Here is a 51122-nt window from a genome sequence, read left to right on the forward strand (position 1 = left end):
TATTTTTTTTTTTTTAAAACACCCCGCCGCCCCCCAGCCTAAAACCTCTCTATGTCCCGCTGGCGCGGGCGGGGGGGGGGCGCGGCGCGCCCCCGCCACATGTTGCGTGCGCTCCGGTGGGACGGGCATGCCCCACCTTTCGCATCAGACGGGTGAGCGTCCCGTCAGAAGTGGACCTCGGTGCGCATACCAAGAACCACGGCATTGTCGGTCTTCACGCCCACGGCGTTATAGCCGCGCCCGCCGGGATTGATGACATATTGGGCGTCGAACTTGAGGTTCAGCCAGCCGGTCGCCTGCCATCCGTACCAGACCTCGAGCGGCACTTCGTTGCCGCCGGCGTTGGGACTGAGGGCCGCCGTGTTCACGTGGGTCGTGCCCACCGCGAAGCCGACTTCGTCCTGGGGACGCCAGGAGAACGTTCCGGTATGCCGGAAGCCCAGGGCGATCTGGTAATCCTGGAACGACGTCCGGTGATCGGCGACGGTCGTGTTGAGGAATGTGTACCAGCCTACCGCACCGGGACCGTCAACAGTCAATCGTTGCAGGATCGACTCGTAGACGCCGAAGCGGCCGCGTTGATCGCTGATATTTTGATCCGGCACGCCACCGACGCCCGGGATGGTGCTGATGACACCCGGAAGGCCGCCATCAATAGACGAGGCGCTGTCGTACCAGCCGCCAAGTCTCCAGGTCCCGGTCAAGGGCCCCTTCGGCGTCCAAACCAATTCCACCGGCACCATCACGCCACTGGCGCGATTCGAGGCGGGAATGCCGGGCAAGAAGTAGACGCCTGGGTCCGACGTCGTCAGGTAACCCGGATTGGCGTCGTAGACACCGACCGACACTGTGAATTCCGGCGCGATCTTGTAGTGGACGACCCCGGCCCATTGGCTCACCGGCCAATTGTAGATGTAGCCGCCCTGGATGTTGCCGGGCTGGCCGCCGCAGAAGGTCAGGTTGATGAACTCGCACAGGCCGAAGAAGAAGTCCGAGCCGACCGGAAGACGGCCGCCTTTGAGTTCAAGGCGGTCATCGAAAAGCTTCTGCGAGTAGTAGAGCTGCGTCAGGCGCAGAATATTGCCGCGGCCGAACACTTCGTTCGTCAGCTGCAGGGCGGGAATGTCCGCTTCGGTATTCAGATTCTTGCCGAAGCGATCGACCAGCGTGAGACCGACGGTGCCGCCGGGGATGCCGGCGAGTTTCCCCATGTCCAGCTTCGCGCCAAACCACAACTGACCGGCGTTGGCTGCGGTGTTCCTGCTTCCACCGGAGAGATTGCCGACGGATTCGTTACCGAGCGTCAGGCCGATATCGATGCCCTGCTCCTTCAGCCTGGTCCTGCCGAGATCGCCGAACAGATACGGTCTCGTCCAGAAATCGTCAGCCGCATAAGGAACAGGTGCAGCTTTCGTCGAAAAATCGGCCGCATATACTCCACCGCAAAACAGCGATGAGAAAGCAATCCCCACACCGCACACCCCTGCGGTGTTTATAAACCTGCGCAACATTTGTCTCGTCCTCCCGCCGTCTCAGGCTTTGCTTGTTTCGCCTTCACGCCCCTGCCCAAAGCCCTCGAGCCTGGAACGCGCTCCCTCCCCCAGCGGCCGCCGACCAGGCGGCCTTGTGTCAACTGGAGCGTGGATCTGTCATGCCCGATCACCCGTTCTCGCCGGCAATGCATCCGCGGGGCGCGGTGACGCGCCTTGGACTTGCTCGGCCAATGTCGATTTCGGCGCCGCACGGGCGAGGCCGGCCAGCGCCAGCTTGCGGCGCCGTCGTGCCTGCAATTGCTGATCCGCCAACACGCCGATCAGAATGACCGTGCCCATCACCGCGAAGTTCAGCGAGTTGGGAATGCCCAGGATGTTCACGAGGTTCTGCAACACCTGCAGCAGCGCCGTGCCCAGCACGATACCGAGAATAGACCCCTCGCCGCCGCGCAGGCTGCACCCGCCCAGGACGGCGGCCGCAATCGCGTAGAGCTCGTAGAAATTGCCGAAGGAGCTCGGCGAGACCGAGTTCGTGTAGAACACGAACAAGACTGTTGAAACTCCGGCGAGCCCGCCGCTGATGATATAGGCGGTTGCGATCACGACGTTTGTGCTGATGCCCGAGAAGCGCGCCGCCTCCTCGTTCTTGCCGACGGCATAAAGCCAGCGCCCGTAGACCGAGCGGTGCAGCAGCACAGCGAGGATCAGCGCAAGGACGATCAGGAGGATGAAGGTGTTCGGGATTCCCGCCACATTGCCCGAGGCGATGTTGCTCAGTGTCGCCGCCTCGTCGCCATAACCGAAGCCGCGGGTCGAATCGCTCGTGTAGTAACGGGCGGCGCCGCGATAGATCAGCAACCCACACAGCGTCACGATGAAGGGCTGCATCTTCAGCCGGGTGATCAGGAACCCCTGGATGCCGCCAAGCACCAGCCCGCCCAGCAGCACGGCCGCCAGCGCCAGAGGCCACGGCACGTCGTAGGTCGTCAGAAGGTCGACGAACACGACGCCGAGCAGCGCAAACATCGAGCCGAGCGACAGGTCGATGCCGCCGGTGATGATCACGAGCCCCTCGCCGAGCGCGAACACACCGAACAGGCCGATCAGATTGGCCATATTCAAAAGGTTCACCAGCGACAGGAAGGCGGGATTGATCGCGCCCGTGATGGCGGCGATCACCACCAGCAGCAATCCCAGACCGAGCTCTTTCCTGATCATGGCGCGGCCGCTTCCGCGGTTTCCAGCGCCTGGCCCATGGCCAGTCGCAATACGTTGTATTCGCTGAACTGCTCCCGCTCGAGCACGCCGCTGACGCTGCCTTCATGCATCACCGCCACCCGGTCGGAGACGCCGATGACTTCCTCCATGTCCGACGAGATCATCACGATCGCGACGCCATGGTCGGCGAGGTCGCGCATCAGCGCGTAGATCTCGCTCTTGGCACCGACATCGATGCCGCGAGTGGGCTCGTCGAAGAACATCACGCGCGGCTTCATGGACAGCCATTTGCCGAGCACGACCTTCTGCTGGTTGCCGCCGGAGAGCGTCACCACCTCCATGTCGATGCTCGGCGCCTTGATGGAGAGGCGCCTGACCTGCTCTTTCGCGACCTTGCGTTCGGCCGCGCCGCTGACCAGCCACATCCGCGCATGATCCAACAGGCTCGCCAGCGTCATGTTCTCGCGAATCGGCAGCTCCAGCACGAGCCCGGATTTCTTGCGATCCTCCGGCACCAGATAGATGCCTTGGCTGATCGCGTCGCGCGGCGATGCGATTGCGATCGGCGCGCTGTCGATCCTGATCTCGCCGCCCAGCAGCGGGTCAACCCCGAAGGCCGCGCGGGCAAGAGAGGTGCGGCCGGCGCCTACCAGCCCCGCCAGGCCCAGGATCTCGCCATGCCGCACGGAAAGATCAACCTGCCGGTCGGGAAAAGCCGATGTCACGACGCCGACGATGTCGCAGCCGCCCGGCTGCGGCGGGTATTTCGGCGGAGTATGCAGCGCTTTCAGGTCGCGGCCGATCATCAGCCGGATCATCGCGGCATGGCTTAGCTCGTTCCGCGCCAGCTCTCCCACCGTGCGGCCGTCGCGCAGCACCACGACGCGGTCGGCGCAGGTCATGATCTCGCCGAGCCGGTGGGAGATATAGATCACCGAGATGCCGTGTGCCTTCAGGTCGGCAATCACCTCGAGCAGCCGTTCCGTCTCCGAAATCGTCAGGCTGGAGGTCGGCTCGTCCATGATGATCACGCGGGCGTCGATCGAGAGCGCCTTGGCGATCTCCACCATCTGACGCTCGGCGATGGACAGGTCTTCGACCAGCGTATCCGGCGCGAAATCCGCACCCAGCCGCTCCAGCAGCGGCGTCACGCGGGCGCGCATCTGCGCGCTGTCCACCAGCTTCAGCGGCCCGCCCATCAGCTTCTCGCGCCCGATGAAGACGTTCGCGGCGACGTCGAGATTCTCGAACAGGTTCAATTCCTGATGCACGAAGGCGATGCCGGCCTGCGTCGCCTCGTTCACCGTTATCCGCGCGTAGTCGTTACCGCCGATGCGGATCACACCCTCGCTCGGCGCGATCACGCCGCCGAGCACGCGCATCAGCGTCGACTTGCCGGCGCCGTTCTCGCCGATCAGGCCCAACACCTCGCCGCGGTACACCCGCAGGCTGACGTCATCGAGGGCCATGACCCCGGGATAGGATTTGCTGATCCCGGCGAGTTCGAACAGGATTTCCGCCATTCATTTCCTCCCGCACGACGCCCGGCGGACGTGCCGCCGGGCGCCTGATACTCACTTCTTGAGGAGGTTCTTCATGTCTGCGGTGAATGCCGCGACGTTGGCCTTGCTGATTACCTTGGTCGGCACGATCAGCTTGCCGCCCGCCGGGATCCAGGACTTGTCGCCGTTCAGCGTCTTGATGATGTTGGTGGCGGAGAGATAACCGAACTCGTAGGGCTGCTGCACCACCGTCGATTCGATCGTGCCGTCGGAAACGCCCCGCAGCGTGCGCTGGTCCTCGTCGAAGCCGACGATCTTCACCTTGCCGGCCTTGCCCGCCGCCTTGACGGCGTCGTAGATCAGCGGTGTCTCGTAGCTCCAAAGGCCGGACAACAGCGCGATGTCGGGATATTTGACGAGCACGTTCTCCATGTTCGCCTTGGCCTTGGCGAAGTCCACCTGGTCGGTGAACACGTCGACCAGCTCGACCTTGGTGCCGGCGATCGCGTCCTTGATACCCTGCACCCGCTCGCGGGCATTGTCCGCATCCATCGTGCCGACGAACAGCGCGATCTTGCCGCCGTTCGGCAGCGCCTTCTTGATCTCCTCGCCTGCTTGGCGTCCGGCCGCGACGTTGTCGGTGCCGATATAGGCAAGGCGATTGCTCTGCGGCGCGTCGCTGTCCGTCGTGATCAGCACGGTCTTGGCCGCAACCTTGTTGAGCTCTTCGGTTGCGTGCGGCGCATCATCCACCGAGATGGAAATGCCGGCGACGCCGCGCACCAGCAGGTCGTCCAACTCGCGCCGCTGGCCGGCCGCGGTGGCCTCGTTGGTGACGATCAACTGGATGTCGTATTCCGGGTGCTCCTTCTGAGCCTTCTCGAGCCCACGGCCCGCGATGGTCCAGAAATCGGCCGCGGCATTGGTGACCAGCGCAATGGTCTTTTTCTGCTGAGCCTGCGCCATCCCCGTGGCCATCGCGAGCGCGGCGGCGGTCGCGAGCAGCGGCACTATCAATTTCTTGATTGATCCGTTCATGTGTATCTCCCTTTGTTCACCCACTCCGGGGCTTCACAGCGCTTTTGCGCCCTTATTTTATTTACGCCGCGAAGAAATGACGCAGCGTAAAGTGTCAAGATCAGGATGTACGAGCGTCTTATTCAAGCGTAAATAGTACATAAGGTACGATATTAGTAAACATGGCGCCCAAAGACGTTTTCCGAATGTGCTTTTTACGCCACAGTACTGCACCGCGCGCATATTAAATTCACCAACAGAATTAAAGGGGCAACATGGTTGACCAGACTGAGCCGCCGAGACGCGTTTCAACCGTGGCCCGCGGCTCGAACCGTGGTCGCCTGGTCGAAGTCTTGCGACGCCAAGGGCCGTTGCCGCGTGTGGAGCTCGCCCGGAACACGGGATTGAGCTTCCCGGCCGTTTCAGGCCTGACGTCGCGGCTGATCGCGGAAGAGATGCTGTGCGAGACCGAGACAGCGGCAACCGCATGGTCCGACGATCCCGACGAAGAGGATGCGGACGGGCCGAATGGCCGTCGCCGCGGCCGGCCGGCCGTGCTGCTGACCTTGAACCCGGAGTTCGGGCGCATCGTCGCGATCTCCGTGCGTATGAACCTGATCGAGACGCTGATCGCGGATTTCCGGGGCTCCGGCGTGGCGCAGTCGCGACTTGCACTGTCGACGCGCGCGCTCGATGCAGGCGCGCTGCGCGATCTCGTGATCGCGCAGATCAATGCGCTGCTCGATGCGACGGCGACGCCGCGCCATCGGCTATTGGGAATCGGGATTGCGCTGCAAGGCATCGTGAACGTCGACACCGGCACGACGCTGTGGAGTCCCGCGCTGTCGATCACCGAAGTCGATCTGGCGACGCCGATACGTCAGGCGTTCGGGGTCGAGGTCGTGATGGCGAACGACGCTGTCGCGGTCGCGCTCGCCCTCACGTCCGCCGAACCGGCATTGGCGCAAGGCCTCTCGGCCACGATCATGGTCGGTCACGGCATCGGGATGGGCGTCGTTGCCGATGGTGAAGCACGCTGGGGCGCCGGCAGCGAGATCGGCCATGTCAAGCTGGCGCCGGACGGCCCGCAATGCCGCTGCGGCCAGCGCGGCTGCATCGAGGCTTATCTTGCCGATTATGCGCTCTACCGCGACGCCCGCACCTTTCTCGATCTGCCGCCGGCGGACTCGCAGCAGCCGTCCGAAGGACAGATGGCTCTGTTGCGCGAGCGTGCGCTGGGCGGCGATCCACGTCTCGAGCAGCTGTTCCTGCAGGCAGGTCGCGCCCTCGCCGAGGCGGTCGCCGCAACGATATCGGTGCTGCGCCCACACCATGTCATCCTGGCGGGTCCAGGCCTGATGGCATTCGACATGATGCGCCACGCCTATGAAGAGCGGCTCGAGCAGTCGGTGTTGCCATGGCTGCTCAGGTCCACGGCGATCCATCTGCGTCCAAGCGAATCGACGGTCATTGTCGAGGGCATGGTGCGGCGGACGCTGCGGGTCGTGGACCAAAACCACATGGAAGCGACCGAGTAAGCGCCGCGAGCTAAGCGCTGGCTGGGGCGGGAGGGATCGAACCTCCGAATGGCGGAATCAAAATCCGCTGCCTTACCACTTGGCTACGCCCCATCAGGCCCGTGGGAACGGCGGCGACACGAGCGCCCGCGGATTCCCTCGAGTGGTGCCGGTCTATAGGGAGAGGCGCGGCATTTCAACCGCCCGGAGGGGCAAAATACCACAGGCGCCGGCGGCGCCGCGCCATGCCTGATAGGGGCGCTACGCCACCCCGCTCTCGACGGCCGCTCCGCCACCCCTCCTGACAGTTGAGACCTCCCCCGTTTCATGGGAATACGGCGGCAAGAACTGTCTCCCCGGGAGTGAGCCATGACCTACCGCGCGCCGATCTCTGACATGCTGCTGTCGCTCAACCACGGCGCCGGCCTGAAGGCTGCCATGGAGGCCGGCCATTACGGCGATTTCGACGGCGATATCGTGAGCGCCGTGCTGGAGGAAGCCGGCAAGTTCGCAACCGACGTGCTGGCGCCGCTCAACAAGGTCGGCGACGAGCACGGGATCAAGCTCAGCGACGGCAAGGTCACGACCGCGCCGGGCTGGCCGGATGCCTACAAGCGCTGGACCGAGGGCGGCTGGAACGCGGTCTCCGGCCCCGAGGATTTTGGCGGTCAGGGCCTGCCGCTCGCGATCAACGCCGCCTGCACCGAGATCTGGAGCGCCGCCAACGTCGCCTTCGGCCTCTGCCCGCTGCTGACGGCGTCGGCGATGGAGGCTCTGGACGCGCATGGCAGCGATGAGCTGAAGAAGATCTATCTCGAGAAGCTCGTCTCCGGCGAATGGACCGGCACGATGCAGCTGACCGAGCCGCAGGCCGGCTCCGACGTCGGCGCGCTGCGCACCCGCGCCGAGAAGCAGGCCGACGGCACCTATCGCATCAAGGGGACGAAGATCTTCATCACCTATGGCGAGCACGACATGACCGACAACATCGTGCATTTCGTGCTGGCGCGCCTGCCGGACGCGCCGGCCGGCACCAAGGGGATATCGTTGTTCCTTGTGCCGAAATTCATGGTCAACGAAGATGGCTCGCTGGGTGCGCGCAACGACATTTTCGCAAGCGGCGTCGAGCACAAGCTCGGCATGCATGCCTCGCCCACTTGCACCATGACAATGGGCGATCATGGCGGCGCCATCGGCTTCCTGGTTGGCGAAGAGAACCAGGGCATGCGCTGCATGTTCACGATGATGAACCAGGCCCGCCTCGGCGTCGGCCTCGAGGGCGTCGGTGTTGCCGACCGCGCCTATCAGCAGGCATTGTCGTACGCACAAGAGCGCAAGCAGGGCCGCGCCCTCGGCAACAAGGGTGACGGCTCCGATGCGATCTTCGTGCATCCCGACGTCAAGCGCATGCTGATGCGGATGCGGGCGCAGACCGCGGCGGCGCGCACCATCTGCTATGCGACCGCCGTGGCGATCGACGTCTCGACACGCGCCAGCGATCCGAAGGTCCGCGCGGACGCTGCCGCGCGCGCGGCGCTGCTGACGCCGATGGCCAAGGGCTATTCCACCGATGTCGGCAACGAGGTCGCCTATCTCGGCGTGCAGGTGCATGGCGGCATGGGCTTCATCGAGGAGACCGGCGCGGCACAACACTATCGCGATGCCCGCATCACCGCGATCTACGAGGGCACCAACGGCATCCAAGCCATCGACCTCGTCACGCGAAAGCTCGCGGCCAACGGCGGCGCAGCGGTGTGGGCGCTGCTCGACGAACTCTCGGCCATCGTGAAGCAGGTCGAAGCTTCCAACGATCCCGCCTTCGGCACCACGGGCGTGAAGTTGCGCGAGGCACTGGAGGCGCTGACGCGCACAAGCAAATGGCTGCTGGAGCGGGTTGCGTCCGCGCCGAACGAGGCGCTGGCCGGCGCGACGCCGTATCTGCAACAGTTCGGCGCCACGCTTGGCGGCTGCATGCTGGCATCCGAAGCGCTCGCCGCGAAATCCCATGGCATCACGGACGCCGCGCGCTACGTCTCGCTGGCGCGCTTCTTCGCCGAGAACATCACCGTGCAGGCCGGCGCGCTCGAGCGAACCGTGACGGAGAGCGCGGAGTCGGTCGCGGCGGCGGATGTGGTATTGTTGGGGTAGCTGGGACAGCGTAGTCTGGATGAAGCGCAGCGTAATCCGGCGCTGTCATCGCTTGTGGCACGAATCCCGGATTGCGCTGCGCTCCATCCGGGCTACGAAGCCGCGAGCTTCGTACGTCGCCCCGGCCGCCACAGCACCACGCCCGCCGCCAAAAGGTCGAGCACCACGCACATCGCAAATGCCATCGTGTAATCGCCGGTTACGCTGCGCACGAGACCGACGATGCCGGGGCCGAAGGCACTGACGATGCCGCTGATCGACGTGCCCAGTCCCATCGCGGCGGCGAAGGCGCTCGCGCCGATCTCGCGCTGGATGATCAAGGGCGGGAACGTGATCATGTTGCCGATCGAGAAGCCGTAGACGGCGCAGCACACGAGCAGCACGGTCGGGTTCGTGCTTTGCAGAAGTACGAACAGAGCCGCCGCCTGGCTCGTCATCGATGCCGCGCAGGCGAGCCGCGGATCGAGCCGGTCGACGAACAGGCCGAGCGACAGGCGCCCGACCACCGCCATCGCCGCCATGATGGTGACCGCAAGGCCCGCACTGGCGCGGCCGATCAGCGGTTCGAGAAACGTCACCTGGTGGATGATGAATCCCATCTGCGCCAGCAGCGCGACCGCGATCGGCAGCACCATGGTCCAGAACGCCGCGTTGGCGAGCAGCGTCTTGCGCGAGTGAACCGCAGGCAAGGCAGTGCCGCCAGCGGATGAATCCCCACCCGACGTCGGCGGCATTTCGGTCCGCCAGCCGGTGAAGATGACCACCACCGGCAGCACCAGCACCACCATCGCGAGCGTGGCTGCCAGCATCGCGGAACGGAAGCCGATGCTGGCGCTCAGCGACAGCAGCAGCGGCACGAGGACGATGCCGCCGCAGGTCGCGCCGTTGTAGGCGAGGCTGAGCGCGAGCCCGCGGCGCCGTTCGAACCAGGAGTTCAGCACGGTCGCGATCACCACCGTGCCCATGCCGGTCCAGCCGACCGACATCAGCGCATAGGCGAGATAGAGCTGCCAAGGCGTCTGCAGCAGCGCCAGCAGCACCGTCGAAGCGCCGAGCGCCGACAGGCCGCACAGGATCAGCGACCGAAGCCCGATGCTGGCGAGCAGATCGTCGGTGAAGATGACGAGGACGGCAGTCAGGAGAAAGGAGAAGGTGCTGGCCGCGGAGACCAGCGTGCCCGGCCAGCCATGGGCGCGCTGGAGTTCGGCGAGATAGACGCCCTGGCCGTAGAGGCCGAAGCCGAACATGAAGAAAGCCATCAGGAAGCAGGCCAGCACGACGCGCCAGCCGCGATAGTGCAGCGAGGATTCGTCAACACGAGTGGCAGCAATCATCAATCAGGCAATCGGCCAAATGGAGCGGCGCGAGGCGATCGTGCACCACAACCAGGGGTTTTTCAATCGAAAATGGCAGCTGATTATTGCAACGCGTCACACGGCGGGAGCGTGATGCGCCCGTCTCGGGCGAATTCGACCTCCAAAAGGTTGAGCGAGCGCATTGGCACGCCTGCAAGATGATGTAGGCTGACGTTTCGCGAGTCTAGCCAATGTCAGTATCGCGGCGACCGCAGGGGCCCCCTCATGCCGAATGGCAATATCGTCGTCACCGAAGAGCGCGGAACACGCGTGATCACCCTGCGTCGCCCGAGCAAGAAGAACGCGATCACGCAGGACATGTATCGGGAGATGAGCCGCGCGATCGACACCGCGCAGAACAATCCCGACATCCGCTGCATGATCATCACCGGAGGCTCCGGCGTGTTCACCGCCGGCGATGATATCGACGATTTCATGCACGCCGACACGTCGCGCCCCGAGACGCTGTCCGACGGCGCCAAGTTTCTCTATTCGCTCGCCCTCAACGCCAAGCCGGTGATCGCGGCCGTGGACGGTGCATCGATCGGCATGGGCACCGTGATGCTGTTCCATTGCGACTATGTGCTGGCCTCGAACGCGGCGACCTTCTCCGCGCCCTACATCCATCTCGGGCTCGTGCCGGTCGGCGCGTCCAGCCTCTTGATGCCGAACACGATGGGCTACCAGCGCGCCTTCGCCATGCTGGTGATGGGGCGGACTTTTACGGCCGCGGAAGCGCATGCCGCCGGCTTCGTCAACACCGTGGTCTCGCCGGGACATACCGAGGTCGAGGCGCGCAAGGTGGCGCGCGATATCTGCCGGCTGCCCGCCGAAGCGGTCGCGACCTCGCGCAAACTGCTCCGCGTCGCATCCGAGGAGCTCACCCGCCGTATCGACCAGGAGGCCCATTTGTTCGGCGAGCGGCTGAAGTCGGAAGAAGCCACCGCCGCGTTCAACGCGTTCGCGAGCAGGAAGAAGAAAAAGTAGGCTGTCGTCCGGCGCAGCGCCGCGGAATGACGGCGAGAACTTTCGTGAAATCTTCGTGCGGACCGACTAGTCTGGTTTCATGCAACATGTTCTCCGCCTGACCGTCTTCGCGCTCGCGCTCGCCGCCCTGCCCGCGTCCGCCCAAACCGCCGCACCCGTCGAGCTGCGCATCCTCGCGATCAACGATTTCCACGGCAATCTGCGCCCGCCGCCGGGCGGCATCCGGATCAGTGATCCCGAGGACAAGTCCAGGAAGGTGATGGTGGCGGCCGGCGGTGCCGAATACATGGCGACGCTGGTGAAGCAGCTGCGCGAGGGACACAAGAACACGATCTTCGTCGCCGCCGGCGACCTGATCGGCGCAAGCCCGTTCCTGTCGGCGATGTTCCACGACGAGCCTTCGATCGAGTCGCTCTCGATGATGGGGCTCGCGATCACCTCGGTCGGCAATCACGAATTCGACGAGGGCAAGACCGAGCTGTTGCGGATGCAGAACGGGGGCTGTCATCCCGTCGACGGCTGCCAGGGGCCGCACCCCTTCACGGGCGCCAAATTCCGCTATCTCGCGGCGTCCACCATCGAGACCGCGACCGGCAGGAGCGTGCTGCCGCCTTACGAGATCAGGGAGTTCGAAGGCATCCCCATCGCCTTCATCGGGCTGACCTTGAAGGACACCGCGGGCATCGTCTCGCCATCAGGCATCGCGGGCCTCGAATTCCGCGACGAAGCCGAGACGGTGAACGCGCTGGTGCCGCAGCTGAAGGCGCGTGGGGTCGAGGCGATCGTGGTGCTGATCCATCAGGGCGGCGAGCCGGCCGGCGACTACAACGAATGCCCTGCCATTACGGGGCCGATCGTCGACATCGTGAAAAAATTCGATCGCGCCGTCGACGTCGTCGTCAGCGGCCACACTCATCGTGCTTATGTCTGCGATATTGACGGGCGGCTCGTCACCAGCGGGGACAAATACGGTACGCTGGTCACCGCGATCGACCTCAAGCTCGATCCTGTAACCCGCGACGTCGTCAGCGCCCGGGCCGAGAACGTCCTCGTCGCCAACGCCTCGCTGCCTAGAGATCCCGAGCAGACCGCACTGATCGATGCCTACGACAGGCTTTCGGCGCCGATCGCCAATCGCCCGGCTGGATCGGTGACGCAGACGCTGTCACGCGTGCCCAACGAGGCCGGAGAAAGCCCGCTCGGCGACGTCATTGCGGACGCGCAGCTCGCCGCGACCAGGGACGCCAAGGATGGCGGCGCCGTCATCGCGCTCACCAATCCCGGCGGTATCCGCACCGACATCGTCCCGAAGGAGAACGGCGCGATCACCTTCGGCGACGTTTTCGCCAGCCAGCCGTTCCGCAACCGGCTCGTCACCATGACGCTCACGGGCAGCCAGCTCAAGGACATGCTGGAGCAGCAATGGCTCGATCCGAAGCGGCCGCGGATTCTCCAGGTCTCGAACGGGTTCAGTTACGCCTGGGGTGCGGCGAAGCCATTCGGCGAGCGCGTGATCAACGAGAAGATGACGCTCAATGGCAGGCTGATCGAAGCCGGAAGCGGCTACCGCGTCACCCTCAACGATTACCTCGCTGTTGGTGGCGACGGCTTTACGGTCGCCAAACAAGGCACGGGGCCGCAATATGGCGGCTACGACGCCGACGCGCTGTTCGCGTTCTTCAGGGCGCACGGACCGATCGGGCCGCTGCCGCTGAGCCGCATCCTGCGCGTGAATTGATCCGGATCAAACGGGCCGGTTCGGGACACCCTTTGCCATTCCCGGGGGAACGCATAGATTGGGTTTTGCATTTGCGTTTTGGCGCCGGATGCGCCAAGCGACGTCGAGAGCCCGCATCCCATGAGGCCGACTGATGAGTACGCTTCTCCTCTCCCACAAGGCCTGCCTCGACCACGTCACGCCGCCGGGACACCCTGAAAGGCCGGACCGCCTGCGCGCGGTGGAGGAGGCGCTGTCGCATGAGCGCTTCCAGTTCCTGGTGCGCGACCAGGCGCCGGAGGGCGATCTTGATCTCGTCACGCTCTGCCACAACGAGCACTATGTCACGGAGCTGCGCCACATCGCGCCGACCAGCGGCCTCGTCTATATCGATGGCGACACCTCGATGTCGCCGGGCACGTGGGAAGCGGTGATGCGCGGCGTCGGTGGCGCGGTCGCGGCGACCGAAGCGGTGATGAATGGCGAGCATCGCAACGCCTTCGTCGCGGTGCGCCCGCCCGGCCACCACGCCGAGATCGGCAAGCCGATGGGCTTCTGCTTCTTCGACAACGTCGCCATCGCCGCGCGCCACGCGCAGCGCAAATACGGCATCAAGCGCGCGGCCATCGTCGATTTCGACGTGCATCACGGCAACGGCACGCAGGACATCTTCTGGTCGGACCCGACCGTGATGTACTGCTCGACGCACCAGATGCCGCTGTTTCCGGGCACCGGTGCCAAGAGCGAGCGCGGCGACCATGACACCATCGTCAACGCGCCGCTCGCCTCCGAGGACGGCGGGCCGGAATTCCGCATCGCGTTCGAAAGTTTGATCCTGCCGCAGCTCGAAAAATTCAGCCCGGAGCTGCTCGTCATCTCTGCCGGCTTCGACGCGCATTATCGCGATCCGCTGGCGTCGCTGAATTTGCGCGCGGAGGATTATGCCTGGGTGACGCGCAAGCTGATGGACCTCGCCGACAAGACCGCCGGGGGGCGCGTTGTTTCTGTGCTCGAGGGCGGCTACGACCTGCAAGGACTGAAAGAATCTGTTACGGCGCATGTCGGCGCCCTGATGGGCGCCTGACACACCCGCCACATTGCGCCCGCAAAACTTTGCTTTCTCCGACATGAAGCGAATCGGGCAATCGGAAACTTATATGGCCGAAAATACCCAAATCGACATCTCCAGGCTGACCTTCGAACGCGCCATCGAGGAGCTCGAAACCATCGTGAAGCGGCTCGAGGACGGCAAGGTGCCGCTCGAGGAATCCGTGACGATCTACGAGCGCGGCGAGGCCCTGAAGCGCCGCTGCGAGGAGTTGCTGCGCCAGGCCGAGGCGCGCGTCGACAAGATCACCACCGATGCCAGCGGCCAGGCCACCGGCACCGCGCCGCTCGACGTCCAGTAAGGGCCGCCTTCAAAGCCGCCTATCTCACGCAGCGGGCACCGGCAATTTTTCATGATCGCACGCCGCCGTCGGCGTTGTTGTTGCTGCTGCTGCTTGATTCAAGGGAACCGGCACTCTGGAGATCACGGAACCTCCCGCAGAGGGTCCCTCGCCCTCCTAAATCCGTCTAAAAATAGCTTCCCCACGCCAAAAACCTTGCCGAGGAACCGGGCAAGCTTGGAACCCTTCCGCTGGCGCTGGGATTAACCACTCTGGCCCGGGGGTTGCAGGTGCATGCCCGTAATCGGCCCAGCGGGTTGGCTTTGGCCCAAGCTTTGGTGTAAAGCTGCGCGGAGTGTGGCTTTTTGTAAGCCTTGCGTAGGCACTGATTACCGACGACAAGCGCTTCAAACTGCTGATGAATTGGCTGGGATGGACGAAGCCGATCTAAGTGACAGGGATCACAGAGACTGAACCGGAGAGCACTTAAGCTCACCTAAGCTTGAAGACGGGGCTTTGCCCCATGCAGGTGGCTCCGACGGTTTAAGGACTCGCGCTGCGCCGATATTGAGCAAACCCATCGCGCACCGGAACAATCTTCCGGCGCTGACAAATTGGAAATCGCCGTGAACGCATATAGTAAAACGCCGCTTCTCGACACCATCCGGACGCCGGACGACCTGCGCAAGCTCAAGGTCGAGCAGGTTCGCCAGGTCGCCGACGAGCTGCGTCAGGAGACCATCGATGCCGTCTCGGTGACCGGCGGTCACTTCGGCGCAGGCCTCGGCGTGGTCGAGCTCACCACTGCGATCCATTACGTCTTCGACACCCCGCGCGACCGGCTGATCTGGGACGTCGGCCACCAGGCCTATCCGCACAAGATCCTCACCGGCCGGCGCGATCGCATCCGTACCCTGCGCACCGGCGGCGGCCTGTCCGGCTTCACCAAGCGCAGCGAGAGCGATTACGATCCGTTCGGCGCCGCGCATTCCTCGACCTCGATCTCCGCCGGCCTCGGCATGGCCGTCGCGCGCGACCTCTCCGGCGGCAAGAACAACGTTATCGCCGTCATCGGTGACGGCGCGATGTCGGCGGGCATGGCCTACGAGGCCATGAACAATGCGGGGGCGATGAACTCGCGCCTGATCGTCATCCTCAACGACAACGACATGTCGATAGCACCGCCGGTCGGCGCGATGAGCGCCTATCTGTCGCGGCTCTACTCCGGCAAGACCTATCGCACGCTGCGCGATGTGGCCAAGCAGATCAACCAGCGCCTGCCCAAGATCCTCGCCAACCGCGCCAATCGCGTCGAGGAATATTCCCGCGGCTTCATGATGGACGGCGGCACGCTGTTCGAGGAGCTCGGCTTCTATTACGTCGGCCCGATCGACGGCCACAACCTCGACCATCTCCTGCCCGTGCTGAAGAACGTGCGCGACATGGAGACCGGCCCGATCCTGCTCCACGTCGTGACGCAGAAGGGCAAGGGCTACGGCCCGGCGGAAGCCTCCGCCGACAAGTACCACGCCGTGGTCAAGTTCGACGTCGCGACCGGCACCCAGGCCAAGTCCAAGCCGAACGCGCCGGCCTATCAGAACGTGTTCGGCCAGAGCCTCGTCAAGGAAGCGGAGAAGGACGACAAGATCGTCGCCATCACTGCGGCGATGCCCTCCGGCACCGGCGTCGACATCTTCAACAAGGCGTTCCCGGACCGCACCTTCGACGTCGGCATTGCCGAGCAACACGCGGTGACGTTCGCCGCCGGTCTCGCCACCGAAGGCTACAAGCCTTTCTGCGCGATCTACTCGACCTTCCTGCAGCGTGGCTACGACCAGATCGTGCATGACGTCGCGATCCAGAGCCTGCCCGTGCGCTTCGCCATCGACCGCGCCGGCCTCGTCGGCGCCGACGGCGCCACCCATGCCGGCTCGTTCGACAACGCCTATCTCGGCTGTCTGCCGAACATGGTGATCATGGCGGCGGCCGACGAAGCCGAGCTGGTGCACATGGTCGCAACCCAGGTCGCGATCAACGATCGTCCGAGTTCCCTGCGCTATCCGCGCGGCGAAGGCCGCGGCATCGAGATGCCCGAAATCGGCGTTCCGCTCGAGATCGGCAAGGGCCGCATCGTCCGCGAGGGCAGCAAGATCGCCCTGCTCTCCTTCGGCACGCGCCTTGCCGAATGCGAGAAGGCCGCCGACGAGCTCGCGGCCCACGGCCTTTCGACCACGATCGCGGATGCGCGCTTCATGAAGCCGCTGGACACCGAGCTGGTGCTCAAGCTCGCGCGCGACCACGAGATCCTGATCACGATCGAGGAAGGCTCGGTCGGCGGTTTCGGCTCGCATGTCGCGCAATACCTGACCGACCAGGGCGCGCTCGACAGCGGCCTGGTGCGGTTCCGCACCATGGTGCTGCCCGACGTGTTCCAGGACCACGACACCCCGGCGGCGATGTACGGTCGTGCCGGTCTCGACGCCAAGGGCATCGTCGCCAAGGTGTTCGAGGCGCTCGGCAAGGACGTCAAGGCCGAGACGGTCAAGCTCGCCTAACAGCGAGCTTCGAGCTTCCGCGAAGCAGCTCTGATGAAAATCTATCTGGCAGGCCCCGACGTGTTCCTGCCAGATGCGGTCGAGATCGGCCGGGAGAAGGTCGCGATCTGTGCCGCGCACGGCCTTACCGGCCTCTATCCCCTCGACAACGACATCGACCTCGCCGCTCCCGACGCCTCGCGGCGGATCTTTTGCGGCAACGAGGCGATGATGGACGCGGCCGATGCGATCATCGCCAACCTCACGCCGTTCCGCGGCGCCAGCGCCGATCCCGGCACCATCTACGAGCTCGGCTACATGGCCGGCCGCCGCAAGTTTTGCCTCGCTTATTCCAACGACGGCGCCGCCTATGCCGACCGCCTCAGCCGCTTCATGGACGTGACGTCCGAGGACGGGCGGCTGGTCGACGCGCAGGGGCTGACGGTCGAGGATTTTGGCCTCGTCGACAATCTCATGATGATCCACGCGCTGGAACTGCATGGCTGCCCGCTGGTGACGCCGGCGCAGATGCCGATCGACGTCTGGCACGATCTGGCCGCGTTCGAGGCTTGCGTCCGGATGGCGGCCGCGCGATTGATCGCTACATAAGCGCCTCTGGCGTCTTCGGAGAGATGATGTCCCCTGCCCGCAAGCGCGCGGATGTTCTGCTGGTCGAGCGCGGCCTGTTCGAGAGCCGGGCGCGGGCGCGCGCGGCGATCGAGGCCGGCCTCGTCACCGCCGACGACAAGCAGGTCGCAAAGCCGTCGGAGACCATCGCCGAGGACGCCGTGATCCAGGCCGAGCCCGCGTACCCCTACGTCTCCCGCGGCGGCGTCAAGCTCGCCGGCGCGCTGGAGCGCTACCCGATCGAGATCGAGGACCATGTCTGCCTCGACGTCGGCGCGTCCACCGGCGGATTTACCGAGGTGCTGCTGGCGAACGGCGCGAGTCTCGTCTTTGCCGTCGATGTCGGCACCAGCCAGTTGCATCCCTCGCTGCGCGGTCACTCCAAGATCGTGTCGATGGAAGAGACCGACATCCGCGCCTATGACGGCAAGCGTTTGCCGGCGCGGCCCGATGTCGTCGTGATCGACGTCAGCTTCATCTCGCTCAAGACGGTGCTGCCCGTGGCGCTGTCGCTGGCGGCCGCGCCGATGAGCCTGCTGGCACTGATCAAGCCGCAATTCGAGGCGGACCGGAAGCACAACAAGAAGGGCATCGTCCGCGACGCCGCCGTGCACCGCGAGATCTGCGACGACATCGCCGCCTTTGCGGCCTCGCTCGGCTGCACCGATATCGAGGTGTTCCCGTCGGCGATCACCGGCGGCGACGGCAACATCGAATTCTTCCTGGGCGCGCGCCGTGGTTGAGCGCGTGACGATCGATCACGTCGGCCATCGCGGCGACGGCGTCTCGCTCGACGCTGGTGATGCCGTCTATGTGCCCTACACGCTCGGCGGCGAGACCGTCGAGGTCGATCGTGTCGTCGGCAACCATCCTGATCGCCGCAAGCTGCTGGCGGTGGATGTCGCCAGCCCCGAGCGCGTCGCGCCGTTCTGTCCGCATTTCGGCGTCTGTGGCGGCTGCGCGATCCAGCACTGGGCGACTGAACCGTATCACGCCTGGAAGCGCGGCATCGTGGTCGAGACCCTGGCCCAGGCCGGCATCGACTGCGAGGTGGCGCCGCTGGTCGATGCCCACGGTGCGGGACGCAGGCGCATCACGCTGCACGGCCGGTTGGGCACCCATGACATCCTCAAGGTCGGCTTCTCGGCTGCGAGCTCGCACGATGTCATCCCGATCGATCGTTGCCCGATCCTCGATCCCGGGCTCGAGGGCGCGCTCGATGCCGGTTGGGCGCTCGCCGAACTGCTGACGTCCAAAATGCTGGTGACGAAGCCGCTGGACATCCAGGTGACCGCGACCGCCAACGGTCTCGACGTGGACGTGCGCGGCTCCGGCCCGCTGCCAACGCCGCTCGTGACGGCGCTGTCGCGCGTCGCCGAGCAGCATCGCCTGGCACGGCTGACACGGCACGGCGAACTGGTGCTGCAACGCCTGCCACCGACCCTGCAGATGGGCCGCGCCGAGGTGACGCTGCCGCCGGGCTCGTTCCTGCAGGCCACCGTCGCCGGCGAAGAGACGCTTGCGTCGCTGGTCGCGGAGCGCGTCGGCAAGGCCAAGAACGTTCTCGATCTCTTCTGCGGCGTCGGGCCGTTTGCGTTGCGGCTCGCCGAGAAGACCCGCATCAGCGCCCATGACAACGACGTCGGCGCCATTGCAGCGCTCGAAAAAGCAGCACGCACGCCGGGGCTCAAGCCGATCAAGGCCGAGCCGCGCGACCTGTTCCGCCGTCCCCTGGTGGCGCCGGAGCTGCGCGATTTTGACGCTGTCGTGTTCGACCCGCCACGCCAGGGCGCACAGGCGCAGGCCTTGAAGCTCGCCGCGAGCAAGGTGCCGGTGGTGGTCGCGGTCTCCTGCAATGTCGCGACCTTTGCTCGCGATGCGCGGCTGCTGATCGATGGCGGCTACAAGATTGACGTAGTCGTGCCGGTGGATCAGTTCCGCCACACGCCGCATGTCGAGCTCGTTGCGAAGTTCACGCGCTAGTTAGCGCCGAAGGCCACTCAACGCCGGCGACTCGCCGGGCAGCATGTTCGATCTGAGATCGCTATCCATGCGGCCCGAGTCCTGCTGGGTGAAGCCGGCGCCGAACGACAGGCTGAGGTTGGAGGTCGGCTTGAACTCGACACCCGCAAATGCGCCGTAGCCGGGCGAGGCGCTGGAGGTGAGCGGCGCAAGCGAGCTGCCGATGCCGTTGCCGTATTTCAGGGTGTCGAAACCGGCAAAGAACGTGACGGGCATGCCGCCCGCGGTCTTGGTGTTGTAGCCGAATTGCGTGCTGTCGTAGGAGAGCGCGCTGAAATTGCCGCTCAGTCCGGCCGGGCTGAGGCCGCTCCAATTGAGATTGCCATGCTGGCTGCCGACAAAGAAGCCGTTCGCAAAATTGCTGCGGCCGCTTGCGTCGGCGCCATTGAAGCTCGGGAAATTGCCGTAGCTGTCGGCGCTCTGGCCGGCAACGCCGCCGAAGCCGAAAGGTCCGCCGGGGATCCAATATTGCAGGGGTGCGCCTTGCGCATGAGCCGGCGCTTCGCCGAGGCAGAGCAGGGCAAGAAAAACCGCGAGACCGCAAGAGCGTGTAAGCCTGGACATCCAAATAACCGTCGAAAAGCTTGCGAATTATACCCACCAGACAGCATGAATGCCAGCATAGCGACACCAGTCTTCCCTTGAGTTCCGGGATCACGTTTTCCTGCCAGTTTGAACTTCCCGCATGCCGGATTGACCCACCTAAGGGGGCGCGTCAGCACGGAGGCTGTCATGGAGGTCAATTCCGACAGGTTGAATGCCTTTATGGGCAAGATGGTCACCGAATTCGGGGCAGCGATGAATGCGTCGCTGGTCCTGCTCGGGGACAAGCTCGGTCTCTACCGTACCCTTGCCGCCAAGGGACCGATGAACTCGTCCGAGCTCGCAAGCGCCACCGGGACGGCGGAGCGCTACGTCCGCGAATGGCTCGCGAGCCAGGCGGCATCCGGCTACATCGAGTACGATTCCGCTTCGGCAAAATTCTCGATGCTGCCGGAGCAGGCGATGGCGCTTGCCGATGAGGACAGTCCGGTGTTCCTCGGCGCGTTCGGCAATGTCATTGCCTCGGCGTTTCTCGACGAGCCGAAGGTCTCGGACGCATTCAAATCCGGCAAGGGCGTCGGTTGGAACCGGCGCAGCGAGTGCCTGTTCTGCGGCACCGCCCGCTTCTTCCGGACCGGGTACATGCATCATCTGGCGCAGGAATGGCTGCCCGCGCTCGACGGCGTCGTGGACAAGCTGAAGCGCGGCGCCAAGGTCGCCGATGTCGGCTGCGGGCACGGCGTCTCGACACGGCTGATGGCGGAAGCCTTCCCGAACTCCCGCTTCTACGGCTTCGACTATCACGAGGGTTCGATCGAGGCCGCGCGAAAGGCGGCCACCGAAGCCAGATTGGGCGACCGGGTCAGCTTCGATGTTCATTCCGCCAAGACCTATCCGGCCGAGGGCTATGATCTCGTCTGCTTCTTCGATTGCCTGCATGACATGGGCGATCCCGTCGGCGCCATCGGCCACGTGCGCGAGACCATGGCAAAGGACGGCACCTGCATGCTGGTCGAGCCGTTCGCAGGCGACCGCCTCGAGGACAATCTCAACCCGGTCGGGCGGGTCTATTATGCGGCGTCGACCATGATCTGCACGCCGGCCTCGCTCGACCAGGAGGTGGGCCTCGGACTGGGCGCGCAAGCCGGCGAGGCAAGGCTGCGCAAGGTCGCGCGAGAGGGCGGACTGACGCGCTTCCGCCGCGCAGCTGAAACGCCCTTCAATCTGATTCTGGAGGCGCGGATCTGATCTTCCCCATTCCGGCGCGTGGCTGCGGCATATGGCCATGCCGATGCTGCAGCCACGCCTGGCGCCGACATCGTTGCCTCGCTCGCGCGGCAACGTAAGCTCGCCGCCGCAAATGATCGGTAATGGCGCTTTGGCGCCCGCGTGCGACGTCTTGCGTCAGATCGACCGGCACTTGAAGGCGCTGACGCGGTCCAGCGAGCAGCAGCCGTGATCTGCTATGCCGTCCTGTCCACCGTGGACGACGTATCCGCCGGCGGATATTTCGTCACGGGCACCATGAATGACTTGTTGCCGACCTGGTAGATGATCTTGCCGTTCTGCCCGTCGTCGGTCGCAATCTGCGCCTGCCCGAACATGATGACGTTCTTGTAGACGGTGCCGGTGCCCTGACGGGTGACGCCATCGGTGGTGACGCTGACCTGCGCTTCGTTGCCGTTGACGCCGAGCACCCTGAAGCTCGCGCTCTTGCCATTGTCACTTGAATAGCCACCCCAGCTTCCCATCAGACGGCTGTCCGAGGCCGGCGGCGCCTGCTTGTCCAGCGTCGCGGTCTGCTTGCCAGCGCCCGCGGAGGATAACAGCACCAAACTCTTGCCGTCTTTGGTGCCGACCGTGATGTTACCGAAGGTGAGAAGCGAACCGGCGACCTCGCCAAAGCCGCGCTCGGTGTGCCCGTTATGGGTGTACTCGACCTGCGCCCGGGCACCGCGGATGTTCACGACCTTGAAGCCGACGGGCTGGTTGTTGCCCGCCCAATTGCCCTTCCAGTCACCGAGGAGGGCGCTCTGGTGATACACCCGCTCGTTGGCGGGCGAAATCTGGCTGGTGCTCGATGAGACGATGGCCATTGGATTGCTCGACGGATTTGTCTGACAGGCCCGCTTGATTCGCGCCCCGACAGGAACGTCAGAACAGTATCCGGAAACAATTGGAAGCAGCCGATTAGGGCCACGCAACAGTTAACGCATGGTTAAAATTCCATCGCGGGCAAATAGGGCAAAAGGTCTCGTCCGGGGGCCGCGCTCAGCGACCCCAGCGGTCTGACCAGATCTTCTCGCCGATCATGCAGTTCACACGCGGCTCCCTGTCCTTCTCCGCAACGCGCATCACCGGGCGCTCCGGCATACGGCCTGCAACCTCCATCAAGAGCTTGGTGCGGATGGCTTCCTTGAACTTCTCGCGATCCTTGATCGTGATGACAAAGGAACCGGGGCCGCCGATGACACAATCTTCATAGTAGAAGTCGAGATTGTCGATATCCATGGTCGAATAGGACGGCTCCTTGACCATGATCGGGAGGCCGTTGATCACGATGCCCTTCTCGATCGCCGCGTCGCGCGCAATCGTGACCGGAGTGCCATTGTTGTTGGGACCGTCGCCGGAAATATCGATCACACGGCGCAAGCCCCGATAGGGATCCTCGTCGAACAGCGGCATCGCGAAACTGATCGCGCCGGAGATCGAAGTGCGCGAGGCGCGCCGGATCGGCGTCTTCAGGATTTCGGCGGCGACGGCATCGGCGGTCTCCGGTCCGTCGATCAGGCGCCAGGGAATGATGATCTTCTGGTCGGTCGAGGCGGCCCACTCGAAATAGGTCACCGCGATCCGGCCGTTCGGGCCCAGCTTCAGCGCCTGCAGGAATTCCTTCGACTGGATCGCCTGCGCATAGCCTTCGCGCTGGATCGCGAGCTCGTCCATGTCCATGGAGTAGGAGACGTCGACAGCGAGGATCAGCTCGACATCGACCGTCTGCGCGTCCCTGTCGGCTGCTTGCCGCTGCGGCTGAATTTTAGGCGACTCAAATTTGGGTCCTGGTGCCGCGATGCCCGCGACGTCCCCTCCGGCGAACATGCCGGTCACCAGCACAGCCCCGATCGAGAACAGCAAGCGCATCGCAGCCTCCCGTCGTATGACGCGATGGTGACATGCAATCGCCTTGCCGCAAAGTCCGAAGATCGCTTGCGCTTCACATTCCAGTTAGGGATTTGCGCGTTGGGATCTGCGGGTCGGGAATTGCGAAGCATTACGCAAAGCTGCCGCCATGTTGCCGCGCTCGCGCCGCTGACTGCGCGATCGCTGGCACGGGTATGCCGTCATGCGCCATGCGCCCCGGAAGAACGGGCCACTAGACAGAGCACCCTCGCCCATTTGTCCGGCGCCATTTCCATGCTAGGCTGGCGACACAGATGGGGATGGAGTCCCCCGACAACCGCCCGGCGGCCTGTGACCGTAATGGGCTGATGACTCCTGCTTGAGGAGGGGCAATTTCTAAGCCTTTGCCTTCGGTGGGAGCATGGACAAACCCGCCGCTGGCGGGTTTTTTGTTGCCTGGACGCGAAGGCCAAGGAGAGGTCAAGCAGAGGTCAAGCAGAGGCCGAGGAGAAGTCCTGGACGTGACGACGACAACACCGAATGCTGCACGTGCGGGGCTGCCCAGGGGAATCTGGGTGCTCGGTTTCGTCTCGATGCTGATGGACGTCTCTTCCGAGATGATCCACGCGCTGCTGCCGGTCTATCTCGTCACCGTGCTCGGCGCCTCCACGCTCACCGTCGGCTTCATCGAGGGCATTGCCGAGGCGACCGCCTCGATCACGAAGATCTTCTCCGGCGCGTTGTCCGACTGGCTAGGCCGGCGCAAATTGCTCGCCGCGCTGGGCTACGGACTCGCCGCGCTGACAAAACCGCTATTCCCGCTTGCCCCCAGCGTCGGATGGCTGGTTGCCGGGCGCTTCATCGACCGCGTCGGCAAGGGCATTCGCGGCGCGCCGCGCGATGCGCTGATCGCCGATATCGCACCTATCGGCCTGCGTGGCGCGAGCTTCGGCCTGCGGCAGTCGCTCGACACTATCGGTGCCTTCGTCGGGCCGCTCATGGCGATCGGCCTGATGTGGTGGACGGCGGACAATTTTACGATGGTGTTCTGGGTGGCCGTGCTGCCGGGCTTCCTGTCGTTCGGACTGATCGCGTTCGCGGTGAGCGAGCCGGAGCCGGACCCTGGCCGGGAGCCCTCAAGGAATCCACTGAATACCGCCGCGGTGCGCCAGCTCGGGTCCGTATACTGGCGCGTGGTCGCGGTTGGCGTCGTGTTCACGCTGGCGCGCTTCAGCGAGGCCTTCCTGATCCTGCGCGCGCAGAACATCGGGCTCAATGCGATGTGGGTGCCGGCCGTGCTGGTGCTGATGAACATCGTCTATGCGTTGTCGGCCTATCCGGCCGGCGTGCTCTCGGACCGGATCAACCGCACCGGCCTGCTCGCGCTCGGCCTCGTCTTCCTCGCCGGCGCCGATCTTGCGCTCGCGCTGCTGCCAAACCTTGGGGGCCTCGCCCTCGGCGTCGTGCTGTGGGGACTGCATATGGGGTTGACGCAAGGCCTGCTCTCGGCCCTCGTCGCCGACGCGGCGCCACCGAGCCTGCGCGGCACCGCGTTCGGCTATTTCAACCTGTTCACCGGCCTTGCCTTGCTGGCCGCAAGCGTGATCGCCGGCGCCTTGTGGGATGCCTATGGTCCGGCCGGCACGTTCCTGGCGGGGCTCGGCTTCGCGCTGGTCGCGCTCGTGGGACTATTCGCCGTCGGCGGCGGGATGGCAACGGAGGAGAAACGATGACGGGGGGCTGTTCGCCGTGCTGAGCGGAGTGCTTGCGATCATGATCGGCAGCATGCTCGGCGGCTGCGCGCGCTATTTCATCTCCGGCGCGATCGCCCGGCGGCTGGGCGAGACGTTTCCGTGGGGCACCGTGACCATCAACGTCACTGGCGCCTTTCTGATCGGCATTTTTGGCGCATTGGCGACCCATCCCGGCTCGGCCTTCGCCGCGCCCGATCCATGGCTGTTCGCGGTCACCGGCTTTCTTGGCTGCTACACCACGGTGTCCTCGTTCAGTCTGCAAACGCTGACGCTGGCGCGCAACGGCGAGGCGATGCACGCGCTCGGGAATGTCGCGGTCTCGGTCGTGCTCTGCCTCGCGGCCGTCAGTTGCGGCTTCCTCCTCACGGACACTCTGGCAGGCTAGAGGCAGATGAAGTCCCCCTCCTTTGCCGATCGCTGGCGCACCGCGACGCTCTATGCCTGGATTGCCGCCGGCAGCATGGTCGGCGGGCTGACGCGCTATCTGGTCGGGCTTGCGCTCGACACCGGGCCCGGCTTCCCGGTCGCGACGCTGTTCATCAACGCCACGGGCTCACTGATGATCGGCTTCTACGCGACGCTGACCGGACCCGACGGCCGCCTGCTGGCCCGGCCCGAGCACCGGCAGTTCGTCATGACCGGGTTCTGCGGCGGCTACACGACCTTTTCGACCTTCAGCCTGGAGACTTTCCGCCTGCTCCACGGCGGCATGAAATATACGGCGCTCGCCTATATCGCGGCATCCGTCATTTGCTGGCTGGTGTCGGTATGGGCAGGCCATATGATAGCCAGCGGCACCAACCGCTTGCGAAGGAGCTAATCATGCAAATCCCCAATCAGGCAGTTTCGCTCCGGATCTTCATTGGCGAGAACGACCATTTCGACGGCAAGCCGCTCTATGAAGCGATCGTGATGACGGCGCGCGAGCGGCATCTGGCCGGCGCCACCGTGCTGCGCGGCCCCATGGGCTTCGGCAAGTCGAGCCGCCTCCACACGTCCAAAATCCTGCGGCTCTCGGAAGACCTGCCGCTGCTGATCGAGATCGTCGACAGCGAGGACAACATCAATGCATTCCTGCCCATCCTGGATGGCATGATGTCGAGCGGCCTGATCACCTTGGAGAAGGTGCAGGTCCTGCAATATGGTGAGAAGGCCGCGCGCTGAGCGCGCCGGCAGGAACCCGAGCCCGCCATATCCGGGAGGCGGAATGAACGATACCGTTGCCAAACCGAAAACCAGGACGAAGACCAAGGTCGAGCGGCCGAAGCTTCATAAGGTCATCCTGATCAACGACGACTTCACGCCGCGCGAATTCGTCACGATGATCCTCAAGGCCGAGTTCCGGATGACCGAGGATCAGGCCTACAAGGTGATGATCACCGCCCACAAGCTCGGCGCCTGCGTGGTCGCAGTTTTCACCAAGGACGTCGCCGAGACCAAGGCTACCCGCGCAACGGATGCCGGCCGCACCAAGGGCTATCCGCTGCTGTTCACGACGGAGCCGGAGGAGTAGCGCTCAGCGACCAGCGCCGGTGCTTCATCCGTCAGCCCATACACGCGCTGCGCCTTTGAAAAGCCCGCGATCGGGAATTCGCCGAGCTCGTGCCAGTCGCGGCGGCAGACACTGGCGAACATTTCCGAGGCCACGACGGTCCGCCCCAGGCGACCGGTGATCTTCTCGAGCCTGGCGGCAAGGTTCACGGCGGGACCGATGCAGGTGAAGTCGAGGCGATTGCCGCCACCGATATTGCCGTAGAGGATGTTGCCGACGTGGAGCGCAACGCCGAAGCGGAAGCGCTCGACGACATCGCCGACAGGGTACGCGAGCGCCTCGACGCTGGCGCGGGATTCGCGCGCCGCCTCCAGCACCCGCGTGCAGACATGCGCGGCATCGCCGACATATTCGTCGATGGGGAATACCGCGAGCAGGCCGTCGCCCATGAATTTCAGCACCTCGCCGCCATGGCCGCGGATCGCGGCGACCTGGCAGTCGAAATAATGGTTGAGGATCTCGACCACGGTCTCGGCCGGCAGCCGGTCCGACAGTGCGGTGAAGCCGCGCAGATCGGAGAGCCAGATCGCAGCCTGCATGGTGTCGTTGTGGCCGCGGCGGATCTGACCGCCAAGGATGCGCGCGCCGGCACGATTGCCGACATAGGTGTCGAGCAGCATCTCGGCGGTGCGGCGCAGGCTGATGATCTCAGTGATGCGCGCGAGCGGTTTGATGATGCTGTGAATCGCCGCGATGTGTTCATCGGTGAATCCGCCTGGATGGCGCGTGGTCCAGCTCGTCGCGTGGACCGAGCCGTCGAGAAACTGCATTGGCGTCGCGACGTAGTCGGTTACGCCTTCGGCACGCATATCGTCGAAAAAAGGGAAATGCTTGCTGCCGGGATCGTCCATGCGTCCGCGCACCTCAAGTCCCTGCTCGAACACGACCCGCAGCGGACTTCTGGCGAATTCCGGCGTCTCCAGGATCTCGAAATCGACCGTGCCGATCTCGACCTCCTCGCCCTCCCGCCAGATGAAGTTGCGACCGAAAATTTCGGGATGCAGCGTGCGGATGAAGATGCCGAACCGCCATAGCGGCAGACCGGCTGCGACCATCCGTTCGCAGGCTTCCGCCGTCATCTCGGCCGGGGTCTTCGACGACCAGGCGCCGTCGATCAGCCAGCTGGTGATGCGTTGGAGCTCGGAGCTTTCCATGCGCGCATTTGCGGACGAAGTTGTGGGATCGTCAAGCTGCGCGGTGGGCCAGTGGCGCGATACAAGCGCCTCGCAGAACGCTAGCGCCCGACCTGGCCGCGGTCGCGCAGGAAATGATCCGCCAAAACACAGGCCATCATGGCTTCGCCGACGGGTACGGCGCGGATGCCGACGCAGGGATCGTGGCGGCCCTTGGTCATGATCTCGGTGTCGGCGCCGTTGCGATCGACGGTGAGACGCGGCTGCAGGATCGACGAGGTCGGTTTGACCGCGAAACGCACCACCACCGGCTGCCCTGTGGAGATGCCGCCCAGCACGCCGCCGGCGTGGTTGGAGAGAAAACGCGTGCCGTCATTGCCCGTGCGCATCTCGTCGGCGTTCTCTTCGCCGGTCAATTCCGCCGCGCCAAAGCCGGCGCCGATCTCGACGCCCTTCACCGCGTTGATGGTCATCATCGCGCCCGCCAGATCGGAATCGAGCTTGGCGTAGATCGGCGCGCCAAGGCCAGCCGGCACACCTTCGGCGACGACCTCGATCACCGCGCCGATCGAGGAGCCGCTCTTGCGGATGCCGTCGAGATAGGTCTCGAAGAATGCGGCCTTGTCCTTGTCCGGACAGAAGAACGGATTCTTCGCGATCTCGTCCCAGTCCCACTTCGCGCGGTCGATCTTGTGCGGCCCCATCTGCACCAACGCGCCGCGCACCTTCACATCGGGCAACACCTTTCGCGCGATCGCGCCGGCGGCAACGCGCGTCGCGGTCTCGCGCGCCGAGGAGCGGCCGCCGCCGCGATAATCGCGCAGGCCGTACTTTGCTTCATAGGTGAAGTCGGCATGACCGGGGCGAAACTTGTCTTTGATCTCGGAATAGTCCTTGGAGCGCTGGTCGGTGTTCTCGATCAGGAGCCCGATCGGCGTGCCCGTCGTCACCTGCACGCCGGTCTCCGGATGCGCCATCACGCCGGAGAGGATCTTGACCTGGTCCGCCTCCTGACGCTGGGTCGTGAAGCGCGACTGGCCGGGCCGGCGGCGATCAAGATCGCCCTGGATGTCGGTCTCGACGAGCGGGATCATGGGCGGGCAGCCGTCGACCACGCAGCCGATCGCCACCCCATGGCTCTCGCCGAAGGTCGTGACGCGGAACATGTGGCCGAAGGTGTTGAAGGACATCGCTGCTCGCTGGCTCGGTTCCCGCGTGTGGTAACGCGCGGGGCGCCGGTGGTCAAACCCGCAGCCGCCACGGGGACGGCGAACCGGCTTAACTAAACTTCTCCAGCCGCCCGTCCCGGAACACGTAGACGGCGCCCTGCTCGATGTAGAGTTCGGCGGCGCTCGCCGGCGTCTCCAGGCCGAGTGAAACCATCAGGGCCCGGCAGGTCCCACCATGGGCGACCGCGACGGTGTCGGTCCGGAGCTGCTCGTACCAGGCGCGCACGCGGACCTGCACATCGGCGTAGGTCTCCCCGCCCGCGGGGCCCACCGTCCATTTGTCGGCGAGGCGCCGGGCATATATTTCGGGATCGGAGGCCTCGCTCTCGGCCAGCGTCAGTCCCTCCCAGGTGCCGTAGCCGATCTCGCGCAAGCGATCGTCGAGCGTATAGTCCGCAATCGGCAGTTCGAGCTTGCTCCGCGCCAGTTCCATGGTCTGTCGCGCGCGGCCAAGCGGACTCGACACGTAGGGTAATGCAGCCTTGTCGCGGCCCTCGCGCTTGAACAGATCGGCGAGAATGCCGCCGGCCCGCACGGCCTGATCGCGACCGCGCGCGTTCAGCGGAATGTCCTTGATGCCCTGAAGCCTCCCGAGCGCATTCCACTCGGTCTCGCCGTGGCGCAGATAATAGATCGTGGGCACGGGCATTGCTGGGTAAAAAGTTAGTCCTTCCCGCCGAACGAAATGTCCGGCGCGTCCGGGCGCTTCATGCCGAGCACGTGATAGCCGGAATCGACGTGATGCACCTCGCCGGTGACGCCGCGCGAGAGGTCGGAGAGGAAATACAGCGCGCTGCCACCGACGTCTTCCGTGGAGACGTTGCGCCGCAGCGGCGCGTTGGCCTCGTTCCACTTCAGGATATATCTGAAATCGCCGATGCCGGACGCCGCGAGCGTCTTGATCGGCCCCGCGGAGATCGCGTTGACGCGGATGTTCTTCTCGCCGAGATCGGCGGCGAGATAACGCACGCTTGCTTCGAGCGCCGCTTTCGCGACGCCCATGACGTTGTAATGCGGCATCCACTTCTCGGCGCCGTAATAGCTGAGTGTGATCAGCGAGCCGCCGTCGGTCATCAGCTTCTCGGCGCGCTGCGCCACGGCTGTGAACGAGTAGCAGGAGATCAGCATGGACTTCGAAAAATTCTCCTGCGTGGTGTCGACGTAGCGGCCGTCGAGCTGCTCGCCATAGGCGATCGCATGCACCAGGAAGTCGATCTTGCCCCACTTCTCCTTCAGCACCGCGAACGCCGCATCGATGGTCGCGGCATCGGTGACGTCGCAATGGCCGAGTACGAGCCCGCCGATCTCGGCGGCAAGCGGCTCGACGCGCTTCTTCAGCGCATCGCCCTGATAGGTGAAGGCGAGCTCGGCGCCGGCCGCGTGACATGCCTTGGCAATGCCCCAGGCGATCGAGCGGTTGTTGGCAACGCCGAGGACCACGCCCCGCTTGCCCTGCATCAGACCTGAATTCTGCGCCATTTTGCTAACGTCCCGTCGAGCTCCCGGTAAGGTTTGGAGGTACACCAGCCCTCCGTGGCGGTACAGTCCTAATACGCGGCGTTAACGCTGTTTCACGCGCCGGAATAGCCGTTCCGCTCGGGTGTTATGATCGTTGTGGCGCTCGCGCCGGACATCAGGACGTCAAGATCGCAATGAGTGCGTTTCGCCAGAGCGTTGAAGCCATGATCCCGGCGTTGCGCCGCTACGCCCGCGCGCTCACGCGCGAGGCGGATGCGGCCGACGATCTGGTGCAGGATACGCTGGTGCGGGCGCTGCGTTCGGAGCGCCTGTTCCTCGGGGGCGACGTCAGGAGCTGGCTCTATACGATCCTGACCAACCTCAACAAGAACCGGCGGCGCTCGCTGGCACGGCGCCCGCAATTCATGCAGCTGACGGAGAACAACCCGGACGCCAGCGGGACCGAAGCCGAAGGGCGCGATATCGAGAGGGCGCTGGCGACGCTCGTCGAGGAGCAACGCTCGGTGCTGCTCCTGGTGATGCTGGAGGGCATGAGCTACCGCGAGGTCGCCGACATCCAGGGCGTGCCGATCGGCACCGTGATGTCGCGCCTGGCACGCGCCCGCGCCCACGTTAAAGCCTCGCTGGAGGGTGAGCGCCCGGCGCTCAGGCGGGTGAAATGATGGCAGGATTGATGCATCGCGCCGGTCGTTTCTCCTGCATGGCATGGGAAGCGGCGCAGTTGAACCACGAAGAACATTTTGGGCCGCAGAGCCAGAGACGATCGATATGAACGACCGCAAGATCCCAGTGACCGAGGACGAACTGCACGCCTATGTCGACGGCGAGTTGCCGGCCGAGCGCCGCGCCGACGTCGAAGCCTGGCTTGCCGCGCAGCCTGAGGATGGCGAGCGCGTGCAGTCCTGGCGCGCCATGGCCGAGATGCTGCACGCCCGCTACGATTCCGTCGCCCAGGAGCCGGTGCCGGCGCGGCTCGAGCTCGAACGGCTGGAGCGCCGCCCGCGGCACTGGCTCTATGGCGCCGCCGCGGCCGTGCTGGTGGCCTTCGTCGCCGGCGGCACCGCCGGCTGGCTGGCGCATGGCGCCGCCAACGCGCCCTCGACCTTCCAGAGTTTTACGACTGACGCACTCGACGCCCACCGCCTCTATGTCGTCGAGGTTCGCCATCCCGTCGAGGTCGGCGGCAACGAGCGCGACCACCTCCAGGCCTGGCTGACCCGGCGCTGCGGCTGGACCGTGTTTGCACCGAACCTGGAGGCGAGTGGACTAAAGCTCGTCGGTGGCCGGCTTTTGCCGGGGCCGAACGGGCCGGCGTCGTTCCTGATGTATGAGGGTGCCTCGGGCGAGCGGTACACGATTTACACCGCCAAGACCGAGAATGGTGCAACGCAGATGCGCTACGCCCGAACGGACAAGGACGGGGCGCTGTTCTGGTCGGAGCGCGGCGTCGGCTACGTCGTCAGCGGTGGCGGCGACCGGGATCGGCTGACCAAAGTGGCGCAGGCGGTCTACGACCAAGCAGAGAAAAGCGGCACCTAGACAACCACGCAAGCGCGGTGCCTCGATTCCGACATTGAAAATTTGGAATGAAGACATCGGCGCGTCTCATTATCGCACCGGATGATCACGCGAAAATGAGCAGCGTTCGATCCGCCGATCGACGCGGGCGGCCTCGATTGGGGTTTTTGGTACCGCGCTGGTCCCCCTCTCGAGGCCGCACCTTTTTATCGGCTGCCCCGCCGGACAGCCGACACGTCGAGCACGTGAGCCAAGAAGGGCTAACACGCCTCGGGCATATGATGAGCATCATCTCGACGGACGACGCTCTCAGTCTTTAGGAGAACCCCTTCACACTTTCTGGATCACGCTTAGCCAAGCCCGCTACGTGGATTGTAGGGGCGTTGGTCCCGCCACTTCTCCATCAATGCTTCAAGCTCGGCGTCGTTCCCGTCCGGTAGCATAATCCTGACAGTAACGAAGAGATCCCCGGTTCCGCCAGCTTTTGGCAATCCTTTGCCCTTCAGGCGGAAGGTCCGGCCGCTGGAGGTGTTTTGCGGGACCGAAAGCTCCACGGCATTGCCGAGGGTGGGCACGCGGACCTTGCCGCCAAGCACCGCCTCATAAAGCGTGACCGGCAGGTCGATCCGGAGATCGGCGCCCTCGATCTTGAAGAACGGATGCGGCGCGATGCTGATCGTGATCAGGAGATCGCCCGGCGGGTGGCCCTGAGCGCTCTCGCCCTGTCCCCGCAACCGGATCTGCTGGCCCTCGGTCACGCCGGACGGAACCTTGACATTGAGTTCCTTGCCATTCGGCAGCCGGACTCGCTTCTCGCCGCCCTTGACCGCCTCCTCCAGCGAGACGGTCATGGCGACATTGACGTCGAGATCGAGCCCGATCCCGCCGGTGTCGAATTCGAACTGGGCACCGCCGCCGGCCCCGGGGCGCGGACGCGGCCCACCGCCGAACATGCTGTTGAGGATGTCCTCGAACGCGCCGCCGCCCGCACCAGGGCCCGCGCCGCCACCGCGGAACGTATAGCTTTCGAACCCGCCGGGACCCGCGCGACCGCGCGGCCCGCCGCCGCCCGGAAAGCCATGGAAGCGCGGCTTGCCGTCGGCGTCGATCTCGCCGCGGTCGAATTGCTTGCGTTTGTCCTCGTCGCCGAGGATCTCGTTGGCCGAATTGAGCTCAGCGAAGCGCTCGGCCGCCTTCGGGTCGTTCTTGTTGCTGTCAGGATGGTGCTTCTTAGCAAGCTTGCGATAGGCGCTCTTGATCGCGGCAGCGTTGGCGCTCCGCGGCACCCCCAAGACCTCATAGGGGTCGCGCATCCGTCACGTCTCCTTCAAGAAATCGAATTGTTCAAAGGGCTCCCCGCCCCCAACTGAGCCTCATGTGGGGGGCGAGTGGTATTTTTGCAACTAGCCTGGTGAAGCGATTCCTAGCTCCGCCACGGCTTTAGCGTATGAATCTCCCAACTGCCACGGCTGCTTTGGCAGCCCGCGCCCTGGAGCCAGCTTTCGGTGCTGCCGTTGACGTAGCTCGCCAGGAAGTCGCGGCACTTGCGGCCGTCCTCGGCGGCATAGGATTGCGCGATCGGCGTGACCGAACCGCGCGCTCCGGTTTCCGGATTCTCCCAATGCTGGCTGGAATCCTTGTCGTTCTTGCTGAGGACGTCGGAGGCGGCGTTGCGGGCGAAGGCGAGATCGGTCTCGGTCGGTGCCGCCGCCCTGGCCGGCATTGCGATCGAGCCGGTGAGGTCGCTGTCCTCGGCCTTGGCGTAGGCGCTCTTGTCGTTGCGGGAGAAGCTGCAACCGCCGGTGCCGAGCCCGATCAGAATGATCGTCATGACGAAGCCGGACGGCCGGATCGCCGATAGGCCAACGCGTCCCCATACCCTATATAGGGCGGTAGCAGACAACAGCGCGTTTTGGACCGCAGGACGCAACTCGGACCCCAGACATGACCGACACGACCTCGATGAAACACCAGACACCCTTAACATCCGGTGATTTCACCGCCGCCGACGAGCCGTTTGCGCTGTTCGAGGCCTGGATGAACGAAGCCATCAAGAGCGAGCCGAACGATCCGAACGCCATGGCGCTCGCAACCGTCGATCCCGATGGCCTGCCGGATGTGCGCATGGTGCTGATGAAGGGCTTCGATACCGATGGTTTCGTCTTCTACAGCCACATCGCCAGCCAGAAGGGCCGCGAACTCGCCGCAAATCCTAAGGCGGCGTTACTTTTTCACTGGAAGTCGCTGCGCCGGCAGGTCCGCATCCGCGGCAACGTGACGCCGGTGACCGAGGCCGAAGCCGACGCCTATTTCGCCACCCGCCCGAAACAGGCGCAGATCGGTGCCTGGGCGAGCAAGCAGTCGCAGGAGCTGGAGAGCCGCTTCGCCTTCGAGCAGGCGATCGCCAAGGTCGCCGCCAAGCACATGATCGGCGAGGTGCCGCGGCCGCCGGGCTGGAGCGGCTGGCGCATCACGCCGTCGCGTATCGAATTCTGGCATGACCGCCCATTCCGCCTGCACGACCGCATCGAATTTCGCCGTGACGCGGCCGGCCAGAAATGGTCCAAGACGCGGATGTATCCTTAGTATTTTGTTCGAGCATGATCCCTTCGGAAAACCGCTGCACGCTTTGCGCTAACGCGGCCCTCCGGGTCCGGATCATGCTCCAACCTGAAAGACCTTCATGCCGCAGCCTTCCAACGCGCCGCGCCGCACGCTGCTCCTGACCGGGGCGAGCCGCGGCATCGGCCATGCCACCGTGATCCGTTTCTCCTCGGCCGGCTGGCGCGTGATCACCTGCTCGCGACATCCGTTCCCGGAGGATTGTCCGTGGGATGCAGGCCCTGAGGACCATATCCAGGTCGACCTCGCCACGCCCGCCGATACCACCCGCGCAATCTCCGACATCCGCGACCGTCTCGAAGGCGGGATGCTGCATGCGCTGGTCAACAATGCCGCGATCTCACCGAAGGGCGCCGGCGGCTCCAGGCTCGGCTCGATCGACACCGACCTCGACACCTGGACGCATGTGTTCAACGTCAACTTCTTCGCGCCGATCATGATGGCGCGCGGGCTGCTCGAGGAACTGAAGACGGCCAAGGGCTCTGTCGTGAACGTCACTTCGATCGCGGGCTCGCGCGTGCATCCCTTCGCAGGCGCCGCCTACGCCACCTCGAAGGCCGCGCTGGCATCCCTGACGCGCGAGATGGCCTCCGACTTCGGCCGCGTCGGCGTGCGCGTCAATGCGATCGCGCCGGGCGAGATCGACACCTCGATCCTGTCGCCGGGCACCGAGAAGATCGTCGACCAGCAGATCCCGATGCACCGGCTCGGCACGCCCGACGAGGTCGCCAAGATCATCTACGTGCTGTGTACGGACACCAGTTCTTACGTCAACGGCGCCGAGATCCACATCAACGGCGGCCAGCACGTGTAGGCGAAGCATGGGTCGGTTCGCTAGCACTGCGGCACTTTACGAGCATTTGCGACCGCCGTACCCGAGCGAATTCTTTCGCAGCGTCGCGGAAAAGCTCGGCCTCTCCACGCAAAGCAGCTTGATCGACCTCGGCACCGGACCTGGGATGCTGGCGCTCGGCTTTGCGCCCTATGTCGGCCGCATCGTCGGCGTCGACCCAGAACCTGCCATGCTCGATGCGGCGCGACGTACGGCTGCGAGCGCAGGCCACGCACTCACGCTGATCGAAGGCAAGGTCGAGACGCTCAGCCCCGACATCAGCTTCGACGTCGTGACGATCGGCCGCGCGCTGCATTGGATGGATCGTGAGCCGACGCTTGCACGGCTCGTTCGGCTGGTTGCGCGCGGTGGCGCAATTCTGATCTGCGCCTCGTTCTCGGTCACCGACGGCAGAAACCCGTGGCTCGATGGCTACAACGACGTACGCCGCCGCTGGTCGCCGGCCAAGCTCTGGGAGGAGGCAGGCAGGGGCACGCGCACCCATCGCGACTTGCCGGCGTTCTTTCGCGGCAGCGCCTTTCAGCCCACCGAACTCGTCACGGTCGAGACCAGCCACGTAGTTGGCGTGGAGGACCTGACGCGGCGCACGCTGACCTATTCGTCGTCATCACCAGATGCGCTGGGCGACAATGTCGAGGAGATGCTACGCGACGTCCGGGAGCACCTGGCTTCTTTCAGCGGCAACGGGGTCGTGGCCGAGACCATCGTCTCGACGGCGCAGATCGTGAAGCGCTAGCTGATTTGCCGAAGGGCGGGAGCAAGGCGATCCAGACAACGCCGCCGCAAGACCTGGATCGCCCTTGGCTTCCGTTCCTCAATCGAGTCGAATCCGACGTGACCTCTCGCGTGGCTGCGGAGCGGCCGTGCTGATTGCAGTCGAACAATCGTCGTCGTTCTCACCGTCGAGCAGCGGAGCACCACAGTGTCGGCACATGCTTGCCGACATCGACGACGCCTTGCCGCTCGTCACGACATGGCGATAGCTCGCCAGATCGATGACGTTGGGGGGCGTCGTTATGTGTTTTTCAACCATGGCTGTTCCTCGCGGCTTACCTGCTCCTTATCGCAGACAAGTTTCGCGTAAACGTTCAGCCCACCGCTCAAATTTTACCGGAGGAATTGGGGCGGCGAGCACACATCGCCGTGCGGCCGCAATCCCGCTCTATTCTGCGACACCAGACACTGTGTCTCTGCGTCCCGCGTAAGGTCTCGGTAGCTATTACAGCCACTTCTTCCACTTGAAGATCCAGTACGGAACGATCGCCGCAATCAGCATCAGCACCAGCGCGAACGGATAGCCGTGCGCCCATTCGAGTTCCGGCATCGACTTGAAGTTCATGCCGTAGATCGAGGCGATCAGCGTCGGCGGCATCAGGACAACCGCCATGACCGAAAACAGCTTGATGATGTTGTTCTGCTCGAGATTGACGACGCCGAGCATGGCGTCGAGCACGAAGGTGATCTTGCTAGAAAGATAGGAGGCATGATCGGTCAGCGAGACGACGTCGCGCTGCATGGTCTTGAGCTGCTCGCGCATGTCCTTCGACCATTTCACGCCCTCCACCACCGCCGAGAGGAAGGCGACGACACGGCCGATCGAGACCAGGCTCTCGCGAACCTTGGAGGTCAGGTCGCCCTTGCGGCCGATCGAGATCAGGATTTGCGAATATTGCTTGGCATGACCGTGGCGCTCGCTCTCCGGCTCGAAGATGTCATGCGAGACCTGGTCGATCTCGGCGCCGCAGCGCTCCAGGATGTCGGCGCAGCGGTCGATCACGGCATCGAGCAGTTCCATCAGCACCATCTCGCCGGTGATGGCCGGCGTGCAGGAACGGGCCAGCTTGGCCTCGACCAGCGCAAAGGGCTTGGGCTGGTCATAGCGCACCGTCACCAGGCGGTGGTCGCCGAGAATGAAGGTCACCGCCGTGGTTCGGGGCATGTCGGTATCGGAGTGGCACATCAGCGTCGCGGTCATGTAGCGCGCGCCGTTCTCCATATAGAGGCGGCTCGAGATCTCGATCTCCTGCATGTCCTCCCGGGTCGGGATTGCGATCCCCGAGAGCTTCTCGACGGCTTTGTCCTCGGCCGCTGTCGGGTTGACCAGGTCGATCCAGACCGCATGCTCCGGTACTGCCGCGAGATCCTCGACGATGGCCTTCTTGAGGGAGGACTCGGAGGGAACAAACACAGAAAACATGCACAACTCCAGGAGGGGCCTGCGACAGACTGACAGCCCTTAGCGCGATTCTGACAAGTTGATGATGACAAGCACATTAACGGAGCGTTTGCATTTGTGGCGGCGCCGTGGCCCAACTGTGGCACGGAATCGACACATGTGCCCGTTTTGCCCAGAAACCGACTCGGGCCCGCAAAACTTGCGGCAGAAAAGCCACAGGTAAGGTCTTGCAGCGCGGGAGAAGCTTCGTAAGGCTGGAATTGTGGCAGATTTCAACGATAATGGGGCCAACGGAATCGTGGAATTGGGCCTGCTCAAGCCCCACGAAAGCTTGTTGTTGTCGATTGGAACCAAATCATGTCGTTGCTGAAAGTTACGCTGGGTATTTTGGCCGCTGGCCTGATGCTGTCGGGCTGCATGCAGGCCACGCATTTTGAAGCGACCGACACCAAGGCATTCAAGCCGAAGGACAAGGAACTCCTTGCCAAGGTTCGGTACGAGAACACCCCGGTCGCAGAGCCGTTCCGCCGCGCCATCGTCGAGTACCACCGCAAGGAATCGCCCGGCTCGATCGTGGTCGATTCCGACAACCATTACCTCTACTACGTCCTGGATGGCGGCAAGGCGATCCGCTACGGCATCACCGTCGGTGAAGAAGCCATGGCCTGGTCCGGCATTGCCAAGGTCGGCAGCATGACCGAATGGCCGGCCTGGCACCCGACTCCCGGCGAGATTTCGCGCCTGGGCGTGCCCACGTTCGTCGCCCCCGGTCCGGACAATCCGATGGGTTCGCGGGCGATGTATCTGTATTCGGGCGGCAAGGACACATTGTTCCGCATTCACGGCACAAATCAGCCGGAATATATCGGCGCCTCAATCTCGTCGGGCTGCATCCGCCTGACCAACGAGGACGCGATCGACCTCTATGGCCGCGTCAAGGTCGGCACCATCGTCGTGGTGCTCGAACCGAAGCATGGCGACTCGCCGTACAATTCGCGCCTTGCGCTCGGCGGCGGCGGAACTGGCCAGGCGGGCAGCTACTGATTGCCTCCTGATCTCTGACATTCAAAAGCGCCGGTTTCACCGGCGCTTTTTTGTTGCCGGCTTGTGCGGCTGGGCTTTGTGGCCCTCGGCCCCCGACTTGTCCGCAGGCGCGGGAGATGCCTCCGCCGCCTCGTCATCAACGCTTTGCTTCGTCTCGGGCTTGGCCTCGGGCTTCGCTTCAGGTTTGGCCGCGACCTCACGCGGCGGCGCCTCCTCGGGCCGTTCCGCGGGCAGCAGCGGGGCGACCTGCGGCAGGGGATCCCAGACGTTCCACTGGCAGATCCGGTAGTCGTTGCGCCGCTGCGCGAGGTCGAGATGGATATGGTCCTCATGGTACCAATCCGAGCCGGGGCCGAGCACGGTCGAAAAGCGCGAGCAGACCGAATGCAGCACGCGCTCGCGCACCTCGCGCGACATCGTGCGGTCGGTCAGGCCGAGCGATTGCCCGTTAGCGAGCTTGATGGCGCGCACATCGATCGCGTTGGCCTTGCCATGCTCGGACAGCATGGCGCCGACAACGCGGTTGCGGCCGCGGCACTCGAAGCTGTCGAAATTGTCGAGATCGCTGATGGTCGAGCCGAGGCTCGCCGCCAGCGGCACCACGTCCTTGCGCACCCAATCGGCGATTGCGGACGCCATGGTGCAGCGGAGGATCGCCGCGGGCTTGACCGCCACCTTGCGCTTGTCCGGCAGCACGATGGCTTCGAGCCGCACCAGATCCTCACCGCCGCAGGCGCCCGGGCCGCGGATATCCGGGATCGAGGGCGCGATCGCGATCTCCTCGGTCAGCCCGAGGCGGCACGCCGAGGCCTGCTTCTCGGGCGGGGGGGCCTCCTCGGCGGACTTGGTGCTGCCAGGTTTGTCCGGGGAAGGCTTGCCGCCGGTCTCCGGAGGAGCCTCGTCCGACGCCTTGGCCGATGCCTTGGGGGCCTCCTCGGGGCGAGGCCGCGGGAGCGGGATCTTGCCGGAGATATTGGCAGAATGAGCCGCCGCGCGCGGCCGTGGTGCAGCAATACCAAAGATGTCCAGCGGGGACCCATATTTGCGCGCCTCAGCCCGATCCGCGAGCCCGAGCGCGACGGTAACCATGGCCGCGCCGACGGACATATAGCCGCGACAAGACCATTTGCGGCGAAAGGCGGGCAGGCTAAAACTCATGACAATTCTTTGGCCCAACGCTGAGAGCGACAATCCGCCCAGCGGCTTCTCGGAGGAACGACCGAATGCTTGGTTTGATGCAAGACTGGCCCCTGCTCTGCCACCGGATCATCGAACACGCCGCCAAGATTCATGGCAAGCAGGAGGTTGTGACGCGCTCGGTCGAGGGACCGATCCATCGCACCACCTATGCCGATATCCACAAGCGGGCGCTCAAGGTCTCGCAGATGCTGGAGCGCGACGGCATCAAGCTCGGCGACCGTGTCGCAACGATCGCCTGGAACACCTGGCGCCATCTCGAGGTCTGGTACGGCATCATGGGGATCGGCGCCATCTGCCATACCGTCAATCCCCGCCTTTTCCCCGAGCAGATCGCCTGGATCATCAACCATGCGCAGGACCGCATCGTGATGACCGACATCACGTTCATTCCGGTCCTGGAGAAGATCGCCGACAAGCTGACAAGCGTGGAACGCTACGTCGTGCTCACCGACAAGGCGCACATGCCGCAGACGACGCTGAAGAACGTGGTCGCCTACGAGGACTGGATTGCGGAGGCCGACGGCAAGTTTAAATGGAAGGACTTTGACGAGAACACGGCGGCCGCGATGTGCTACACATCGGGCACCACCGGCGACCCCAAGGGCGTGCTGTATTCGCATCGCTCCAACGTGCTGCACGCGCTGATGGCCAACAATGTCGATGCGCTCGGCACCAGCGCCTCCGAGACCATGCTTCCCGTGGTGCCGCTCTTCCACGCCAACAGCTGGGGCATCGCCTTCTCCGCGCCTTCGCAGGGCACCAAGCTCGTGATGCCCGGCGCCAAGCTCGACGGCGCCTCGGTGTATGAGCTGCTCTCGACCGAGAGGGTGACGCATACCGCCGGCGTGCCCACGGTGTGGCTGATGCTGCTCCAGCACATGACCGCGAACAATCTGAAACTGCCGGACCTGAAGATGGTGATCTGCGGCGGCTCGGCGATGCCGCGCTCGATGATCAAGGCCTTCCTCGACATGGGCTCGAACGTCCGCCACGCCTGGGGCATGACCGAGATGAGCCCGATCGGCAGCGTCGCGGCGCTGAAGCCGCCGTTCCAGAATGCGACGGGCGAGGCACGGCTCGACGTGCTGCAGATGCAGGGCTACGCGCCGTTCGCCGTCGAGATGAAGATCACCGACGATGCCGGCAAGGAACTGCCGTGGGACGGCACGACCTTCGGCCGCCTCAAGGTCGCCGGCCCGGCCGTCGCCAAGGCCTATTACCGGGTCGACACTGACATCCTCGACGAGGACGGCTTCTTCGACACCGGCGACGTCGCGACCATCGACGAGGCCGGCTATATGCGGATCACCGACCGTTCCAAGGACGTGATCAAGTCCGGCGGCGAATGGATCTCCTCGATCGAGCTGGAAAACCTCGCAGTCGGTCATCCCGCAGTGGCGGAAGCCGCCGTGATCGGCGTGTTCCACCCCAAATGGGACGAGCGTCCGCTGCTGATCGTGCAGCTGAAGCAGGGCCAGCAGGCCAGCCGCGAGGACATCCTGAAGTTCATGGACGGCAAGATCGCCAAATGGTGGATGCCCGACGACGTTGCCTTCGTCGAAGGCATCCCGCATACGGCGACGGGCAAGATCCTGAAGACCGCGCTGCGCGACCAGTTTAGGGAGTACCGCTTCCCGAACGCGGCGGCGTAGGCGGCCACCACCGTCATGGCCGGGTCAAGCTCGGCCATGACGATGCAGCCTTCTGCGGAACGCTTGAATTTGCCCGCGGGCCGTGGTCTCAACGGCCCATCGTCGTGCCAGATCGGCCGGCACCGTCCCTAAGACCCCGGCAGAGCTCACCCGATGGCCCGCAGGTTTTCCGCTCCCTATCAGTCGGAGCCCGTGTCCAGCCTCGCGAGCTGGGCGCGCAATCTGGCCGTGTTCGCAGTGGTGGCGGTGGTGGTCTCGATCATCATCGTCCGGTTCGGCTTCCTGGAGATGAAGCCGGCACTCGCGACCTTCTTCGGCGGGCTCGGGATTGCGGCGCTCTCGATCCTGTTCGGGCTCGCCGGCTTCGCTGCGATCTGGCAGAACGGCTCGCGCGGCATGGCGCGCATCCTGCTTGCCTTCCTGATCGACGGCGCGATCCTCGCCTATCCAGCTTATCTCGGCCTGCAATACCGCAAGCTGCCGGCGATCCACGACATCACCACCGACCCGATCGACCCGCCGCGCTTCGACGCACTGGCCCGCCTGCGCACCGGCGATGGTGCCAATACCGCGGTGTATGCCGGCCTCTATTCGGCCGAGCAGCAGCGTCAATTCTATCCCGATATCGAGCCGATCGAGCTCGAGATTTCAGTCGACCGCGCCTATGCGATCGCGCTTCAGCTCGTCAACAAGCGCAAATGGCTGGTCATCGACGAGCGCGCGCCGCAGCCGCCGCGCCGCATCGGCCGCATCGAGGCGGTGGCGCGCTCGCCGATCATGGGGTTCCGCGAGGACATCGCAATCCGCGTCGTGCCCGACGGCGAGGATTCCCGCGTCGATATCCGCTCCGCCTCGCGCTATTTCGAGAGTGACCTCGGCAGCAACGCCGCGCGCGTGAAGAAATTCATCGACGATCTCAACACCGCCGCCGATGCCGACGCACTCAAGCCGGTGAAGAAGACGCCGGTGGCGCCGCCCAAAGCGCCGGCGAAGACGGTGAAGAAATAGGATTCTGTGATTCCGGGTTCGCGCTAACGCGCGCTCCGGAATGACGAGAGACTAGTTCGCCATCCGATACGTCCCGCCGATCACGGGATCGCCGTCCGTCGCCACCACGCCGCGGGCGACCAGGTCTTCCAGATGCGCCAGCACGGAGTAGCCCGCTGCAGTGGTGAGCCTCGGATCGATGCCGATATAGATCGCCCGGACCATGGTCGGGATGTCGGTCTCGCCCTTGGCAAGGCGGTGCAGGATAGAGGCCTCGCGCGCCTTGCGGTGACGGATCAGGAAACGCACGAAGCGCGGACCGTCGGGAATTTCGGGACCGTGACCGGAGAAATACACATCCTCCTCGCGCGCGGCGAGGCGATCCAGCGATTCCATGTAGTCGATCATCGAGCCGTCGGGCGGCGCCACGATCGAGGTCGACCATCCCATCACGTGATCGCCGACGAAGTTGAATTTCCGCTCGGGCCAGGCAAACGCAAGGTGATTGGCGGTATGGCCGGGTGTCGCCACAGCCTCGAGCCGCCAGCCGTCTCCTTCGACGACGTCGCCATGGGCGATCCTGATATCGGGTGCGAAGTCGCGGTCGGCGCCGGATTCCGGGTTGTGCTTCTCGCTCTCGAAACGCGGGCGCGAGGCGCGGTGCGGGCCTTCGGCGTAAACAGGCGCGCCGGTCGCCCGCTTGATCCGCGCGGTGTTGGGGGAATGGTCGCGGTGGGTGTGGGTCACGAAGATATGGCTCACCGTCTCGCCGCTGACGGCATCGAGCAGCGCCGCCGCATGCGCCTCGTCGTCCGGACCGGGATCGATGATCGCAACGTTGCCCCGGCCCACGATGTAGCTGACCGTGCCGGTGAAAGTGAACGGGCTCGGATTGTTACAGAGCACCCGCCGCACGCCGGGGCGGACTTCCTCGACGATGCCGGGCTTCAGCGGAAAGTCGCGGTTGAACGGGACGTCGTCATTGTCGGACATGGGACTTCCTGTAGCCAAACTCTCTGCCGTCATACCGCGAAAGCGGGGTATCCAGTACGCCGCGGCGGTCGAGACGAAGACGAGGTCTCTGGGATACTGGATCGTCCGCCCCAGTGCGCAATGCGCACAAGGCGGACGATGACAGCGGAGCAAGGCAACTGCCATGGAACACATGGCGCTCAGAAAAACGCCTGAATACCCGTGATCGCGCGGCCCAGGATCAGGGCGTGGACGTCGTGGGTGCCCTCGTAGGTGTTGACGGTCTCGAGGTTATGGACGTGGCGCATCACGTGATACTCGATCGAGATGCCGTTGCCGCCGTGCATGTCGCGCGCGACGCGGGCGATGTCGAGGGCCTTGCCGCAATTGTTGCGCTTCATGATCGAGATCATCTCGGGCGCGAACTTGCCCTCGTCCATCAGGCGGCCGACGCGAAGCGAGCCCTGAAGGCCCAGCGCGATCTCGGTCTGCATGTCCGCGAGCTTCTTCTGCACGAGCTGGGTCGCAGCCAGCGGCTTGCCGAACTGCTTGCGGTCGAGCGTGTACTGGCGGGCGCGGTGCATGCAGTCCTCGGCCGCGCCGAGCACACCCCAGGAAATGCCGTAGCGGGCGCGGTTGAGGCAGCCGAACGGGCCCTTCAGGCCGGAGACGTTGGGCAGCAGCGCGTCTTCCGGAACCACAACGCCGTCCATCACGACCTCGCCGGTGATGGAGGCGCGAAGCGAGAGCTTGCCACCGATCTTCGGGGCCGACAGGCCCTTCATGCCCTTCTCCAGCACGAAGCCGCGGATCTGGTTGTCGTGCGCGGCCGACTTGGCCCAGACCACGAACACGTCGGCGATCGGCGCGTTCGAGATCCACATCTTGCTGCCGGTCAGGCGATAGCCGTCCGAAACTTTCTCGGCGCGGGTTTTCATGCCGGCCGGATCGGAGCCGGCATCAGGCTCGGTCAGCCCGAAGCAGCCGACCCACTCGCCGCTGGCGAGCTTCGGCAGGTACTTCTTGCGCTGGTTCTCGTCGCCATAGGCGTAGATCGGATACATCACCAGCGAGGACTGTACCGAGTTCATCGAGCGGTAGCCGGAATCGACCCGCTCGATCTCGCGCGCGACCAGACCATAGGCGACATAGCCTGCATTGGCGCAGCCATATTCCTCCGGCAACGTGATGCCGATCAGGCCGAGCTCGCCCATCTCGTTGAAGATCTCGCGATCTGTCTTCTCTTCGAGATAGGCCTTGGCAACGCGCGGCAGCAGCTTGTCCTGGGCGTAGGCGCGCGCGGTGTCGCGCACCATGCGCTCGTCTTCGGTGAGCTGCTCGTCGAGCAGGAACGGATCGTCCCATTGGAAAGAAGCCGAAGCCGGCTTGTCCTTGGCCTGAGGGCGCGCGGTCATGAAACGTCCTTTCGTCTGGTTCCGTCAAAATTTGCCCGACAACGTAAAGCGCCGCGGCAACAAGTGCAATTGCGTTGCAGATGATCGGGTCTGCGTGAATCCCGGGGACGAGTGAGGCTCACCTCGGGGGATGCGCTTCGCGCACCCTGAGATGACAGCGCTAGCTTTCGAGCTGCTCGTTGGCGACGATCTCGATGCCGAAGCCCGAAAGGCCCTTGTAGTCGTGCACCGAGGAGGTGAGATGCCGGATCGAGGTGACGCCGAGATCGCGCAGGATCTGCGCACCGACGCCGACTTCACGCCACTGGCGGTTGCGGTCGGCCTCGGTCGCGCTCTCATCGGGCAGCGGCGCCACGGGGACACCGGCCGCACCGTCGCGCAGATAGACCAGAACGCCACGGCCGGATTTCTTGAAGTGCTCGAGCACCGCCGCCATGCGCTTGTGGCCGGTGAAGATGTCCTTGACGATGTTCGGCTTGTGGAAGCGTGTCAGGACGTTCTTGCCGTCGCCGACGCCGTTGTAGACGAAGGCGACGTGGGCGATGGAATCGAACGGCGAGCGGTAGGCATAGCCCTGCAGCGGCCCGATCGGGCTCTCGGTGACGAAGGTCGAGACCCGCTCGATCAGCTTCTCGCGAACCTGGCGGTAGGCGATCATGTCGGCGATGGTGACGTGCTTGAGCTTGTGCTGGGCGGCGAAGCGGGCGACCTGCTCGCCCTTCATCACGCTGCCGTCGTCGTTCATCAACTCGCTGATGACGCCGACCGGCGGCAGGCCGGAGAGCTTGCACAGATCGACCGCGGCCTCGGTATGGCCGGAGCGCAGCAGCACGCCGCCATCCTTGGCGATCAGCGGGAAGATATGGCCGGGACGGGCGAAATCGTTGGCGCCGGCGTTGGGATTGGACAGCGCGCGGCAGCACGAGGCGCGCTCCTCGGCCGAGATGCCGGTGCCGCCGTCGGGCTTGTAGTCGATCGAAACCGTGAATGCGGTGGTGTGCGCGGAATCGTTGTGGGCCACCATCGGATCGAGCCGCAGGCGGCGCGCATCTTCGGTGGTGATCGGCGCGCAAACGATGCCGGAGGTGTGGCGGATGATGAACGCCATCTTCTCCGCGGTGCAGAACGAGGCGGCGACGATCAGATCGCCCTCACCCTCGCGGTCATCGTCGTCGGTGACGACCACGAGCTCACCCCGGGCAAAGGCCTGCAAGACTTCCTGGACGTTATCCGGCATTTCCCAATCTCTATCGGTTATGGCCCGGAGGCTTAGCCGGACTTGGCCCGGGGCGCTAGTGTCCCCGGCGCAACCACATATGCCGGACCGCAGCCCTGCCCGGCGGGCGGCTTGCACCGGGCCCAAGCCCGGTGAGAAGCCGGCCGGGCGCGGTCAGGGCAGCACCTCGCGCCGCTCGCCGAGCCGCTGATCGAGCTCGGCACGCTTGTCGGCCAACAGGCCGGCTTGGGCCGCCTCGATCACCGTGAACAACTCGTGGGCGTCGCTGAGCCGGGTCACGGTGACATAGCTGGCGCCGGCCGCGTAGAGTTCGCCTACATCCGACAACAGATCGGCCGTGGCAACGATCATGGCGGTCGGGTTGAGGGTGCGAACGTGGCGGACCAGCTTCTCGTTGCTGGCACCCTTCAGAAGCGCATCCGGTACGCTGAGGATGATCATCTCGGACTTGCCGACGCCGGCATGGAGCAGCGTGTCGGCGCTGCTGATATCGCCATAGATCACGTGCAGGCCGCGCGAAAGCAGCGTCTGGTACACATTGGGGTTGAAGTCGATCACGGTGATCTGCTCGAGCAGCACCGGGGCCTGCCGTTCGATCTCGGCCAGCAGCGCGCTCGCCGCACGGAAAAAGCCGAGGATGACGATGCGGCGCGCCTCGCCATGGCCTTCGTGCCCTTCCTCGCCATGGCCGTTGCCGTGGTCGAGATCGCGCAGGCCGATCCGCTTGAGGGGGCCGATCGCCCAGCGGGTGATCTCGTCGCTGCGGGTCATCACGAAGGTCGAGAGCACGGCCAGCACCACGAAGGCGAAGGAGGCCGCATTCGCCGTCTGGGCTGCTATGTGGTGGTCGGCGACGCCGGTCTGGATCACCACCAGCGAGAACTCGGAGATCTGCGCGAGATTCAGGGCCGGCAACAGGCTAGCGCGCAGGCCCTGCTTCATCAGATAGAGCGGGGCGAAAGTGGTGACGAGGCGGCTCACCACCGTGAACGCCGCGATCATCAGGGCAAGCCCGATCACGGAGAGCCCGGGCACGGGAATGGTCATGCCGAGCGCGACGAAGAACAGCGTGATGAAGAAATCGCGTAGCGTCGTGACCTTAGCCGTGACGTCGAGCGCGTAGGGAAAGGTCGAGAGCGAGACGCCGGCGATCAGGGCGCCCATCTCGCGGGACAGCGACAGCCGCTCGGCTGTCTCGGCGACCAGGAAGCACCAGGCGAGCGCGCCGAGCAGGATCAGCTCGGGGCGGCGGGCGATCTGGTGAAACAGACGCGGCAGCACGTAGCGGCTCACCAGCAGGGCGGCGGCGACCAATACCGCGACGCGGCCGATCGAGAGCAGGATGACGCTGATTTCCAGATTGGCAAGGCTCGGCTGCACCGCCAGGAACAGGATGGCGAAGATGTCCTGGAGCACCAGCACGCCGAGGGTGATGCGGCCCGGCAGCGTGTCGAGCTCGCGCTTCTCGTAGAGCACCTTGACGATGATGACGGTGCTCGACAGCGCGCAGGCGACGCAGAGGTAAACAGCATCGAACTGCCCGCCGCCGAGCGACAGGCCGATGCCGGCGAAGAACAGCACCCCGAGCAGGCAGCCGCCGAGGAGCTGGCCGCCCGCCGCGAACAGGATGACCTTTCCCGCCCGCACGATCTTCTTCAGGTCGATCTCCAGGCCGATCATGAACAGCATGAAGATCAGGCCGAGCTCGGAGATGACGCTGATCGATTCCTGCGACTTGACCCAGCCGGCGCCAAATGGACCTATGCAGAAGCCGGCGATAAGATAGGCCAGGATCAACGGTTGCCTGGAGAAGTGGGCAAGCAGGCCCAGCATCCAGGCAAACAGGATACAGAGAGTGATGTCGCGAATGAGCTCGTGCATGCCAGATTGGTCCGTTTTGCCGCACCCTAGTGATCGAGTGCGGCGCGGCAAGCGAGCAATTCGTCACATGCGGATGGGGCTCGCCATTGCAATGCTGCTATGCCCCCTCGCCTCCTCAGTGCCCGCATTCGCTCAATCCAAGGTCAATATCGAACAAAGCTTTGCCGATTCCCTCACCGCACTGCCAAAAGAAGAACTCGCCGTTTCCGGCGGATTCTACGTGCCCGCCTATTCCAGCGTCGCGATGAGCCAGGGCAAGCTGCGCGTCGACTTCTCGGTGACCCTGAGCGTGCACAACGCCTCCGAGACGCAAGCACTGGTGGTCAAACGCATCGGCTATTTCGATACCTCAGGCAGGCAGGTCGAGAGCTATCTGAAGGCGCCCGTCGCGTTGAAGCCCCTCGCCACCGTCTCGATCTTCATTCCGACCGACGACGTACGCGGCGGGACGGGAGCCAATTTCCTCGTCGATTGGGCCGCAACAAGCGAGATCGCCGAGCCTGCCGTCGAGGCCTTGATGGTTGGCGGCGTCGCCAATGCGCATTACGCTTTCATCAGCCAGGGCCGTCCGACCCGGACGGTCGGCAAGAAATAAGCAAGAAGCACGACTGACCTGCGCAAAGCCGGCAGCCTGACAAGAATAGAATGAGGAACGCTCCCATGACGTCCAGCTTCGATTTTGCGCCCCTGTTTCCCGCAGGGCTGCCGGCCCCCTCTGCGCGCTGGACGGGTCTCGCCAAATACAGTTTTGTCGGCGGCAACAACGACGCCGAGCAGCTGCCGCTCGATCATCTGATCGAGGCGGCCAACATGGCTCTGCAACGCGAAGGCCGCTCGCTCGCCACTTACGGGCTGGCACATGGTCCCCAGGGCTATCTGCCCTTGCGCGAATTCCTGGTGACGAAACTCAAGCGCGATGCCGGCATCAACTGCACGGTCGACGATCTCCTGATCGTCTCCGGCTCGCTGCAGGCGCTCGACCTCGTCAACGCCACGCTGCTGACGCGCGGCGATACCGTGATCTTCGAGCAGGATAGCTATCAGGGCTCGCTGACCCGTTTGGCGCGGCTCGGGGTCAATGTGGTTGGCATCCCCCTCGACAAGGACGGCATGCGCATGGACGTGCTGGCCACGATGCTTGCCGACCTCAAGGGCCGCGGCATCCGGCCGAAGTACATCTACACCATTCCGACCGTGCAGAACCCGACCGGCAGCATCATGCCGGAGGGCCGCCGCACGGAGCTGTTGCGGCTGTCGGCAGACTACGGCGTGCCCATCTTCGAAGACGATTGCTATGCCGATCTGGTCTGGTCAGGACAGCGGCCGCCGGCGATCCATGCGATGAGCCGGAACGGCGGCGTGATCCATATCGGCTCGTTCTCGAAGTCGATCGCGCCCGCGCTGCGCGTCGGCTTCATCGTCGCGCCCTGGGATGTGATGTCGCGGATGCTGGCGCTGAAGACGGACGCCGGCTCCGGCGCACTGGAGCAGATGGTGCTCGCCGCCTATTGCAAGCCGCATTTCTCGACCCACGTGCCGGCGCTGACGACGGCACTGCGCACCAAGCTCGACACGCTGATGGAGGCCGTCAACGAGCAGTTCGGGACGGCCGCCGAATTCGAGGAGCCGAAGGGCGGCATCTTCCTTTGGGTGAAGCTGCCCGATCAGGTCGATACGCTGAAGCTGTATCAGGCCGCGCTTGCCGCCGGCGTATCGATCAATCCGGGGCCGGAATGGTCGACTGACAAAAACCACTCCAGATCGCGACTGCGGCTGTGCTTTGCGAGCCCCTCGCATCAGCAGATCCGCGAGGGCGTCGCCGTGCTGGCCGAGATCTGCCGCAAGGAGTTCGGCGTGCCGGCCCGCAGCGCCAATGTGGAGAAGCGGGCCTGAGCCTTCAGACGATCTGGGGCTGGCTGCCGTGGATCGCGGAGGCCAGCCGCAGCAGCAGCACGATCGAGACGTTGCCCTTGCCGGCCTCGATCTGAGCGATGTAGCGCTCGGAAATCCCGGAGCGGCGGGCCAGCTCCCGGCGCGATAGGACGCAGCGCATGCGTGAGGACTTCAAGCGGTCGCCCAGCTCGGCCAGAAACGCGGTCTCGGAATAAGGCGGCACGGCACAGCTCCCCGGCAGCACCTCGCCTGCGAAATCCCTGACTTGATTCAGCATCGGTCTATCCAATTTCGCCTTCGGGAACGCCATCCTACTCCGGAAGCGGCCGGCCTCATTGACGCGGATCAAATTCGCGCGCGAATGGCGGTCAGCGTGGACGATCGCGCGCGGGATGCTACACTTCGGAATTATTCGGAGGTGGGGCTCATCAGGACATGACGAGTTGTTTGAGCCGCTGGATTGCGGCAGCAGTGCTGTGGGTTGCGTTCACGCCCGCGGCCGGTGCCGAATCGCTTGCGACGACCGTCGAGCAATGGGGCCTGCTCGGCTCATGGGCGGTCGACTGCGCGGCCCGGCCCGACCGCGACAAGGGCGCGCTCTTGATTTACGAGATCCGGAAGGACGGAAGGGTGATGTACCGGCGCAATTTCGGCGAGGCCAAAGACGAAAACGAAGTGGTATCGGCGATGGTCAACGCCGACGGCCTGCTCAATGTGATGGTGTACTTCCCCTTGCTGCAGCAGACGCGCGAGTTTGGCCTGCTCCTTTCGAAGCAAGGCAGCTTGCGCGCGGTCTACAATCGCAGCGAGCGCGGCGAGTACACGATCAGGGACGGCAAATACGTCGCGACCGGCGCGTCAACGCCTGCACAACAGCGCTGCGATTAACCCACCTGAACAGGCGTTCAGAATTCTCCTGCGATTCCTCCGGAACGTTCCCGCGAATGCGCCGTTTAGATTTGCATTCCATTGGAGGAGGACATCATGAAGAAGTTTGGTTATGTGCTTGCCGCTGTCGGCGCGCTCGCGGTTGCACTGCCGACGCTCGCCAGCGCGGAGACGGTGGTGATCAAGCGCGGAGGTCATCATCACGGCATGTATGGCGCCCGCGCCGAATACGGCATGCATCGCGATCACGGTTGGCATCGCGGCTGGCACAATCGCGACCGCGTCGTCGTGATCAAGCGTGGCCACCGTCACCATTGGGACTAATGCGCAACGCAATATGGAAATGGCCCCTCACGGGGCCATTTCTTCGTTCTTTCTTCCTTCTCCCCTTGTGGGCTTGTTGCGTAATCCGTCAATTGTGATTCTCTAAGGCAAAGCCTTGGAGGATG

51 protein-coding genes, 1 tRNA gene and 1 riboswitch are annotated in these 51122 nt (G+C 64.5%); of the genes, 29 read left to right on the plus strand and 23 right to left on the minus strand.

Annotation, left to right across the window (positions count from 1 at the left end):
• Window positions 1–164: 164 nt before the first annotated feature.
• The 4 genes from AC0L30_RS34650 to AC0L30_RS34665 form a co-directional block, all read right to left on the minus strand.
• Window positions 165–1511 (minus strand): carbohydrate porin, encoded by a 1347-nt coding sequence (locus AC0L30_RS34650; RefSeq protein ID WP_007594179.1) that lies wholly within the window; start codon window positions 1509–1511, stop codon window positions 165–167.
• A gap of 138 nt (window positions 1512–1649) precedes the next feature.
• The gene (locus tag AC0L30_RS34655; RefSeq protein WP_007594180.1) at window positions 1650–2711 is read right to left on the minus strand and encodes an ABC transporter permease; all 1062 of its coding nucleotides are present in this window, start codon (window positions 2709–2711) and stop codon (window positions 1650–1652) included.
• The gene (locus AC0L30_RS34660) at window positions 2708–4234 is read right to left on the minus strand and encodes a sugar ABC transporter ATP-binding protein (protein ID WP_473406245.1); all 1527 of its coding nucleotides are present in this window, start codon (window positions 4232–4234) and stop codon (window positions 2708–2710) included. The genes AC0L30_RS34655 and AC0L30_RS34660 overlap by 4 nt, the downstream gene beginning before the upstream one ends.
• A 51-nt stretch (window positions 4235–4285) precedes the next feature.
• Window positions 4286–5251: a sugar-binding protein gene (locus tag AC0L30_RS34665; RefSeq protein ID WP_007594182.1), complete on the minus strand. Its 966-nt coding sequence runs from the start codon at window positions 5249–5251 to the stop codon at window positions 4286–4288.
• Window positions 5252–5505: 254 nt separating this feature from the next.
• On the opposite strand from AC0L30_RS34665, the gene AC0L30_RS34670 reads away from it, so the two are divergent.
• Entirely contained in the window at window positions 5506–6768 is a 1263-nt protein-coding gene (locus AC0L30_RS34670; protein WP_219685146.1) for an ROK family protein, read from the plus strand.
• Between the two features lie 18 nt (window positions 6769–6786).
• On the opposite strand, the gene AC0L30_RS34675 is transcribed toward AC0L30_RS34670, so the two are convergent.
• A tRNA-Gln gene (locus AC0L30_RS34675) sits at window positions 6787–6861 on the minus strand.
• A gap of 255 nt (window positions 6862–7116) precedes the next feature.
• On the opposite strand from AC0L30_RS34675, the gene AC0L30_RS34680 reads away from it, so the two are divergent.
• Entirely contained in the window at window positions 7117–8895 is a 1779-nt protein-coding gene (locus AC0L30_RS34680) for an acyl-CoA dehydrogenase (RefSeq protein WP_007594641.1), read from the plus strand.
• Between the two features lie 92 nt (window positions 8896–8987).
• Here AC0L30_RS34680 and AC0L30_RS34685 read toward each other — a convergent pair whose 3' ends face one another.
• A complete protein-coding gene (locus AC0L30_RS34685; RefSeq protein WP_007594642.1) occupies window positions 8988–10229 on the minus strand; it encodes an MFS transporter in 1242 nt (413 codons plus the stop codon).
• Here AC0L30_RS34685 and AC0L30_RS34690 point away from each other — a divergent pair.
• The 9 genes from AC0L30_RS34690 to AC0L30_RS34730 all read left to right on the plus strand — a co-directional run bounded on the left by AC0L30_RS34690 (window position 10216) and on the right by AC0L30_RS34730 (window position 19486).
• On the plus strand, window positions 10216–10344 hold the full coding sequence (locus tag AC0L30_RS34690; RefSeq protein WP_256375804.1) for a hypothetical protein: 129 nt from the start codon (window positions 10216–10218) through the stop codon (window positions 10342–10344). The genes AC0L30_RS34685 and AC0L30_RS34690 overlap by 14 nt on opposite strands.
• A gap of 131 nt (window positions 10345–10475) precedes the next feature.
• The gene (locus AC0L30_RS34695; protein WP_007594643.1) at window positions 10476–11237 is read left to right on the plus strand and encodes an enoyl-CoA hydratase-related protein; all 762 of its coding nucleotides are present in this window, start codon (window positions 10476–10478) and stop codon (window positions 11235–11237) included.
• A 79-nt stretch (window positions 11238–11316) separates the two neighbouring features.
• Window positions 11317–12975, plus strand: a complete 1659-nt coding sequence (locus AC0L30_RS34700; protein WP_473406246.1) for a bifunctional metallophosphatase/5'-nucleotidase — start codon at window positions 11317–11319, stop codon at window positions 12973–12975.
• Window positions 12976–13108: 133 nt separating this feature from the next.
• Window positions 13109–14038 carry a histone deacetylase family protein gene (locus tag AC0L30_RS34705; RefSeq protein ID WP_007594645.1) on the plus strand — a complete coding sequence of 310 codons (930 nt, stop codon included), beginning with the start codon at window positions 13109–13111 and terminating at the stop codon, window positions 14036–14038.
• Between the two features lie 73 nt (window positions 14039–14111).
• Window positions 14112–14363 (plus strand): exodeoxyribonuclease VII small subunit, encoded by a 252-nt coding sequence (locus tag AC0L30_RS34710; RefSeq protein ID WP_007594646.1) that lies wholly within the window; start codon window positions 14112–14114, stop codon window positions 14361–14363.
• Between the two features lie 605 nt (window positions 14364–14968).
• The gene (gene dxs, locus AC0L30_RS34715; protein WP_007594649.1) at window positions 14969–16897 is read left to right on the plus strand and encodes a 1-deoxy-D-xylulose-5-phosphate synthase; all 1929 of its coding nucleotides are present in this window, start codon (window positions 14969–14971) and stop codon (window positions 16895–16897) included.
• Window positions 16898–16930: 33 nt separating this feature from the next.
• Window positions 16931–17485: a nucleoside 2-deoxyribosyltransferase gene (locus AC0L30_RS34720; RefSeq protein WP_007594651.1), complete on the plus strand. Its 555-nt coding sequence runs from the start codon at window positions 16931–16933 to the stop codon at window positions 17483–17485.
• Window positions 17486–17511: 26 nt separating this feature from the next.
• Window positions 17512–18246: a TlyA family RNA methyltransferase gene (locus tag AC0L30_RS34725; protein WP_007594653.1), complete on the plus strand. Its 735-nt coding sequence runs from the start codon at window positions 17512–17514 to the stop codon at window positions 18244–18246.
• The gene (locus tag AC0L30_RS34730) at window positions 18239–19486 is read left to right on the plus strand and encodes a class I SAM-dependent RNA methyltransferase (RefSeq protein WP_007594655.1); all 1248 of its coding nucleotides are present in this window, start codon (window positions 18239–18241) and stop codon (window positions 19484–19486) included. The genes AC0L30_RS34725 and AC0L30_RS34730 overlap by 8 nt, the downstream gene beginning before the upstream one ends.
• Here the strand turns inward: AC0L30_RS34730 and AC0L30_RS34735 are convergent, their stop codons facing one another.
• On the minus strand, window positions 19487–20089 hold the full coding sequence (locus AC0L30_RS34735; protein ID WP_007594657.1) for a hypothetical protein: 603 nt from the start codon (window positions 20087–20089) through the stop codon (window positions 19487–19489).
• 168 nt (window positions 20090–20257) lie between these two features.
• On the opposite strand from AC0L30_RS34735, the gene AC0L30_RS34740 reads away from it, so the two are divergent.
• Entirely contained in the window at window positions 20258–21316 is a 1059-nt protein-coding gene (locus AC0L30_RS34740) for a class I SAM-dependent methyltransferase (protein WP_473406247.1), read from the plus strand.
• 215 nt (window positions 21317–21531) lie between these two features.
• On the opposite strand, the gene AC0L30_RS34745 is transcribed toward AC0L30_RS34740, so the two are convergent.
• Both AC0L30_RS34745 and AC0L30_RS34750 read right to left on the minus strand, forming a co-directional pair.
• Complete coding sequence (locus AC0L30_RS34745) at window positions 21532–22164, minus strand: hypothetical protein (RefSeq protein ID WP_007594660.1); 633 nt, start codon at window positions 22162–22164, stop codon at window positions 21532–21534.
• A 175-nt stretch (window positions 22165–22339) separates the two neighbouring features.
• Complete coding sequence (locus AC0L30_RS34750; protein ID WP_007594662.1) at window positions 22340–23209, minus strand: DUF1194 domain-containing protein; 870 nt, start codon at window positions 23207–23209, stop codon at window positions 22340–22342.
• A 286-nt stretch (window positions 23210–23495) separates the two neighbouring features.
• Window positions 23496–23573: riboswitch (Fluoride riboswitch) on the plus strand.
• A 136-nt stretch (window positions 23574–23709) separates the two neighbouring features.
• On the opposite strand from AC0L30_RS34750, the gene AC0L30_RS34755 reads away from it, so the two are divergent.
• Genes AC0L30_RS34755 through clpS form a run of 5 tightly spaced genes read left to right on the plus strand, consistent with a single transcriptional unit; the run spans window position 23710 to window position 26455 of the window.
• Window positions 23710–24921, plus strand: a complete 1212-nt coding sequence (locus tag AC0L30_RS34755; protein ID WP_007594664.1) for an MFS transporter — start codon at window positions 23710–23712, stop codon at window positions 24919–24921.
• 16 nt (window positions 24922–24937) lie between these two features.
• Complete coding sequence (gene crcB / locus AC0L30_RS34760; RefSeq protein ID WP_007594666.1) at window positions 24938–25327, plus strand: fluoride efflux transporter CrcB; 390 nt, start codon at window positions 24938–24940, stop codon at window positions 25325–25327.
• A 6-nt stretch (window positions 25328–25333) separates the two neighbouring features.
• The gene (crcB, locus tag AC0L30_RS34765) at window positions 25334–25762 is read left to right on the plus strand and encodes a fluoride efflux transporter CrcB (RefSeq protein WP_007594668.1); all 429 of its coding nucleotides are present in this window, start codon (window positions 25334–25336) and stop codon (window positions 25760–25762) included.
• 2 nt (window positions 25763–25764) lie between these two features.
• Window positions 25765–26106, plus strand: coding sequence for a DUF190 domain-containing protein (locus AC0L30_RS34770; protein WP_007594670.1), 342 nt, complete (start codon window positions 25765–25767; stop codon window positions 26104–26106).
• Window positions 26107–26149: 43 nt separating this feature from the next.
• Entirely contained in the window at window positions 26150–26455 is a 306-nt protein-coding gene (clpS, locus tag AC0L30_RS34775) for an ATP-dependent Clp protease adapter ClpS (protein ID WP_007594672.1), read from the plus strand.
• Here clpS and AC0L30_RS34780 read toward each other — a convergent pair.
• The 4 genes from AC0L30_RS34780 to fabI form a co-directional block, all read right to left on the minus strand.
• Window positions 26419–27648, minus strand: a complete 1230-nt coding sequence (locus AC0L30_RS34780) for an adenylate/guanylate cyclase domain-containing protein (protein WP_007594673.1) — start codon at window positions 27646–27648, stop codon at window positions 26419–26421. The genes clpS and AC0L30_RS34780 overlap by 37 nt on opposite strands.
• Before the next feature lie 80 nt (window positions 27649–27728).
• A complete protein-coding gene (gene aroC, locus AC0L30_RS34785; protein ID WP_007594674.1) occupies window positions 27729–28817 on the minus strand; it encodes a chorismate synthase in 1089 nt (362 codons plus the stop codon).
• Window positions 28818–28905: 88 nt separating this feature from the next.
• Complete coding sequence (locus tag AC0L30_RS34790) at window positions 28906–29505, minus strand: histidine phosphatase family protein (RefSeq protein ID WP_007594675.1); 600 nt, start codon at window positions 29503–29505, stop codon at window positions 28906–28908.
• Between the two features lie 14 nt (window positions 29506–29519).
• Window positions 29520–30335 (minus strand): enoyl-ACP reductase FabI, encoded by an 816-nt coding sequence (gene fabI, locus AC0L30_RS34795; protein WP_007594677.1) that lies wholly within the window; start codon window positions 30333–30335, stop codon window positions 29520–29522.
• Between the two features lie 173 nt (window positions 30336–30508).
• Here fabI and AC0L30_RS34800 point away from each other — a divergent pair, with 173 nt between their 5' ends.
• Window positions 30509–30997 carry a sigma-70 family RNA polymerase sigma factor gene (locus AC0L30_RS34800; RefSeq protein ID WP_007594679.1) on the plus strand — a complete coding sequence of 163 codons (489 nt, stop codon included), beginning with the start codon at window positions 30509–30511 and terminating at the stop codon, window positions 30995–30997.
• A 106-nt stretch (window positions 30998–31103) separates the two neighbouring features.
• On the plus strand, window positions 31104–31874 hold the full coding sequence (locus AC0L30_RS34805) for an anti-sigma factor family protein (RefSeq protein ID WP_007594681.1): 771 nt from the start codon (window positions 31104–31106) through the stop codon (window positions 31872–31874).
• A 329-nt stretch (window positions 31875–32203) separates the two neighbouring features.
• Here AC0L30_RS34805 and AC0L30_RS34810 read toward each other — a convergent pair whose 3' ends face one another.
• Together AC0L30_RS34810 and AC0L30_RS34815 are read right to left on the minus strand one after the other, a co-directional pair.
• On the minus strand, window positions 32204–33166 hold the full coding sequence (locus tag AC0L30_RS34810) for a DnaJ C-terminal domain-containing protein (protein ID WP_007594691.1): 963 nt from the start codon (window positions 33164–33166) through the stop codon (window positions 32204–32206).
• Window positions 33167–33276: 110 nt separating this feature from the next.
• Window positions 33277–33684 carry an RT0821/Lpp0805 family surface protein gene (locus AC0L30_RS34815; RefSeq protein WP_007594695.1) on the minus strand — a complete coding sequence of 136 codons (408 nt, stop codon included), beginning with the start codon at window positions 33682–33684 and terminating at the stop codon, window positions 33277–33279.
• Window positions 33685–33797: 113 nt separating this feature from the next.
• Between AC0L30_RS34815 and pdxH the strand changes: the two genes are divergently transcribed.
• The 3 genes from pdxH (at window position 33798) to AC0L30_RS34830 (ending at window position 36064) form a co-directional block, all read left to right on the plus strand.
• Window positions 33798–34439 (plus strand): pyridoxamine 5'-phosphate oxidase, encoded by a 642-nt coding sequence (gene pdxH, locus AC0L30_RS34820; RefSeq protein ID WP_007594697.1) that lies wholly within the window; start codon window positions 33798–33800, stop codon window positions 34437–34439.
• A gap of 97 nt (window positions 34440–34536) precedes the next feature.
• Window positions 34537–35289, plus strand: a complete 753-nt coding sequence (locus AC0L30_RS34825; protein WP_007594703.1) for an SDR family NAD(P)-dependent oxidoreductase — start codon at window positions 34537–34539, stop codon at window positions 35287–35289.
• 7 nt (window positions 35290–35296) lie between these two features.
• On the plus strand, window positions 35297–36064 hold the full coding sequence (locus tag AC0L30_RS34830; RefSeq protein WP_473406248.1) for a class I SAM-dependent methyltransferase: 768 nt from the start codon (window positions 35297–35299) through the stop codon (window positions 36062–36064).
• 78 nt (window positions 36065–36142) lie between these two features.
• Here the strand turns inward: AC0L30_RS34830 and AC0L30_RS34835 are convergent, their stop codons facing one another.
• Window positions 36143–36361 (minus strand): hypothetical protein, encoded by a 219-nt coding sequence (locus AC0L30_RS34835; RefSeq protein ID WP_007594705.1) that lies wholly within the window; start codon window positions 36359–36361, stop codon window positions 36143–36145.
• A 186-nt stretch (window positions 36362–36547) separates the two neighbouring features.
• Entirely contained in the window at window positions 36548–37525 is a 978-nt protein-coding gene (locus AC0L30_RS34840; RefSeq protein WP_007594709.1) for a magnesium transporter CorA family protein, read from the minus strand.
• A 336-nt stretch (window positions 37526–37861) separates the two neighbouring features.
• On the opposite strand from AC0L30_RS34840, the gene AC0L30_RS34845 reads away from it, so the two are divergent.
• Window positions 37862–38548: a L,D-transpeptidase gene (locus AC0L30_RS34845; protein WP_007594711.1), complete on the plus strand. Its 687-nt coding sequence runs from the start codon at window positions 37862–37864 to the stop codon at window positions 38546–38548.
• A 36-nt stretch (window positions 38549–38584) separates the two neighbouring features.
• Here AC0L30_RS34845 and AC0L30_RS34850 read toward each other — a convergent pair whose 3' ends face one another.
• Window positions 38585–39706, minus strand: a complete 1122-nt coding sequence (locus AC0L30_RS34850) for an extensin family protein (RefSeq protein ID WP_473406249.1) — start codon at window positions 39704–39706, stop codon at window positions 38585–38587.
• A gap of 65 nt (window positions 39707–39771) precedes the next feature.
• Between AC0L30_RS34850 and AC0L30_RS34855 the strand changes: the two genes are divergently transcribed.
• On the plus strand, window positions 39772–41400 hold the full coding sequence (locus AC0L30_RS34855; RefSeq protein ID WP_007594714.1) for a fatty-acid--CoA ligase: 1629 nt from the start codon (window positions 39772–39774) through the stop codon (window positions 41398–41400).
• Between the two features lie 153 nt (window positions 41401–41553).
• Window positions 41554–42408: a DUF1499 domain-containing protein gene (locus AC0L30_RS34860; RefSeq protein WP_007594716.1), complete on the plus strand. Its 855-nt coding sequence runs from the start codon at window positions 41554–41556 to the stop codon at window positions 42406–42408.
• Window positions 42409–42459: 51 nt separating this feature from the next.
• On the opposite strand, the gene AC0L30_RS34865 is transcribed toward AC0L30_RS34860, so the two are convergent.
• The 4 genes from AC0L30_RS34865 to AC0L30_RS34880 form a co-directional block, all read right to left on the minus strand.
• The gene (locus AC0L30_RS34865) at window positions 42460–43380 is read right to left on the minus strand and encodes an MBL fold metallo-hydrolase (protein ID WP_007594719.1); all 921 of its coding nucleotides are present in this window, start codon (window positions 43378–43380) and stop codon (window positions 42460–42462) included.
• Window positions 43381–43559: 179 nt separating this feature from the next.
• Window positions 43560–44774 (minus strand): acyl-CoA dehydrogenase, encoded by a 1215-nt coding sequence (locus AC0L30_RS34870; protein WP_007594720.1) that lies wholly within the window; start codon window positions 44772–44774, stop codon window positions 43560–43562.
• A gap of 160 nt (window positions 44775–44934) precedes the next feature.
• Window positions 44935–46011 (minus strand): 3,4-dihydroxy-2-butanone-4-phosphate synthase, encoded by a 1077-nt coding sequence (gene ribB / locus AC0L30_RS34875; protein WP_007594722.1) that lies wholly within the window; start codon window positions 46009–46011, stop codon window positions 44935–44937.
• Window positions 46012–46164: 153 nt separating this feature from the next.
• Window positions 46165–47892: a cation:proton antiporter gene (locus tag AC0L30_RS34880; protein ID WP_007594724.1), complete on the minus strand. Its 1728-nt coding sequence runs from the start codon at window positions 47890–47892 to the stop codon at window positions 46165–46167.
• 67 nt (window positions 47893–47959) lie between these two features.
• On the opposite strand from AC0L30_RS34880, the gene AC0L30_RS34885 reads away from it, so the two are divergent.
• Both AC0L30_RS34885 and AC0L30_RS34890 read left to right on the plus strand, forming a co-directional pair.
• Window positions 47960–48487 (plus strand): DUF3124 domain-containing protein, encoded by a 528-nt coding sequence (locus AC0L30_RS34885; protein ID WP_007594726.1) that lies wholly within the window; start codon window positions 47960–47962, stop codon window positions 48485–48487.
• A gap of 65 nt (window positions 48488–48552) precedes the next feature.
• Entirely contained in the window at window positions 48553–49785 is a 1233-nt protein-coding gene (locus AC0L30_RS34890; RefSeq protein WP_473406250.1) for an aminotransferase-like domain-containing protein, read from the plus strand.
• 4 nt (window positions 49786–49789) lie between these two features.
• On the opposite strand, the gene AC0L30_RS34895 is transcribed toward AC0L30_RS34890, so the two are convergent.
• Entirely contained in the window at window positions 49790–50062 is a 273-nt protein-coding gene (locus tag AC0L30_RS34895; protein WP_219678604.1) for a helix-turn-helix domain-containing protein, read from the minus strand.
• A 158-nt stretch (window positions 50063–50220) separates the two neighbouring features.
• Here AC0L30_RS34895 and AC0L30_RS34900 point away from each other — a divergent pair, with 158 nt between their 5' ends.
• Complete coding sequence (locus AC0L30_RS34900) at window positions 50221–50673, plus strand: hypothetical protein (protein WP_473406251.1); 453 nt, start codon at window positions 50221–50223, stop codon at window positions 50671–50673.
• Window positions 50674–50769: 96 nt separating this feature from the next.
• Window positions 50770–50997, plus strand: a complete 228-nt coding sequence (locus tag AC0L30_RS34905) for a hypothetical protein (protein ID WP_007594737.1) — start codon at window positions 50770–50772, stop codon at window positions 50995–50997.
• The last annotated feature ends 125 nt before the right edge of the window (window positions 50998–51122 follow it).

The sequence above is a fragment of the Bradyrhizobium sp. MI1.11 genome, from assembly GCF_055811255.1.

Coding starts and splice junctions, on each gene's coding strand:
- AC0L30_RS34870 (WP_007594720.1), bottom strand. CDS start 44,774: ATGACCGCGCGCCCTCAGGCCAAGGACAAGCCGGCTTCGGCTTCTTTC.
- AC0L30_RS34850 (WP_473406249.1), bottom strand. CDS start 39,706: ATGAGTTTTAGCCTGCCCGCCTTTCGCCGCAAATGGTCTTGTCGCGGC.
- AC0L30_RS34790 (WP_007594675.1), bottom strand. CDS start 29,505: ATGCCCGTGCCCACGATCTATTATCTGCGCCACGGCGAGACCGAGTGG.
- AC0L30_RS34655 (WP_007594180.1), bottom strand. CDS start 2,711: ATGATCAGGAAAGAGCTCGGTCTGGGATTGCTGCTGGTGGTGATCGCC.
- AC0L30_RS34800 (WP_007594679.1), top strand. CDS start 30,509: ATGAGTGCGTTTCGCCAGAGCGTTGAAGCCATGATCCCGGCGTTGCGC.
- AC0L30_RS34880 (WP_007594724.1), bottom strand. CDS start 47,892: ATGCACGAGCTCATTCGCGACATCACTCTCTGTATCCTGTTTGCCTGG.
- AC0L30_RS34770 (WP_007594670.1), top strand. CDS start 25,765: ATGCAAATCCCCAATCAGGCAGTTTCGCTCCGGATCTTCATTGGCGAG.
- AC0L30_RS34890 (WP_473406250.1), top strand. CDS start 48,553: ATGACGTCCAGCTTCGATTTTGCGCCCCTGTTTCCCGCAGGGCTGCCG.
- AC0L30_RS34905 (WP_007594737.1), top strand. CDS start 50,770: ATGAAGAAGTTTGGTTATGTGCTTGCCGCTGTCGGCGCGCTCGCGGTT.
- AC0L30_RS34885 (WP_007594726.1), top strand. CDS start 47,960: ATGCGGATGGGGCTCGCCATTGCAATGCTGCTATGCCCCCTCGCCTCC.
- ribB (WP_007594722.1), bottom strand. CDS start 46,011: ATGCCGGATAACGTCCAGGAAGTCTTGCAGGCCTTTGCCCGGGGTGAG.
- AC0L30_RS34650 (WP_007594179.1), bottom strand. CDS start 1,511: ATGTTGCGCAGGTTTATAAACACCGCAGGGGTGTGCGGTGTGGGGATT.
- AC0L30_RS34855 (WP_007594714.1), top strand. CDS start 39,772: ATGCTTGGTTTGATGCAAGACTGGCCCCTGCTCTGCCACCGGATCATC.
- AC0L30_RS34865 (WP_007594719.1), bottom strand. CDS start 43,380: ATGTCCGACAATGACGACGTCCCGTTCAACCGCGACTTTCCGCTGAAG.
- AC0L30_RS34835 (WP_007594705.1), bottom strand. CDS start 36,361: ATGGTTGAAAAACACATAACGACGCCCCCCAACGTCATCGATCTGGCG.
- AC0L30_RS34685 (WP_007594642.1), bottom strand. CDS start 10,229: ATGATTGCTGCCACTCGTGTTGACGAATCCTCGCTGCACTATCGCGGC.
- AC0L30_RS34745 (WP_007594660.1), bottom strand. CDS start 22,164: ATGGCCATCGTCTCATCGAGCACCAGCCAGATTTCGCCCGCCAACGAG.
- AC0L30_RS34720 (WP_007594651.1), top strand. CDS start 16,931: ATGAAAATCTATCTGGCAGGCCCCGACGTGTTCCTGCCAGATGCGGTC.
- AC0L30_RS34810 (WP_007594691.1), bottom strand. CDS start 33,166: ATGCGCGACCCCTATGAGGTCTTGGGGGTGCCGCGGAGCGCCAACGCT.
- AC0L30_RS34735 (WP_007594657.1), bottom strand. CDS start 20,089: ATGTCCAGGCTTACACGCTCTTGCGGTCTCGCGGTTTTTCTTGCCCTG.
- AC0L30_RS34830 (WP_473406248.1), top strand. CDS start 35,297: ATGGGTCGGTTCGCTAGCACTGCGGCACTTTACGAGCATTTGCGACCG.
- AC0L30_RS34825 (WP_007594703.1), top strand. CDS start 34,537: ATGCCGCAGCCTTCCAACGCGCCGCGCCGCACGCTGCTCCTGACCGGG.
- AC0L30_RS34900 (WP_473406251.1), top strand. CDS start 50,221: ATGACGAGTTGTTTGAGCCGCTGGATTGCGGCAGCAGTGCTGTGGGTT.
- AC0L30_RS34895 (WP_219678604.1), bottom strand. CDS start 50,062: ATGCTGAATCAAGTCAGGGATTTCGCAGGCGAGGTGCTGCCGGGGAGC.
- aroC (WP_007594674.1), bottom strand. CDS start 28,817: ATGTCCTTCAACACCTTCGGCCACATGTTCCGCGTCACGACCTTCGGC.
- AC0L30_RS34805 (WP_007594681.1), top strand. CDS start 31,104: ATGAACGACCGCAAGATCCCAGTGACCGAGGACGAACTGCACGCCTAT.
- AC0L30_RS34840 (WP_007594709.1), bottom strand. CDS start 37,525: ATGTTTTCTGTGTTTGTTCCCTCCGAGTCCTCCCTCAAGAAGGCCATC.
- AC0L30_RS34680 (WP_007594641.1), top strand. CDS start 7,117: ATGACCTACCGCGCGCCGATCTCTGACATGCTGCTGTCGCTCAACCAC.
- AC0L30_RS34700 (WP_473406246.1), top strand. CDS start 11,317: ATGCAACATGTTCTCCGCCTGACCGTCTTCGCGCTCGCGCTCGCCGCC.
- AC0L30_RS34705 (WP_007594645.1), top strand. CDS start 13,109: ATGAGTACGCTTCTCCTCTCCCACAAGGCCTGCCTCGACCACGTCACG.
- AC0L30_RS34750 (WP_007594662.1), bottom strand. CDS start 23,209: ATGCGCTTGCTGTTCTCGATCGGGGCTGTGCTGGTGACCGGCATGTTC.
- AC0L30_RS34860 (WP_007594716.1), top strand. CDS start 41,554: ATGGCCCGCAGGTTTTCCGCTCCCTATCAGTCGGAGCCCGTGTCCAGC.
- clpS (WP_007594672.1), top strand. CDS start 26,150: ATGAACGATACCGTTGCCAAACCGAAAACCAGGACGAAGACCAAGGTC.
- pdxH (WP_007594697.1), top strand. CDS start 33,798: ATGACCGACACGACCTCGATGAAACACCAGACACCCTTAACATCCGGT.
- AC0L30_RS34780 (WP_007594673.1), bottom strand. CDS start 27,648: ATGGAAAGCTCCGAGCTCCAACGCATCACCAGCTGGCTGATCGACGGC.
- AC0L30_RS34665 (WP_007594182.1), bottom strand. CDS start 5,251: ATGAACGGATCAATCAAGAAATTGATAGTGCCGCTGCTCGCGACCGCC.
- AC0L30_RS34660 (WP_473406245.1), bottom strand. CDS start 4,234: ATGGCGGAAATCCTGTTCGAACTCGCCGGGATCAGCAAATCCTATCCC.
- AC0L30_RS34725 (WP_007594653.1), top strand. CDS start 17,512: ATGTCCCCTGCCCGCAAGCGCGCGGATGTTCTGCTGGTCGAGCGCGGC.
- AC0L30_RS34710 (WP_007594646.1), top strand. CDS start 14,112: ATGGCCGAAAATACCCAAATCGACATCTCCAGGCTGACCTTCGAACGC.
- AC0L30_RS34845 (WP_007594711.1), top strand. CDS start 37,862: ATGTCGTTGCTGAAAGTTACGCTGGGTATTTTGGCCGCTGGCCTGATG.
- AC0L30_RS34740 (WP_473406247.1), top strand. CDS start 20,258: ATGGAGGTCAATTCCGACAGGTTGAATGCCTTTATGGGCAAGATGGTC.
- fabI (WP_007594677.1), bottom strand. CDS start 30,335: ATGGCGCAGAATTCAGGTCTGATGCAGGGCAAGCGGGGCGTGGTCCTC.
- AC0L30_RS34670 (WP_219685146.1), top strand. CDS start 5,506: ATGGTTGACCAGACTGAGCCGCCGAGACGCGTTTCAACCGTGGCCCGC.
- AC0L30_RS34695 (WP_007594643.1), top strand. CDS start 10,476: ATGCCGAATGGCAATATCGTCGTCACCGAAGAGCGCGGAACACGCGTG.
- crcB (WP_007594668.1), top strand. CDS start 25,334: ATGAAGTCCCCCTCCTTTGCCGATCGCTGGCGCACCGCGACGCTCTAT.
- AC0L30_RS34815 (WP_007594695.1), bottom strand. CDS start 33,684: ATGACGATCATTCTGATCGGGCTCGGCACCGGCGGTTGCAGCTTCTCC.